Below are 54,796 nucleotides of genomic sequence, written 5' to 3'. Positions count from 1 at the left end.
GGTGCTGCCGGGGAGGGCCGGTTCGGCGGTCGTCGACGCGGATCTCGCGCCGCTCGTCGACTGCGTCGCGGGGGCCGGTGCCGGTGCCGCGGACGGTGCCGCGGACGCGGGCAGGGTGAGCGGGAGGGCCAGTGCGGCCGCGCAGGTGACGCCGATCGAGGAAGCAAGGAATCCACGCATGCCCCTGATCCTGGACATAGTCATACATATCTGTCTATCCGGGAATTGACGGACCGTCGGCTGCGGTTCGCCCGAACCGGTGGTCCGGCGTCCGGTGCGGGGGTTGGCTCCGGCGGCCGTCCCCGTACGCTTGCGCGGGTGAACGCCATCGATCGCACCCCTGCCGACCTGCTGCGTTCCGCGCTCGCCGCGGATCCCGGCCGTCCCCTGGTGACCTTCTACGACGACGCCACGGGGGAACGGGTCGAATTGTCCGTGGCCACCTTCGCCAATTGGGTGGCCAAGACCGCGAATCTCCTGCAAGGGGATCTCGGGGCGGGGCCCGGTGACCGGGTCTCCGTGTTGTTGCCGGCGCACTGGCAGACGGCGGTGTGGCTGCTGGCGTGTTCGTCGGTCGGGGTTGTCGCCGACGTGGGGGGTGACCCGGGCCGCGCCGACGTGGTGGTGAGTGGACCCGAGTCGTTGGAGGCGGCTCGGGCGTGTGGTGGGGAGCGGGTCGCGCTGGCGCTGCGGCCGCTCGGGGGGAGGTTTCCACAGACTCCGGTCGGATTTGTGGACTATGCCGTCGAGGTGCCGGGGCAGGGGGATCGGTTTGTGCCGTTCTCGCCTGTCGACCCTGGGGAGCCGGCGTTGGTTGTCGGTGGGCTTGAGCTGACCGGGGCGCAGGTTGTCGAGCGGGCCCTGGGTGACGGGGATGCGGGGGGTCGGGTGCTGTCGGGGCTGCCGTACGACACCTGGGAGGGGCTGAGCGCGGGGCTGTTCGGGCCGCTCGCCTCTGGGGGGTCTGTGGTGCTGTGCCGGAATCTTGGTCAGGCGAGTGAGGAAACGCTGGCCAAGCGGGTGGAGAGTGAGCGGGTGACTGTTTCTCGCCGCTGAGGGGGTGGCGGGGGTTGTCTGCCGAGTGCGGGCCGGTGGGGGCTGGTCGCGCCCACGCGGCGGAGCCGCACATCGATACAGCCCCGCGCCCCTGAAAAGCGGTCGGCACCCGGAGCGCCGGCCAGTCGCCAGGGACCTCACCGCTCACCCGAATGGGTCAGCAACGGCCGCCTCCCCACCCCATCCACGCCATGGTCGTAAGAGCAGAACCACACGCAGAGGCACACGCAGGACCACACGCTCTTACGACCATGAGGGGTGGAACCGCACGTGTTGGACGACACCGCAGGAGGCGTTCTCGGGCCGGGGGCAGGAGCCTCCGCGTCCGGGGCGGGGCTCATACGGCGGCGGCGTCGGCGGTGGGTGCGGTGGGGGGCGGGCGGGGTCGCCGTGCTGCTGGTGGGGGCCGCCGGGGTCGGCTGGGGGATCTACGCGAAGCTCGACTCGAACATCACGCCCGACAACGCCGCCGCCGCGGAACTCGCCCGGTACGAGAAGGAGCGGCCCACCGCGTTGGTGAAGGGGGCGCAGAACATCCTGCTGATCGGGTCCGACTCGCGGTCGGGGAACGGGAACGCCAAGTACGGGCGGGACTCGGGGACCGAGCGGTCGGACACGACGATCCTGCTGCACCTGGCGGCCGACCGGCGCAGCGCGACCGCCGTGTCGTTGCCGCGGGACCTGATGGTGGACGTGCCGGGGTGTCTGCGGCCGGACGGGACGCGGACCGAGCCGATGTTCGCGATGTTCAACTACGCGTTCCAGGTGGGGGGTTCGGGGTGCACGATCCGGACCGTGGAGAAGCTGACGAACGTGCGGATCGACCATCACATGGTGGTGGACTTCCATGGGTTCAAGGACATGGTCGACGCGGTTGACGGAGTGCAGGTCTGTCTCAGGAGTCCCATTCGGGACAAGGCCGCCCGGCTGAAGCTGCCCGCGGGGCGGGTCACGCTCGACGGGGAGCAGGCGCTCGGGTACGTGCGGGCGCGGAAGTCGCTGGGGAACGGCAGTGACACCGACCGGATGGACCGTCAGCAGGGGTTCCTGGGCGCGCTCGTCAACAAGGTGCGGAGCGACGACGTGCTGTTCAATCCGGCGAAGCTGTATCCCGTGCTGGACGCCGCCACGTCGTCGCTGACGACCGATCCGGAGCTGGCATCCCTGCGCGGTCTGTACGAACTGGTGCGCGGCTTGCGGAACATCCCCACCGAACATGTGCAATTCCTCACCGTTCCACGGGAGTCGTACATCTACAACGCCAATCGCGACCAGCTCGTGGAGCCCGAGGCCGAAAAGCTGTTCGCGCTGCTGCGGGCGGACCGGCCCGTCGCGGTGACGCGTGCGGACCCGACGGAGGATCCGCAGGATTCCGCCACAAACGCCCGTATTACGGCGCCGGGTTCGGGGGCCACGCCCGCGCCGACGTTCCGCGGGAACACCGCCGCCGAGGACACCTGCGGGTAAAGCGATTACCAAGTCGACGAACTTTTGTTCCGAAAAATAGGACGGATTGACCGGTTGTAGGGACGTGGAATTTGTCACCGCAGTCACTTGCCGCTCAACTGGACGGATAGTGTGAGCGACCCGGTGTGCTTGCGCACCGGTTGTACGAGACCCGAGCGCCTGGAGGGGGAAGGCGCCGCGTGGCCCCGACGGAGGATTCGGTAAACCGTGGACGCGCAAGGCCGTGGGCGGGCGGACAACATCGACCCCGCAGACCAGTGGGTACTCAATCCGAACACTGGTGAATACGAACTGCGACTGACTCCTTCCACACCGCAGTCAGCGGTGCCGGGGCCCCGTAGAGCCACTGCGCAGAACCGCAGTGTGGCGGCGCCGGAGCGGGAGACGGTCCCGAAGAGTCCGGGGCGTGAGGTGCCGCCGCCCCGCAGACGGCGGGGCGCGCCCGAGGAGCCACCGGCCCGGCGCGGTCGCCGCCCGGTGAAGAAGAAGGCCAAGACCAAGAAGGTCCTGATGTGGACCGGCGGCGGGCTGGCCTTCGTGCTGGTCGCCGTCTCCGCGGCCGGGTACCTCTACATCAAGCACCTCAACGACAACATCACGGCCGTCTCCGACGACGGCGCGAGCACCGGTGGCTTCAGCAAGGGCAAGGCCATCAACCTGCTGGTGATCGGCACCGACAAGCGCACCGGCGCGGGCAACGAGGGCTACGGCGACGCCGGCAGCGTCGGCCACGCGGACACCACGATCCTGCTGCACGTCTCCAAGGACCGGTCGAACGCGACGGCGCTGAGCATCCCCCGCGACCTGATCACCGACGTCCCGGACTGTCCCACTACCCAGTCGGACGGCTCGTCGAAGGTCATCCCAGGGACGACGAGCGTCCGCTTCAACACGAGCCTCGGGCAGGACGGCCGGACGCCGAGCTGCACCGTGCGCACGGTCACCGAGCTGACCGGGATCCAGCCCGACGACTTCATGGTGGCCGACTTCAACGCGGTGAAGACGCTGACGGACGCGGTCGGCGGGGTCGAGGTCTGCCTCGCCAAGGACATCGACGACTCGGACTCGCATCTCAAGCTGTCCAAGGGCACGCACAACATCTCGGGCGAGCAGGCGCTGGCGTTCGTCCGCACCCGGCACTCGGTCGGCTTCGGCGGTGACCTGAGCCGGATCACGCTCCAGCAGCAGTTCCTGAGCGCGCTGATGCGGAAGCTGAAGTCCAACTCCACGCTGACCAGCCCCTCGAAGATGCTGAAGCTGGCGGAGACCGGCACCAAGGCGCTGACCGTCGACGACAACCTCGACTCCATCGGCAAGCTGAAGGACCTCGGTCTGGAGCTGGGCAAGCTCAACCCGAAGAACCTGACCTTCACCACCGTGCCGGTCGTCGACAACCCGGCGGAGAAGACCCCGGTGACGGTCGTCCTCAACAACTCGACCGCCCCGCAGGTCTTCTCGCTGATCAAGAGCGACACCTCGTTCACCGCCGTCAAGAAGCAGGCCGCGAAGGAGAAGGCCGCCGTGGCCGCCCGCCTCAAGGGCACCAAGTCCGCCGCCTCCGCGGTGCGGGTGCGGATCCTCAACGGAGGGGCCGACGCCGGCAGCGCACAGGAAACTCTCACGTGGCTGCAGAATGATGAGGGCGTGCTCAAGTCCGAGAACGCGGGCAACGCTCCGGCGAACCTCGCGAAGACGACCCTCGAGTACGCGCCCGACCAGGCGGACCAGGCACGCAGGCTCGCCGACATCATGGGTCTCTCGGGGTCCGCGTTGAAGCCGGGCAAGAGTGTGCAGAACTCCCAGGGGCTCCCGGCGATGACGCTGACCCTGGGCAAGGACTTCAAGGGAGCCGGCGTCCCGCTCACCTCGACCGCGGGTTCGACGCCGGAGGGGGTACAGAAGTCCACGGCGGACAAGGTTGAGTGCGCCAAGTAAGTGACCACACGGGTCCGTTCCGCGTCTAACAGGGCGCGGGGCGGACCCGTGTGTCAGGGCGCGGGGTGGGAGGGGTGGGGACGTGACGCAGAGCAGCGTGCGTGGGGAGGTGCCGGCCGTCGAGGACACGATGTCGCTCACGCCGGCGGACAGGAAGAGACGGGCGGCGGGGAAGGGCGCGTCGGACGGGGACGGGGGCAGACGCAAAGGGCGTAGACGACGGGCGTTGCGCTGGTCGGCGATTGTGCTCGCGGTGGTCATACTCGGGACGGCCGGCGCCGGATACCTGTACTACGAGCACCTCAACCACAACATAAAGAAAGACCCCCTGAACATCGGGGACGAGAAGGACAGGGCGGCCGAGTCCCGGGCGAACGCGGCCGGGCAGAAGCCGCTGAACATCCTGCTGATCGGTTCGGACGCGCGGGACTCCGCGGAGAACCAGAAACTCGGCGGCGCGAAGGACACGTTCGACACCGCGCCCCGCGCCGACGTACAGATGCTGCTGCATCTCTCGGCGGACCGTTCCAACATGTCGGTGGTGAGCATGCCGCGCGACACCCTGACGGACATCCCCAAGTGCACGGACCCGAAGACGGGCAGGACGTACGCGGCCGAGACCCACGTCATCACGAACGACTCGCTGGGCCGTGGGGGACCCGGCTGCACGGTGGCGACCTGGGAGAAGCTGACCGACATCCACATCGACCACTTCATGATGGTCGACTTCGCGGGTGTCGTGTCGATGGCGGACGCGATCGGCGGGGTGCCGGTCTGCGTGGACGCCAACATCTACTCGCACACCTCCGCGGGCAAGGGCTCCGGCCTGAAGCTGAAGAAGGGCACGACGTCCGTGAAGGGCCAACAGGCCCTGCAGTGGCTGCGCACCCGCTACGGCTTCGAGGACGACACGGACATCGCGCGGACCAAGGCGCAGCACCAGTACATGAACTCGATGGTCCGGCAGCTGCGCGAGAACGCGACGCTGAGCAACCCGACGAAGCTGCGCAGCCTCGCGGAGACGGCCACGAAGGCAATCACGGTCGACGACGGCCTGGGGACGGTCGCCAAGCTGTACGACCTGAGCAAGGAACTGAAGAAGGTCCCGACGAACCGCATCACCATGACGACGATGCCGTGGGAGTACGCGGGCAACAGCGGCCGGGTGGTGCCCAGGCCGGCCGACGCCCAGCAGCTGTTCCGGCTGGTCCGCGAGGACATCGCGCTGGACGGCAAGGACAGGAAGAAGGCCGCGGCGGCGAAGGCGTCCACCGATCCGGCCGCCGCCGACGACAAGATCGCCGTCCAGGTGGAGAACGGCACCCGCACCGACTCGACGGGCGCGGTCCGCGGGCGGGCGACCTCGGTGGCGGACCTCCTCGTCGGCAAGGGCTTCAAGGAGGCGGTGGCCGACTCCTCGACGACCCCCAGCGAGGCCAAGACGGTGATCCGCTATCCGAGCGCCGACCTGGAGGGCGACGCCCAGCGGGTCGCCAAGGCCCTCGGTATCCCGACGAGCGCGGTGAAGAAGTCCACGAGCGTCTCGGGGATCACCCTGGTCGTCGGCGCGGACTGGACCAGCGGCACGAAGTACAAGGCCGCGTCGGCGGACGACAAGACGCCGACGTCGGCGGACGCCCTCAACGGCTCGGACACCACGGCCTGTATGCACGTCGACCCGAACTACGTCTGGTAGTCCGGGTCGTCGCGTGCGGCGGTGCTCGGCTCAGCTGCTGCTGGACGGGCTGAGCACCGCGGGGCGCCGGGACGCGATCACCCTGCGCGCAAGGGACTTGGGGCTGGTGAGGAAGCCGTAGCCCCAGGACATGTGCATGGTGGCGAGGGCCACCGGGATCTGGAGGCGGGCCTTGAGCGAGAGGCCCTTGCCCGCGGGGAGCGAGCCGAGAGCGATCGCCGCGAGGTAGCCGCCGGGGACCAGGAAGCCCCAGGGGGTCAGGACCGCGCCCACCACGATGCCGGCCGCGATCGCGCAGACGGCGGTCGGCGGGGCGAGGTAGCGGAGGTTGATGGAGCCCTCGTGGTAGCGGGCGACGACGTGCCGCCAGCGGCCGTAGTCCTTGTACTGCTTGGCGAGCGCCTTCACCGACGGGCGGGGGCGGTACGAGACCCGCAGCTCCGGTGAGAACCAGATCAGGCCACCGGCCTCGCGGATGCGGAAGTTCAGCTCCCAGTCCTGGGCGCGGATGAACTCCTCGTTGTAGCCGCCCTGTTGCTCCAGGGCCTCGCGGCGGAACACCCCGAGGTAGACCGTCTCGGCGGTGCCCGCTTCGCCTCCCGTGTGGAAGGCCGCGTTGCCCACGCCGATCTTCGAGGTCATCGCGGCGGCGACCGCGTCCTCCCAGGCGTTCTCGCCCTCGGCGTGCATGATGCCGCCGACGTTCTGCGCGCCGGTCTCCTCCAGGAGGCGTACGGCGGTGGCGATGTAGTTCGGCGAGAGGATGCCGTGGCCGTCGACGCGGACGACGACCGGGTGGCGGGAGGCCTTGATCGCGGCGTTGAGGGCGGCGGGCGTGCGGCCGGTCGGGTTCGGGACGGTGTGCACGCGCGGGTCTTCCGATACGAGCTGGGCCGCGATCTCGTCCGTGCGGTCCTTCGAGGGACCGAGGGCGATCACGACCTCCATCTCGCCGGCGTACTCCTGCGCGAGGATCGCTTGGACGGCTCCGCGCAGATGCCGCTCCTCGTCGAGGACGGGCATGATCACAGAAACGGCGGGGAGTCGCACGTCGGGAATGGCGTTCATAGGGGGCTCACGTTACCGCGAACGGGGGACACGGACGCGCCCCGCCCGGGCGTCTGCGGTGGTATCAGATCGTATCGGCCTACGGTGCTCAAGATCCCACGTACGGCCCTCGCGGAGGTGTCCCCCATGCCCACGCCGCCCCGCCGCTCCCCCGCCGCCCGTCCACCGCAGCGGCGCCCACGGCCCCCCGTACGACCGAAGAAGAAGCCGCGCTGGGCCATGCGGGCGGCGACCACGCTGTCCGTGGTCGTGCTCGCCTCCGCCGGGATCGGGCACGCGGTCGTCACCAGCCTCGACGCGGACATCGCCCGCGTCGACCCCTTCAAGGACATGAAGAACCGCCCGCGCGCGGGCCACGGCATGAACGTCCTGCTCGTCGGCACCGACGGCCGCGACAAGATCACCGAGGCGGAGCGGCGCCAGTACCACCTGGGTGGCGCGCCCTGCCACTGCACCGACACCATCATGATCGTGCACATCTCGGAGGACCGGGAGCACGCCAGTGTCGTCAGCCTCCCCCGCGACTCCTACGCCGAGACGCCCCCGCACACCGACCAGACCACCGGCGAGCAGCACGGCCCGCACCCCGTCAAGCTCAACGCGGCGTACGCGGAGGGCGGCCCCAACCTCACCGTGCGGACCGTCGAGTCCATGACCCACGTGAAGATCGACCACTATCTGGAGGTCGACTTCACCAGCTTCATGAAGACGGTCGACGTCCTGGGCGGCGTCAGGATCTGCACCGCCGAGCCGCTGAAGGACTCGTACACGGGTCTCGACCTGCCCGCGGGCACGCACACCCTGATGGGCGGGCAGGCCCTCCAGTACGTCCGCTCGCGGCACGTCGACGGGGCCTCCGACCTCGGCCGGATGAAGCGCCAGCAGCGGTTCCTGGCGGCGCTGATCGACCAGGCCACCTCGTCCGGGGTGCTGCTGAACCCGCTGAAGTTCCGTGACGTGACCCGCGCGGTGCTCGGCTCGGTCCGCGCGGACAAGGGCTTCGGCACGGACGAACTGCTCGACCTGGGGCGGGCGATGCGCAACTTCTCCCCGTCCTCGTCCGAGTTCACCACGGTCCCGATCGGGCAGATGGGCTTCGTCGTGAAGGGCATCGGCTCCACCCTGAAATGGGACCAGGCGAAGGCGGCGAAGCTCTTCCAGGCCCTGCGCGACGACAAGCCCCTCGCGGTGCGCAAGCCGGCCCGCGCCAACGCCGTGAAGGTGGACGTGGCCCCGCAGCAGATCCAGGTCCAGGTCGAGAACGGCACGGCGACCGGCGGTCTCGGCAAGCGCGTGGACGCGGCGCTGGCGGCGACCGGCTTCCGTACGACGCATCTGCCGACGAGCGCGGCCGACCACGCCGTACGACGCACGGTGGTGGCCTACGACCCCCGCTGGGACCGTTCCGCGAAGTCGCTCGCGGCGGCGTTGCCCGGGAGCGAGCTGCGCGCGGTGAAGGGGCAGGGGCCGGTGCTGAAGGTGATCGCCGGGAGTGACTTCAAGCAGGTCACGCGGGTGCGGGCGACGGATGTGCAGCAGGGCGAGTTCGGGGTGGTGACCGGGGACGAGGTGGGGTGTTCGTGACGAGCCGGGGTCTTCTTGAAGAAACGGTGTCTTCTTGAAGAAGTGGGGCGTTTGTAACAGCGCCCAGGGGCCGATCTCAGTCGTCGAGGCCCTCCGCGGCCCGCTTCTCGCGCAGTTCCATGATCGCGCGGCGGCGGGCCAGGCGGTGGGTGCGGCGGATCTGGGCCTCCTGGTAGCGGCGCTCGTCGCGCTCCGTCTCGGGCAGGACCGGGGGCACCGCGCGGGGCTTGCCGTCGGCGTCCACGGCGGCGAAGACGAGGTACGCGGAGCCGACCTGGGTGGCCGGGGTCGACTCGTTCCACCGCTCGGCCAGGACGCGTACGCCGACCTCCATGGAGCTCCGGCCGGTCCAGTTGACCTGCGCCTTCACATGGACGAGGTCGCCGACGCGGACCGGTTCCAGGAACGCCATCTCGTCCATCGACGCGGTCACGGCCGGACCACCGCTGTGCCGGCCGGCGACGGCGCCCGCCGCGTCGTCGACGAGCTTCATGATGACGCCGCCGTGCACGGTCCCCAGAAGGTTCGTGTCCGCGTTGGTCATGATGTGGCTGAGGGTGGTCCGGGAGGCGGACGTCGGCTTGCCCGGCAGGTCTGTCATGGTCCTCACCTTATGCCGGGGCGACATCTGCGGACTTTGTGTTGGCTTCGCAACAGCAGTGACCTGATTTTCCTACGACCCTTGTAAAGGGCATGCCCGCAACCTGCACACTGGGCCCCATGAACGATTGGCCCGAGGCATGGTCCGGCGACGACCGCGGCAATCAGTACGGACGCGGCAGCGCGAACGCACAGCCGGAAAGCGCACGTGTGATGCGCCAGGTACGACGCGGCCCGCAGGCCCCGCCGTACGGCGCCGGAGTCCCGCCGCAGCCGTCGTACACGGGCGGCCAGGGCTATGACGAGGGCCAGAACGGCTACGGCCAGGGCGGCTACGACAACAACGGGTACGACGGCTACAACACCGGCCAGGTCTACGGCGGTGGCGGCTCCGGCGGTCCCGAGGGGCCGGACGGCGGGCGCGGTCCGCGGCGCGCGCCGAACTGGCGCCGGCGGATCAAGTGGACCGCGATCACCGTGGTCACCGTGCTGATCGTCACGACCGTGGGCACGTACTTCTGGGCCGACTCCAAGCTGAACCGCGACGTCGACCTGTCGAAGGTGATCGACCGGCCGGAGGCGGGCGACGGCACGAACTACCTGATCGTCGGGTCCGACAGCCGCGAGGGGCTGAGCGCGGCCGAGAAGAAGAAGCTGCACACCGGCTCCGCCGAGGGCAAGCGCACCGACTCGATGATGATCCTGCACGTGGGCGACAGCGGCGACACCCTGATCTCGCTGCCCCGCGACTCGAACGTGACGATCCCGTCGTACGTCGGCTCGACCTCGGGCAAGACGTACCAGAACACGGGCCGGCAGACGAAGCTGAACGCCGCGTACGCGGAGGACGGCCCGACGCTGCTCGTGCGGACCGTCGAGTACAACATGGGCCTGCACATCGACCACTACGTCGAGATCGGCTTCAACGGCTTCGCGGACATCGTGGACGCGGTCGGCGGGGTGACCATCGACATCGACAAGGGCTTCAAGGACTCGTACTCGGGCGCGAACTTCAAGGCGGGCAAGCAGACGCTGAACGGCGAGGAGGCCCTGGCCTTCGTCCGCACCCGGCACGCGTTCGCCGCGTCCGACCTCCAGCGCACGAAGAACCAGCAGAAGTTCCTCTCTGCCCTGGCCCACCAGGTCGCCACCCCGGGCACCCTCCTGAACCCCTTCAAGCTCTACCCGACCCTGGGCGCGGGCCTCGACTCCCTCTCGGTCGACAAGGGCATGTCCCTCTGGGACCTGGCCTCCATGTTCTGGGCCATGAAGGGCGTCAGCGGCGGCGACGGCACCTCCATGAACATGCCCATCTCCGGCTCCACCGGCGGCAACCTCGTCTGGGACAAGGCGAAGGTGAAAACCCTGGTGAACGAACTGAACAACGACCAGAAGGTGACGGTCTCGGGGAACTGACCCGACCGGCGGCACGACGAAGGGGGCCCTTCTCCAAGGGCCCCCTTCGTCACGTCAACTGCCCTGCCGCTACGGCAGGTTGCGCGCCATCACGATGCGCTGGACCTGGTTCGTGCCCTCGTAGATCTGGGTGATCTTGGCGTCGCGCATCATGCGTTCGACCGGGTAGTCGCGGGTGTAGCCGTAGCCGCCGAGGAGTTGGACGGCGTCGACCGTGACCTCCATGGCGACGTCCGAGGCGAAGCACTTGGCGGCGGCGCCCTGGAAGGTGAGGTTCTTGTCGCCGCGTTCGGAGGCGGCGGCGGCCTGGTAGGTGAGGGCGCGGGCGGCCTCGATCTTCATGGCCATGTCGGCGAGCATGAACTGGATGCCCTGGAAGTCGGCGATCGGCTTGCCGAACTGCTTGCGCTCCTTGACGTAGCCCTTGGCGTAGTCGAGGGCGCCCTGGGCGATGCCGAGGGCCTGCGCCGCGATGGTGATGCGGGTGTGGTCCAGGGTCTTCATCGCGGTGGCGAAGCCGGTGCCCTCGGCGCCGATCATGCGGTCGGCGGGGATGCGGACGTTGTCGAGGTAGACCTCGCGGGTCGGGGAGCCCTTGATGCCGAGCTTCTTCTCCGGGGCGCCGAAGGAGACGCCCTCGTCGGACTTCTCGACGACGAAGGCGCTGATGCCCTTGCTGCGCTTCTCGGGGTCGGTCACGGCCATCACCGTGTAGTACTCGCTCACGCCCGCGTTGGTGATCCAGCGCTTCACGCCGTTCAGGACGTAGTGGTCGCCGTCGCGGACCGCCTTCGTCTTCATGCCGGCCGCGTCCGAGCCCGCGTCCGGCTCGGAGAGGGCGTACGAGAACATCGCGTCGCCCTTGGCGAGCGGGGTCATGTACCGCTTCTTCAGGTCCTCGGAACCCGAGAGGATCACCGGGAGCGAGCCCAGCTTGTTCACCGCGGGGATGAGGGAGGAGGACGCGCAGACGCGGGCCACCTCCTCGATCACGATCACCGTGGCCAGCGCGTCCGCGCCCGTGCCGCCGTACTCCTCGGGCACGTGGACCGCGTGCAGGTCGTTCGCGACGAGGGCGTCCAGGGCCTCCTGCGGGAAGCGGGACTCCTCGTCCACCGCGGCGGCGTAGGGCGCGATCTTCGCCTCGGCCAGTGAGCGGATCGCGTCGCGGAGCATGTCGTGCTCCTCCGACGGGCGGTACAGGTCGAAGTCAGCCGATCCGGCCAAGGTCTCTCACGCTCCAAGGACGCTGTGATCACAGTGCTAATTACCGTTAAGTAACCCAAATTTTAGGGGCCCGCCCACGGGAGGGATACGTGAGCTTGGCGACAGGGGGAAAGGTGCCCGGTGAGAGCGCCGGTTATGCTCGGGCGCGCATCGCCCCCATCCCCCTTCTGGAGCACTCATGGCCCTCAAGATCACCGTGATCGGCACCGGCTATCTCGGCGCCACGCACGCCGCGGCCATGGCCGAGCTGGGCTACGAGGTGCTGGGTCTTGACGTCGTCCCCGAGAAGATCGAGATGCTCAAGCGGGGCGAGGTCCCGATGTACGAACCGGGGCTCGAGGAACTGCTGCGCAAGCACGTCGCCGGGATCGAGGGCTCCACCGGGCGGCTGCGCTTCACCATGGACTGGGCCGAGGTCGCGGAGTTCGGCGACGTCCACTTCATGTGCACGAACACCCCGCAGAAGCACGGGGAGTACGCCTGCGACATGTCGTACGTCGACCGGGCCTTCGAGCTGCTCGCCCCGCACCTCACGCGCCCCGCGCTGGTCGTCGGCAAGTCCACCGTCCCCGTCGGCTCGGCGGACCGGCTCGCCGCCTACCTCGCCGCGCACGCGCCCGCCGGCGAGGACGCCGAGCTGGCCTGGAACCCGGAGTTCCTGCGCGAGGGCTTCGCCGTCGAGGACACGCTGCACCCCGACCGGATCGTCGTCGGCGTCCGCAGCGAGCGGGCCGAGCGGTTGCTGCGCGAGGTGTACGCCGGGCCGGTCGCGGACGGCTCGCCGTTCGTCGTGACGGACTTCCCGACCGCCGAGCTGGTGAAGACCGCCGCGAACTCCTTCCTCGCGACGAAGATCTCCTTCATCAACGCGATGGCCGAGGTCTGCGAGGCCGCGGACGGCGACGTCGTGAAGCTGGCGGAGGCGATCGGGCACGACGAGCGGATCGGCAAGAAGTTCCTGCGGGCCGGGATCGGCTTCGGCGGGGGCTGCCTCCCGAAGGACATCCGGGCGTTCATGGCGCGCGCCGGCGAACTGGGCGCCGACCAGGCGCTGACCTTCCTCCGCGAGATCGACTCGATCAACATGCGCCGCCGCGGCCAGATGGTCGAGATGACCCGCGAGGCGCTCGGCGGCGGCTCCTTCCTCGGCAAGCGGGTCGCCGTGCTCGGCGCGACCTTCAAGCCCGACTCCGACGACGTCCGCGACTCCCCCGCGCTCAACGTCGCCGGCCAGATCCACCTCCAGGGCGGCCAGGTCACCGTCTACGACCCGAAGGGCATGGCCAACGCCCGCCGCCTCTTCCCGACCCTCGGCTACGCCGACACCGCCGTGGAGGCCGTGCGCGGAGCGGACGTCGTCCTGCACCTGACGGAGTGGCGCGAGTTCCGCGACCTGGACCCGGCGTCCCTCGGCGACGCGGTACGCGCCCGCGTGGTCCTGGACGGCCGCAACGCCCTCGATCCCGCGCTGTGGCGAAAGGCGGGCTGGACGTTCCGGGCGATGGGGCGGCCCACCGCGTAGCGCGCGGCCGGGCGGACGACGTCGGTCCGGCCGAGGCTCAGTCGGCCGGACCGACGTCTGGCTGCATTCTGCACCACTGGACTGCGCGGGGCGCAGTGACCGCTCAAGTCGCCTTCCGCCAGGGCGACTTGGCCGGGTAACGGGGCATCTCCGCGAGGTCCGTCCGCTCCGGCACCGACGTCCCTTCGCGAGCGGGAGACTCGGCCCTGCATCGGCACAACCACGCGAAACCCGCCCGGCCCTGCATCGACACAACCACGCCAAGCCCGCCCGGCCCGCCCTCACCACATCACCGCAGCGCCTACCGGGCCCGACGCCGGCGCATCCTCGCGAGCCCTGCTCGCCGCGCACCCGCACGCTCCCGCAGGCCGCACCCGCTACTTGGCCCGATACCGCCGCATCTTCGCCCGTGCCCCGCAGACCGCCATCGAGCACCAGCGCCCCCGCCCCGCCGGACTGCGGTCGTAGTACGCCCAGTGACACGTGGGCGCCTCGCACGCCTTGAGGCGGAGCCAGGTGCCCGAGACGAGGGACTGGGCGATCGCCGATGCCACCCGGGAGAGCAGGGGGGCCTCGGCGGCGGGTCGGAGGCTCGCCGTGCCGTCGGCGGGGTCGATCGCGATCAACAGCGGTGCCCGCGACAGGAGTTCGCCCAGCGGGGTGGTCTCGCGGTGCGCGGGGTGGCCCGCGTGGGCGAGGAGGGTGGCGCGTAGGGACTCGCGGAGTTCGCGGGCGGCCGGTAGCTCCGGCTCCGTGAGGCCGAAGGGGGCGCGGCCCGCCGCCGTGTCGAGTTCGTCGGTGTCCGTCTCGATGTCCAGGGTGTTGACCAGGGCCTCGATCAGGGCCAGGTCTCCGGGTGCGGGGACTCTCTCGCTCATGTCGGCGACCACTTCATGCTTGCGACGTTACCCCCGATACGGGAGCATGCAGTAACCGCCGTTACCGGCTCATGCCGTCAATGGGTAACAAGGAGGAGTCCGTCATGACCGACCCCGACCCCCACCCCGACCCCCACCCCGGCACCGCTCCCACCCTCACTCCCACTCCCGGCCCCGCTCCCGCCCCCATCGCGGAACTCGGCGCCGTAGTCCTCGACTGCCCCGACCCCCGCGCCCTCGCCGCCTTCTACGCCGGAATCCTGGGCGGCACCCCCGCAGAGGACGACGAGGGCACCTGGTTCGACCTGGAGCTCCCCGGTGGACGGGCGCTCGCGTTCCAGGAGGCACCCGGACACGAGCCGCCGGAGTGGCCGGCGCCCGGCGGCTCCGGCTTCCAGCAGTTCCATCTCGACCTGACCGTCACGGACCTGGACGAGGCCGAGAAGGGCGTCCTCGCGCTCGGCGCGAGACCGCTGGACACCGACGACCGGGCCCGCACCTGGCGTGTGTACGCCGACCCGGCGGGGCACCCGTTCTGCCTCTGCGCCTGCTGACGAACACCGGCGCCGTCGACATCGCCCCGAGCACCAGAGACCCCGGCACCAGAGCCCGACACATGAGCCCGACACCTGAGACCCCGACACCAGAGAGGTCCCCTTGACTGCCGTCGCCCGTTTCCGTTCCACCGTGATCGACTGCCCCGACCCCGTCGCCCTCGCCGAGTTCTACGCCCGCATCCTCGGCGGCACACCCCACGTCGCCCACGACGAGTGGGTCGTGCTCGACATCCCGGACGGCCCCCGGATCGCCTTCCAGCGGGTGGCGGACTACACCCCGCCGGAGTGGCCGCGCGCGGACCGGCCGCAGCAGTTCCATCTCGACTTCGACTCCGGGACCACCTGGGCGGAGCTGGAGGTCGCGGAGGCCAAGGCCCTGGCGCTCGGCGCGCGCCCCCTGCACCAGGAGGACAAGGAGGACTTCCGGGTGTACGCCGACCCGGCGGGGCACCCCTTCTGCCTCTGCCGGATCGACCACCCGTAGAACCCGCGGAACTTCAAGAACCGCCCGCTACCCGTCCAGCTCCGCGATCTTCGCCGTCGACGGCTCCCGGCGCTGCTGCGCCGCCCGCGCGGTGAAGTCGCCGCTGCGCAGGACGCGTTGGACGTTGCCCCAGCTGAGCAGCGCGAGGTCGGGCTCGGACCAGCCGCGGTGGAGGAGTTCGGCGATGAGGTTCGGGTAGCAGGACGCGTCGGCGAGGTCCTGCGGGTGGGCCGTACCGGCGTCGTACGTGCCGGACAGGGCGACGCACTCGCGGCCCGCGACCTCGTGGACGTGGTCGAGGTGGTCGGCGACGTCCCGGACGGACGGCCCGGTCTGCTCGGCGGTGAGCGGCACCATGCACAGGCCCTTGGCGGCGCCGACCGCGGCGAGGAGTTCGTCGGAGAGGTTGGCCGGGTGCGGGCGCAGCGTGCGGGCGGCGGAGCGGGTGAACAGCACCGGCGCCTTCGAGACCGCGAGGGCACGGCGGATCGTGCCGTCGGAGGCGCCGGAGAGGTCCGCGAGCACGCCGAGCCGGTTCATCTCGCGGACGACCTCCTCGCCGAACCGGGTCAGCCCGGCCTCGCTCGCCCAGGACACCCCGGACAGCGTGAGGACGCGCAGCCCGAGCACGTGCAGGGAGCGCAGGATGCCCAGCGAGTCGCCGAGCGCGGCGGCTCCGGCGGGGCCGAGCAGCACGGCGATACGGCCGCAGTTGCGCACGTCGGTGGTCTCGCCGGCGGTGTGCGCGAGCCGCAGCCCCTCGGGGTGGGCGCGGACCACCGTGTTCACGAGGTCGAGCTGCTCCAGGGTGGCGCCGACGGCCCGGTCCCCGGCGAGCCCCTCGGGCAGGTGCAGCGACCAGAACAGCGCGCCCACGTGCCCCTCCCGCAGCCGGGGAACGTCGGTGTCCACGGAACTCTCCCCCAGCTCCAGGTCGAACCACGGCAGGTGCCGCAGCGCCCAGGGCAGCCCGCTGTAGCCGTCCGCGACGGGGTGCGCGGCGAGGATGGCGTGCGCGCGGTCCAGCGGGGCGGCGGCCGGGTCGGAGACGGGGTCGTACGGTTCCGCGGTGTCCGGCGGGAAGGGCCCGCCGGGGAAGGGCTCGTGGACCAAGTCGTCGAGCTCGCCGACCTCGGTCGTCGCGTGCAGTTGGTCCTGGAGGTCGGCCATGGCGGGCTCCGTACGTCGTTACGGCAGTACGGTCACCGTCGCACGCCCGCAGGGCGGCTACCTGGTGGGCGGGGCGTTCGGGGTACGGGGCCCGGTCAGCGCTCCCGCGCCGCGTCGATGACCCCGTCCAGGGTGTCCCGGGAGCGGCGCAGGTCGGCGATCATCCGGTCGATGCGGTCGCGCTCCTCGGTGAGGTCGGCGACGAGTCTCGGGGTGGCGACCTCGGAGGGGCCGCCGTCCGCGTCCCGCATGCACGGCAGCAGGCTCGCGATCCGGGGGCTGTGCAGTCCGGCCGCGTACAGCTCCTGGATGAGGACGACCCGGTCGACGGCCGCGTCGGGGTAGTCCCGGTGTCCGCCGGCCGTCCGCCCGGCCGCGAGCAGCCCCTGGGCCTCGTAGTAGCGCAGCGACCGCTCGCTCACACCGGTCCGCCGGGCCAGTTCACCGATCCTCAACTCCGCCTCCGCACAAGCGACTTCCGACCCCGGGGGACTTGAACCTGACGCTGATGTCAGCTTCTACGGTACGGCCATGACGCACCCGACGGACCTTTTCGCGGCCGCCCGCCTCGGCCCCCTGACTCTCCCCAACCGCCTCGTGATGGCCCCGCTGACCCGCAACCGGGCGGCCCCGGACGGCACGCCGGGCGCCCTCATGGCGGCCTACTACGCGCAGCGGGCGAGCGCCGGTCTCATCGTCGCGGAGGCCGCGACGCCGAACGCGGAAGGGCAGACGTACCCGAACATCACCGCGATCCACACCCCGGCCCACGTGACCGGCTGGCGGCGGGTGACGGACGCCGTGCGGGATGCGGGCGGCGGGCCGATGTTCCTCCAACTCCAGCACGGGGGGCGGGTGGGGCACCCCGCGACCAGCGGTCTGACGCCGGTCGCGCCGTCGCCGGTCGCGCTCCCCGGCACGATCTTCACCCCGGCCGGCCACCGACCCACGGTCGTGCCACGTGAGTTGACGGCCGCTCAGATCCGTTCCACCGTCGCCGACTTCGCGAGGGCCGCCCGCAACGCGCTCGACGCGGGCTTCGCGGGCGTCGAAGTCCACTCCGCCAACGGCCACTTGCTGCACCAGTTCCTGGCCCGGGGCACCAACCACCGCACCGACGCCTACGGCGGCCCGGTGACCCGGCGGATCCGTTTCGTGGTGGAGGTGGTGGGGGCCGTGGCGGCCGAGATCGGCGCCGACCGGGTGGGCGTACGCGTCTCCCCCGGCAGCACGGTCAACGGCATCGAGGAGGGCGACACGGAGGCCATCCACCGCACGCTCGCCGAGGCCCTCGCGCCACTCGGCCTGGCCTATCTGCACCTGGTGCGCGCCGACCCCGAGGAACCCCTGTTCCACCGGATCCGCGCCGCCTGGCCGGGCCCGCTGATCGCCAACCCGGTGCTGCCGGAGACCTTCACGGCGGAGGACGTGCACCGCGCCGCCGCCCGGCTCTTGGACACGGGCGCCGACCTGATCGCCCTGGGCCGGCCGTTCCTCGCCAACCCCGACCTCGTCGAGCGGCTGCGCCTCGGGGCACCGCTCAACCAGGTGCGGGACCGCTACATGATGTACGTGGGCGGGGCGACCGGTTACACCGACTACCCCGCCCTGGGTGACCTGCCCGGTCAGCCGTCCAGCGACTCGATCGTCGCGTTCGACGGCCCCCGCGTCCCCTGAAGGTCCCGGGCCACGTCCTCCGCCGCGCCCAGCACGCGTACCGCGTTCTGCCAGGTCAGCTTGGCGAGGTCGGTGGTGGACCAGCCGCGGTCGAGCAGTTCCGCGATGAGGTTCGGGTAGCCGGAGACGTCGTTGAGACCGTCCGGGGTGAAGGCCGTGCCGTCGTAGTCGCCGCCGATGCCGATGTGGTCGACGCCCGCGACCTCACGCATGTGGTCGAGGTGGTCGGCGACCGTGGAGACCGTGGCGACGGGGCGCGGGTGGAGTTCCTCGAAGGCGCGGTGCACCTTCATCGCCTCCTCCGTGGTCTCCAGGTGGTGCAGGCCGTGCGCGCGCATGTTGTCGTCGGCCGCGGCCGTCCAGTCCACGGCGGCCTGGAGCACGAACTTCGGCACGAACGTCACCATCGCCATGCCGCCGTTGCCGGCCAGCCGCTCCAGCACGTCGTCCGGGACGTTGCGCGGGTGGTCGCACACCGCCCGCGCGGAGGAGTGGGAGAAGATCACCGGGGCGGTCGACGTGTCCAGCGCGGCGCGCATCGTCGTGGCCGCCACGTGCGAGAGGTCGACGAGCATGCCCTCGCGGTTCATCTCCCGCACGACCTCCCGGCCGAACGCCGACAGCCCGCCCACACCCGGCTCGTCCGTCGCCGAGTCCGCCCACGGCACGTTGTCGTTGTGCGTGAGCGTCATGTAGCGGACGCCGAGCGCGTACAACCCCCGCAGCGTGCCGAGGGAGTTGGCGATCGAGTGCCCGCCCTCCGCACCCATGAGGGAGGCGATACGGCCCTCCGCGCGCGCCGCCTCCATGTCCGCGGCGGTCAGCGCGGGCGCCAGGTCCTGCGGGTAGCGGGCGAGCAACTGCCGTACGCAGTCGATCTGTTCGAGGGTCATCGACACCGGGTCGGGCAGGTCCGAGCGGACGTACACCGACCAGTACTGCGCACCGACGCCGCCCTCGCGCAGCCGCGGGATGTCGGTGTGCAGGTGCGCGTTCTGCGCCACGGCGATGTCGCGGGCGTCGAGGTCGTAGGTGACCTGCTTGCGCAGCGCCCAGGGCAGGTCGTTGTGCCCGTCGACGACGGGGAACTCGCGGAGCAGGTCCCGGGCCCGGTCCAGTGACGTCATCGCCGTCACTTCCCGAAGCCGAAGCCGCTGGCGCCGCCGCCCTCGACCTTGGCGCGCAGCCGCTTGCCCTTCTCGGCCGCCTGGTCGTTCAGCTCCTGCTGGAACTCCCGCATGCGGACGAGGAGTTCGTCGTCGTGCGTGGCCAGGATGCGGGCCGCGAGCAGACCCGCGTTGCGCGCGCCGGCGACCGAGACGGTGGCGACGGGGACCCCGGCCGGCATCTGCACGATGGACAGCAGCGAGTCCATGCCGTCCAGGTACTTCAGCGGCACGGGCACGCCGATCACCGGCAGCGGGGTCACCGAGGCAAGCATCCCGGGGAGGTGGGCGGCGCCGCCCGCGCCCGCGATGATCACCTTGAGGCCGCGGCCGTCGGCACGCTCCCCGTACGTGATCATCTCGCGGGGCATGCGGTGCGCGGAGACGACGTCGACCTCGTACGCGATCTCGAACTCGTCGAGGGCCTTCGCGGCGCCCTCCATGACGGGCCAGTCGGAGTCCGACCCCATGACGATTCCTACGACGGGTCCTGCGGCGGAGCTCATTCGGTGATCGTGCCTCTCAGATAGCCGGCTGCGTGACGGGCGCGGTCCAGGACGTCGTCCAGGTCGTCGCCGTAGGTGTTGACGTGGCCCACCTTGCGGCCGGGCTTCACGTCCTTGCCGTACATGTGGATCTTCAGCTGGGGGTCCCGGGCCATGCAGTGCAGATACGCGGAGTACATGTCCGGGTAGTCGCCGCCGAGAACGTTACACATCACGGTCCAGGGGGCCCGGGCGCGCGGATCGCCCAGCGGGAGGTCGAGGACCGCGCGGACGTGGTTCGCGAACTGGCTGGTGATCGCGCCGTCCTGGGTCCAGTGACCGGAGTTGTGCGGGCGCATCGCGAGTTCGTTGACGAGGATGCGGCCGTCGCGGGTCTGGAACAGCTCGACGGCGAGATGGCCGACGACCCCGAGTTCCTTGGCGATGCGCAGCGCCATCTCCTCGGCGTGCAGCGCGAGGTCCTCGTCCAGGTCGGGGGCGGGTGCGATGACCGTGTCGCAGACGCCGTTGACCTGCTGGGACTCGACCACCGGGTAGGCGACGGCCTGCCCGTGCGGGGAGCGGACGACGTTCGCCGCCAGCTCGCGCACGAAGTCGACCTTCTCCTCCGCGAGGACGGGCACGCCGGCGCGGAACGGGTCGGCGGCCTCCTCCGGGGAGTCGACCACCCAGACGCCCTTGCCGTCGTAGCCGCCGCGGACGGTCTTGAGGACGACGGGGAAGCCGTCCCCTTCCGCGGCGAACGCGACGACGTCCGCGGGGTCGCTCACGAGCCGGTGCCGTGGGCACGGCACACCGATCTCGACGAGCTTCGCCCGCATCACGCCCTTGTCCTGGGCGTGCACGAGCGCGTCCGGGCCGGGGCGCACGGGGATGCCGTCCGCCTCCAGGGCGCGCAGATGCTCGGTGGGTACGTGTTCGTGATCGAAGGTGATCACATCGCAGCCCCGCGCGAAGTCACGCAGCGTGTCGAGGTCGCGGTAGTCGCCGATGACGACATCGCCGACGACCTGCGCCGCGGAATCCTGAGGGGTGTCACTGAGGAGCTTGAACTTGATGCCGAGCGGGATGCCCGCCTCGTGTGTCATACGAGCGAGCTGCCCCCCGCCGACCATGCCGACTACCGGGAACGTCACCCCCTCAGGGTATCGGTCACGCCAGGGCGGCCTGATTTCCGTCCCTCTTACCGTTCTTTTCCGGGTCTCTTCCCGACCTGTGAGCGGCTTCACGGGCGCCGGGGGAAAGCGGTGGTTAGCATGGCTGGGTCGAGAATCCGAGAAGACGGGGGCCTGCACAACCATGGAGCCTGGTTCCGAAGGGCCTTTCAAGCGGCTCGCCCGCGAGGTCGCCAAGTTCGGCGCGGTGGGCGTGGTGGGCACCGTGGTGAACTTCGCGGTCTCCAACCTGCTGTGGCATCTGACCAGCCTGCAGGCCGTGCGCGCCAACGTGATCGCGACGATCGTCGCCATCGGGTGCAACTACGTCGGCTTCCGCTACTTCACCTACCGTGACCGCGACAAGAGCGCCCGCACCAAGGAACTCAGCCTGTTCCTGGCGTTCAGCCTGGTCGGCCTGGTCATCGAGAACGGCATCCTGTTCGCCGCGATCTACGGCTTCGGCTGGGACAGCTCGCTCCAGCGCAACATCTTCAAGGTGCTCGGCATCGGCATCGCGACGCTGTTCCGCTTCTGGTCGTACCGCAGCTGGGTGTTCAAGGCGCTGCCGGTTCAGGACGAGATCCTCGCGGAGTCGGATCCTGCTCCCGCCGCCCCGAAGCCGCTGCCCCGCCCCAAGCAGCACGTGAGCTGAACCACTCTCTCCGCGCCCCTCCGCCGCCTTAGCGGACCGTGGGCTCGTCGTCGTCCACCGGCACCCGCTTCGTCGGCGCCGTACGCGACAGGAACAGCCCGAACACCGGCGGCTGCGCCTGGAGCATCTCCAGCCGCCCGCCGTCCGCCTCCGCGAGGTCCCGCGCGACGGCCAGCCCGATCCCCGTGGAGTTGCGGCCGCTGATCGTGCGCTCGAAGATGCGGGCGCCCAGGTCGGTCGGCACCCCGGGCCCCTCGTCCGTGACCTCCACGACGGCCTGGTTGCCGGTGACGCGGGTGCGCAGGGCGACCGTGCCGCCGCCGTGCATCAGGGAGTTCTCGATCAGCGCGGCCAGCACCTGCGCGACGGCGCCCGGGGTGCCGACGGCCTGGAGATGCCGCTTGCCCGAGCTGACGATCGCGCGCCCGGCACTGCGGTAGGCGGGCCGCCACTCGGCGAGCTGCTGCTGGATGACCTCGTCGAGGTCGAAGGAGACGGCGGAGCCGGTACGGGGGTCACGCGCGTTCGTCAGCAGGCGCTCCACGACATCGGTGAGCCGCTCGACCTGCGTCAGCGCGATCGTGGCCTCCTCCTTCACCGTGTCCGGGTCGTCGGTGAGGGTGATCTCCTCAAGCCGCATGGACAACGCGGTCAGCGGCGTACGCAGCTGGTGCGAGGCATCGGCGGCCAGCCGCCGCTCGGCGGTGAGCATGCGGGCGATGCGCTCGGCGGAGGAGTCGAGGACGTCGGCGACCCGGTCCAGCTCCGGGACGCTGTACCGCTTGTGCCGGGGCCGCGGGTCACCCGAGCCGAGCCGCTCCGCGGTCTCCGCGAGGTCGGTGAGCGGCGAGGCGAGCCGGTTGGCCTGCCGTACGGCGAGCAGGACGGCGGCGACCACGGCGAGCAGGGCGACGGCGCCGATGATGAGCAGGGTCCGCCCGACCTCACGGGTGACGGTCGAGCGGGGCTCCTCGACGGTGACGGTCTCGCCCTCCTCGCCCTTGGCGGTGGAGCGGATGACGTCACCGGCCGCCTTGGTGCCCACCTCGATCACCGGGTCGCCCGGGATGCGGATCACGGCGTACCGGTCCTCCGTGACCTGCGTGCGCAGCACCTCGGAGTCGACGATCTCCGCCCCGAGGATCCGGCTGTCCACGATGCTGGCCAGCCGGAGCGCCTCGGAATCCACGCGCTCTTGAGCACTGTTGCTGATGGTGCGTGTCTCCACGATGACGAGGGACACACCAAAGACAGCGATCACGACGAGCACGACGGCAAGCGTGGACTGAATAAGACGACGACGCACGGCACTCTCCGAGAAACGGCGACTTCAGCGCCCCAAAGGGGCGCGAGGCTGTAGTCGATAGGGGGCTCCGCCGCGTGTGCGCGACCAGCCACGAACCACGGCCAGTCGCACACACCACACCAAGCACCCACGGCGATGTCGCGCGTAGACCGGCCTAGCTCTTCTCGAACCGGAACCCGACACCCCGCACGGTGGCGATGTACCGGGGGTTGGCCGCGTCGTCACCGAGCTTCTTCCGCAGCCAGGAGATGTGCATGTCGAGGGTCTTGGTCGACGACCACCACGTCGTGTCCCACACCTCGCGCATCAACTGGTCCCGGGTCACCACCCGCCCGGCGTCCCGCACCAGAACCCGCAGCAGGTCGAACTCCTTGGCGGTGAGCTGGAGTTCCTCGTCACCCATCCACGCCCGGTGCGACTCGACGTCGATCCGGACGCCGTGCGTGGCGGGCGGCTGCGCGGGCTCGGCGGCGCCGCGCCGGAGCAGGGCCCGGACGCGGGCGAGCAGTTCGGCGAGCCGGAAGGGTTTGGTGACGTAGTCGTCGGCGCCCGCGTCGAGGCCGACGACGGTGTCCACCTCGTCGGCGCGCGCGGTCAGGATGAGGATCGGGACGGTGTGGCCCTCGGCGCGCAGTCGGCGGGCCACTTCCAGGCCGTCCATGCCGGGCAGGCCCAGGTCCAGGACACACAGGTCGATGCCGCCCTGGATGCCGGCGTCGAGCGCTGTGGGTCCGTCCTCGCGCACCTCGACCTCGTAACCTTCCCGGCGCAGAGCGCGGGCCAGCGGCTCCGAGATGGACGCGTCGTCCTCGGCGAGCAGTACACGGGTCATGAGGTGATGGTAGTCCGCCTCGGACAGCGCCAGAGGTGTGATCGTCATTGGCGATTTCTTACCCTGGGGCCGACCGGACGCGACGAGGTGAAGATCGTGCCGCGAACCTATGGCAATGGGGTGTGGTGCGGGGTCACGCCTTCGAAAGTGCGACTCTGGTTCCATCAAATCCTGTGATCGATGTCTCAAGTCCTTCCATTTCAGGCAGTGTCCTGTCGTATGGTGACCTGAACGCCTGTAGCAACTCCGGGGACCTTTGGTGGCTGTTTGACACTGAAGGTCTCTTTTGTGTGCGGGCCGGCAGTCGTCGGCCTTGAAAGGAATGACCTGTGGCCGGGCTCCGACGCACTCCGTGCGCGGGGCGTGGATCCCGGTGGTCGCCGTCCTCCATCCCGTGATCCGGGACGGAGTCCCCGTGGGCGTGGGGACGGACGGGTCGGACCCGGCCGGTGCCGGCCGCCCACACCGGGCGCGCATCCGCTCACGCAGCGCGTCCCGACCAGCAAGGAACAACCATGGCGTCCAGCCTGACGAAGGACTCGGTGACTCCGGGCACCCCCGGTTCCGAGAAGACCTTCTTCGGCCACCCCCGCGGACTGGCCACTCTCTTCATGACCGAGATGTGGGAGCGGTTCTCCTACTACGGCATGAGGGCCCTGCTCCCCCTGTACCTGGTCGCCCCCGGCGGCCTGCACCTGAGCGCGGCCACCGCCACCGCGATCTACTCGGTGTACCTGTCCCTCGTGTACCTGCTGGCCCTGCCCGGCGGCTGGTTCGCCGACCGGGTGCTCGGCCCCCGCAGGACGGTCGCCGTCGCGGGCATGATCATCATGCTCGGCCACCTCACGCTCGCCCTGCCCTCCTCCGGCACGTTCTTCGCGGGCCTCGGCCTGGTGGCGATCGGCTCAGGTCTCCTGAAGGCCAACATCTCCACGATGGTCGGCCACCTCTACGAGGGCCCGGACGACCCGCGCCGTGACGGCGGCTTCACGCTCTTCTACATCGGGATCAACGTCGGCGCGTTCGCCGCGCCGCTGGTCATCGGCACGGTCGGCGAGAACGTCAACTGGCACCTCGGCTTCGCGCTCGCCGCGGTCGGCATGGCCCTCGGCCTCGCCCAGTACCTGCTCGGCACCCGCCACCTCAGCTCCCGCTCGGACGTGGTCCCCACACCGCTGTCCGCCGAGGAGAAGAAGGCCACGCTGCGCAAGTCGGGTCTCTGGGCCGCCGCGGCCATCGTGTTCTACGCGATCGTCGGCGCCTCCGGCCACTACACCCTGAACTGGCTGCTGGTCCCGATCACCGTCGCCGGTCTGGTCATCCCGGTGATGGTCATCGCCCGCATCAAGCGCGACAAGACCCTCGACCGCGCGGACCAGTCGAAGATGTCCGCGTACATCTGGTTCTTCGTCGCCGCCGCCGTGTTCTGGATGATCTACGACCAGGGCGGCTCGACGGTGTCCCTGTTCGCCGACTCCTCGGCGAAGAACACTGTGTTCGGCTGGGAGTTCCCGGTCTCCTGGTACCAGTCGGTCAACCCGGTCCTCATCATGGCCCTCGCCCCGGTCTTCGCCTGGGCCTGGCTGGCCCTGGCCCGCCGCGGCAAGGAGCCGAGCACGGCGACGAAGTTCGCGATGGGCCTGATCCTGGTCGGCGCGTCCTTCTTCCTCTTCCTGGCCCCGCTCGCGATCGCCGACGGCGGTCACAAGGCGGCGGCGATGTGGCTGGTGGCGATCTACTTCGTCCAGACGGTGGGCGAGCTGACCCTCTCCCCCGTGGGCCTCTCGGTCACCACGAAGATGGCCCCCGCGAAGTACGCCTCCCAGATGATGGGCGTGTGGTTCCTCGCGGTGACGGCGGGCGACGCGACGACGGGCCTGCTGTCCATCGCCGGCGTCGACCTCAACAAGACGGGCATCGTCACCCTCCAGGCGGCCCTGGCGGTCCTCGCGGGCGCGGCGGTGTGGATGTACCGCAAGCGGGTCCGAGAGCTCATGGGCGACGTCCACTGAGGCAGTCCGCTCCACGACGACTCACCGAAAGGGCCGTCACATCCCCCGGGATGTGACGGCCCTTTCCTCTCGACCGGTGTCGTGCTTCCACGATGACTCGGTCAGCGCAGCCGCCTCCGCCCCGGCATGAACGTGAAGACCGCCACGCCCAGCAGGATCGCCGTACCGGAGACCAGGCCGAGGGCCTTGAGGCCGCCGTGGCTGCTGGAGCCCGTCTCCGCCAGGCCTCCGGAGGTCGACGTCGACGTGGACCCGGACGTGCCGCCGGACGTGGAGGAGCCGCCGGACGCGCCGCTCGCCTGCTCGGTGGTGTCGAGCGTCAGGGAGACCAGCGACTTCGTGGGCGTGCAAGTCGTGGTCGTACCCAGGGCGTTGACCGTGAGGACGCCGGGCGACAGGGTCGACGAACCACTCGCGCCGGGCTTGTACGTGCCCGTCAGGTCCGGGATCTTGATGGGGTCCCCGGACTTGATGGGGCTGGAGTTCGTCGGGCCCTCCACATGCACCGTGCCCTTGTCGGCGCCGCCCAGGACCACCTCCATCGACGGCTTCACGGAGTCCGCCGGGATGTCCGCGGGACTGTCCATCACCGAGCCGTTGAACTTCACGGTGAGGGCGTAACTCCCGCCGTCCTTCGAGGCGTTGATCTGCACGGGCGAGGTCGCGTTCTTGTCGCCGATGGGCGTCTTGCACGCGTAGGGGACGTCGACCTCCTTGCCGGTGAAGTCGGTCTGGCCTGTCCCGGTGCCGTCGCTCGGCGAGGCCGACGGGGACGCGGACGTCGAGTCACTGGGCGACGCGGATTCCGACGGCGACGCCGAGGACGACGTCGAGTCCGACGGGGTCGGGGAGCCGCTCGGCGAACCGCCGTCCCCCGCCGTCACGTCGATCGTCGCCGACGTCGGCACCGTCGCCGTCGGCGTGCACACGGTGTTCGTCCCGTACGCGTTGACCGTGTACGCGCCCGGGGCCAGCGTCACCGTCCCGGCCGTCGTCAGCTTCAGTGTGCCCTTCATGTCGGACAGCACCATGTCGCCGCCCTTGGGGATCGCCGGGTTGGTGCGCGTCCCCGTCATCGCCACGTCGGCGGTCTGCGCGCCGGCCGCCTTCAGCGTCCCGGTCGGCAGCACGGAGTCGGCGGGCAGGTCGATGATGTCGGGGTTCTTGGACGCGGCCTGCGTGAACTTCCAGACCACGTCGACGGTGTCGCCGACCTTCGCCGTCGCGGGCGCGGTGACCTCGACCTTGGTGGTGCCGTCGATCGGGTCGGCGACCCCCGCGGGCGGCACGCAGTGGGTGGCGTAGGACACCTCGGCGGCCTGCGCGGTCCCGGCGGTCAGGCCGAGCGCGAGACCCGCGCCGCCGAGGACCAGCGCGAACGCCGCCGCGCCCGCCCTCCGTACACCGCCCCCGCCGCTGTTTCTGCATCCGCCTTCGGCGGCCGGTATGACTCTCCTTCGCTTGCTCACGTAAGTCCCTTCCTGGTGGGAGTCGTCGGACTCGTCGGGCTGTCGTCGTGCGGTGCGGAGAGTCGACCGGCCGTGCCCGGATCGGAGTCCGGGGTGAACCACGGCAGGGTCGAGGTCGTGGGGGCGTCCTCCCGCGAGGGGGCCGCCGTGCCGAACTTCGGCATGCGCAGGGTGACTTGGGCGGGCATGTGCAGGGCCCGGTGCCGGGGCGGTCCCGTGCTGCGGGCCGCCTTGCGGGGGCGCAGCCGGTCCACCACGGCCATCCCGACGCGGAACACCGCCGCCGGCACGACCACACAGAGCAGGACCCAGAACAGGGTCACGCCCCAGGGACGGCCGACTCCCCACGGCTGTTCGGCGAGGACCCGGCCGCCGTACTTCATCGAGACGGTGTAGTCGCCGTGCGCCCCGGCCGCGAGGTCGACGGGGAGTTTGATCTCCGCCTTTCCGCCGGGCGCGATCGTGCCGTCGAACTGCTGGTCGTCCCACTGCGGCGCGAACACCCCGTGGGAGGTGCCGACTTGGAAGACAGGGTTCTTGACGGGGGACGAGCCCGCGTTGCCGACGGTGAAGACCAGCGTGCGGGAGGGTGGCGCCCCGAACCAGGTCAGCAGGCCGCTCGAACCGTCCAGCCGGGTGTCCGACAGGACCGAGAGGCGTCCGGCGGCGGGCTCCGCGGGGAGTGGTTCGACCGCGTGTCCTGCCACCTGGAAGACCGTGTCCGCGGACGCGCTCGCCCCCGTCACCGTCGCCACGTGCACCACGCACGGGCACGGCACCGGCGGCTCCGACACCGGCAGCTTCCTGCTGAAGACGCCCTTGGCGTCCGTCGTCACGGCCCGACCGTCCGCGTTGGCACAGGAGTTGGTGCCGCCGACCACCCCGCGCGCGGGCGTCGCCTGCCCGCAGATCAGCACCATCAGCAGGGCGTGCGCCCGCCACCCGCTCCCGGAGACGGTGATCGAACCGCCCGTCCCCGCCTGCGACGTGGAGAGCTTCACACCCGGCCCGCCCGCCGCCGCGGCCGGCGTCGCCCCCGCCAACGGCAGCAGGAGCAGCGCGAGCACCGCCACCAGCGCCGGGATCCGCACCTTGCCGCTCACATCACCGCTCCCGTCAACCCGGCTTCCGTACGCGGCTCTTCGGCCACCTCGTCGTCCCTGCGGCGCCGCTGCCGCCGTACGAGAAGCAGCGCGCCCCCGGCCACCGCCGCACCGCCGGTTCCCGCCACCGCGCCCCACGGCACGAACCGTGTCGACGTGTCCGCCGTGTCGTGGGCGCCGCCCGCCGCCGTGACCGTGAGGCGCAGGTCGACCGCGTCCAGGGTGGGGTGGCCCGGCCAGGGTTCGGTGAGCTTCAGGCGTGCGCCCGGCGGGAGTCGGACCGGGAGGGTGCGGGGGGCGCGGTCGAGGCGGGTGCCGAGGACGCCGGTGGCGTGGACGGCGAGGGTCGGGGTGAGGGGGGTGGTGCCGCGGTTGACCAGTTCGTAGGCGATGCGGTCGCCGTGGACCGTGACGTGTTCGACGGTCAGCGCCGACAACTCCGGTCCCCGCACCCGGAGTCGAAGCCGTACCGTCGCCTCCCGGCCGTTCGTGTCACGCGCGACGATCGTGGCGGCGCGGTCGCCGGGGGTGGCGGTCGCCGGGACGTTCACCGTGAACGGGACGTCGGCGCGGGTGCGGGCGGGGACCCTGACTCCTGTGTCGGCGAAGGTGACCGGGACGCCGGTGGCGCGCAGCCGGACGGTGACCGGACGGGTGGTGGGGTTGGTCACGGACACCGTGTCCTGGAGGGTCGTGCCGGGCTCGCCCTCGGCGTAGAACGTCGGCCGTCCGCCGCCCGCGGGCGCAACGGTCCATCCCCCGGCGGCCGTTGCGGTCGGCGCGGCCGCCAGGAGGGCGAGGAGGGACAGACACAGGACGCGGGCGGTCGACGACAGCATGGGCGGCTCCAGCGGGCGTACGGGGGGCTGTCAGCGGCGGGCGCGGGCCGTCTGGTTGCGCCGGGTCAGCCACAGGGTGCCCGCCGCGCCCGCGAGCAGGACCGTGCCGCCGAGCGTGCCGAGCGCGATGACCGAGTCGTCGGGTCCGGTCTTCGGGAGGGTGCCGCTGGAGTCCGTACCGGTGCCGCTCCCCGTCGAACCGGTGGAGCCGGTGGACCCGCTGGAGCCACCCGATGAGCCGCCCGTTCCGGTGACGTCCAGCGTGAGCGACGGTCCGGGACTGTTGGTCGGGGTGCACGTCGTCGTCGTACCGAGGGCCTTGATGGTGAGGACGGCCGCCGTGAACGTGACCTTGCCGGACGCCTTCGGGGTGTACGTACCCGTCAAGTCGTTGATCTTGATGGGGGTGTTGGCGGGAATCGCCGCCTCGTTCGCCGGCCCCGACACCGAGACCGTGCCGCTGTCCGCGCCGCCCACCTTGATGGTGGCGCTCGGGCTCATCGCCCCCTTGCCGAGCTCGACGGGGCTGGAGGAGACGCCCTTCTGCCAGGACATGGTGAGCTTGTAGCCGCTGCCGCTCTTGACACCCTTGATGTCGATCGGCGAGACGGCGGTCTTGACGCCGATGGGCGTCTGGCACTTGTAGTTGACGTCGACCACGTCGGCCCGGGCTGCGGGGGCGGCCATGAATACCGCCGAGCCGGCCAGGGCCGCGACAGACGCGAGCGCTGCGGTTCGTTTCTGGTACGACACGGTCCCCTCATTCCTGACGGCACATCAGATCGGCCGTCAAGGTACGCCCGGGCCCGTGAGGAGGGAAGACAAGACGCACGCCGGAGTTGTGACGATCCGGCGTGCGCGAGGGGAGAACCGAGTGGAGGGGGTGACCGGAGGTAACCCGAGGTGGGTGGGTGGAGGACCCCCGGTTGGGAGGGTGGTGGACCAGGTCAGGGGGCGGGGAGGGGCACGATCCGGGCTAGGCCGGCGCGCCCAGTTCCGCCCATACCGTCTTGCCGGTGACGCCCGGGGCGCGGACGACCCCCCAGTCCAGGCACAGCCGCTGCACGATGAACATGCCGTGGCCGCCTGGGCGGCCCGCGCGGTGCGGGGTTCTGGGGGCGGGCTGGCCGGTGCCGCGGTCGGAGACCTCGACACGGATCACCTTGTTGTCGCACGAGATCCACATCTCGTCCGGCCCCTCGGCGTGCAGACAGGCGTTGGTGACCAGCTCGGAGACGACGAGGAGCACGTCCTCGGCGGCGGCGCGCCGGTCGGCGCCCTCGGCGGGCAGCCAGCCCCAGGCGTACAGCGCCTGGCGGGCGAAGTCGCGGGCCAGTGGGACGACCCCGCTCTCACCCGCGAAACTGAGTCTGCGGGTGTCCCGGCCGACGGCCGGTTCGGCGTCCCCGACGGACGGCACGGCAGCGCCTCCGGCGGGCGCCTCCGCAGCGCCACCGGGCTCCGGGCGGTCGCCCGGCGGGTAGGGCCGGGTGGTGCTCATCAGCGCTTCACCTCACCGATTCACCGGTTCACAATTCAAGAGTCGGTACGTGTTCAAGAGTCACTACGTGGATCACGAGCGTTTTGGTCGCTCTGGTTCTCGACAGGCTCAGATGTTCTCCTGCCCGAGCGAACCGGCAAAACACCCCTTACTCGGCACGGAAGCCGAGGCACGGGTAATCCACCGGGCGCACGGGGGAGGAAAGGGGCTCAGCCCGACTCGTCGGCGAGGGCCGCCCCGAGGGTGTCGTGGACGGTGAAGACCGCATCCGCCCCTGTGATCTCGAAGACGCGCGCCACCGCGGGCATCATCCCCGCGAGATGCACTCCACCACCTGCGGCTTCCGCCTTGAGGCGCGCGCCGAGCAGCACGTTGAGGCCCGTGGAGTCGCAGAACTCCAGTCGTGAGCAGTCCACGACGAGCCGTGCGTACCCATGGGCTAGCAGGTCCTCCAGCGGTTCGCGCAACAAATCGGCGGTGTGGTGATCCAACTCACCCGCCGGCGTCACGACGGCGCTGAGGCCCTGTTTCCGCACCTCGACCAGAAGCCGGCCAGACTGTGCGCTGCCGACCGTCCCGCGGTCCATGCCGTCTCTCTCTCCCGAGGTCGTGGCTGTTGACGTTCGCCCTGGAACACTACGCCTTCCTCACACTCTCTGACACCCGAACAATCGCCCATAAACAGACATATAGGGGCACAGTGCACTTGCGGCGAGCTCCGGAAAACGGGTAGGGCTAGTACAGACAAGTATTTGGACATTCGATACGACCGAATCGTGCGAGACGACCGAATACCGATGGATACGACCGATATGACCGACACGACCGGCTTTGGAGGCGCCGCACTCCGCAGTGCACGCACCGGCTTCGGCAGCCATATGCCGAGAACGATGGAGGACACCATGTCACCCCGGCTCGACGCATCGCCTACCCACGCAGCGACGTCGACACCCCCACCGGCTCAACTGGATCCCACTGCCATCGAGGGGCTCCCCGAGATCCCCCCGTACGACCAGGTCGGCGCGGTCGACGCACGGGCACTCTCCAAGACCCTCTTCGAGCGGCTCGAATCGCTCGAGGAAGGCACGCACGAATACTCGTACGTCCGTAACACGCTGGTCGAGCTCAATCTCGCGCTGGTCAAGTTCGCCGCCTCCCGCTTCCGCTCGCGCAGCGAGCCGATGGAGGACATCATCCAGGTCGGCACCATCGGCCTGATCAAGGCGATCGACCGTTTCGAACTCAGCCGCGGTGTCGAGTTCCCCACTTTCGCGATGCCAACCATCGTCGGGGAGATCAAGCGCTTCTTCCGTGACACCTCGTGGTCCGTGCGCGTCCCGCGCCGGCTCCAGGAGCTGCGGCTGGACCTCGCCAAGGCCGGCGACGAACTGGCCCAGCAGCTCGACCGCGCCCCCACCGTGGGCGAACTGGCGGAGCGCCTGAAGATCTCGAAGGACGAGGTCGTCGAGGGCATGGCGGCGTCGAACGCCTACACGGCGAGCTCCCTCGACGCTCAGCCCGAGGAGGACGACTCCGAGGGTGCCCTCGCGGACCGCATCGGCTACGAGGACCACGGGCTCGAAGGCATCGAGTACGTCGAGTCGTTGAAGCCCCTGATCGCCGAACTCCCGTCCCGGGACCGGCAGATCCTCTCCCTGCGCTTCGTGGCCAACATGACGCAGTCGGAGATCGGCGACGAACTGGGCATCTCGCAGATGCACGTGTCGCGGCTGCTGTCGCGCACCCTGGTGAAGCTGCGGAAGGGACTCACGGTCGAGGAGTAGTCCCCGACCCGCTCTCCCCGGGAGCCCGCCTCCCCTGCCTGTGCTGAGCGCGGCGCGCATGTGCGTGCGCCGCGCTCAGGCCGTTCCCGCGGGCGTACGGCAGCGTCGGCGGCCTACTCCACCGTCACCGACTTCGCCAGGTTCCGCGGCTGGTCCACCTCGTTGCCCCTGGCCGTCGCCAGCTCGCAGGCGAACACCTGCAACGGCACGGTCGCGACGAGCGGTTGGAGCAGCGTCGGGATGACCGGGATCCGGATCAGATGGTCCGCGTACGGCACGACCGTCTCGTCGCCCTCCTCCGCGATCACGATCGTCATCGCGCCCCGGGCCCGGATCTCCTGGATGTTGGACACGATCTTGTCGTGCAGGACGGACCGCCCGCGCGGCGACGGCACGACCACGACGACCGGCATGCCCTCCTCGATCAGGGCGATCGGCCCGTGCTTCAGCTCGCCCGCCGCGAAGCCCTCGGCGTGCATGTACGCCAACTCCTTGAGTTTCAGGGCGCCTTCGAGAGCGACGGGGTAACCGACGTGCCGCCCCAGGAACAGCACGGTGTTCTTGGAGGCGACCGACCGCGCCAACTCCCGTACCGGCTCCATGGTTTCGAGCACCCGCTCGACCTCACCGGAGATCTGCGACAGGTCCCGGATGACGGCCTGGATCTCGTCCCCCCACTTGGTGCCGCGGACCTGGCCGAGATACAGCGCCACCAGGTAGCACGCGACCAGCTGCGTCAGGAACGCCTTCGTCGACGCCACGGCGACCTCGGGCCCGGCGTGCGTGTACAGCACCGCGTCCGACTCGCGGGGGATCGTCGACCCGTTGGTGTTGCAGATGGCCAGGACCTTCGAGCCCTGCTCGCGGGCGTGCCGCAGCGCCATCAGGGTGTCCATCGTCTCGCCGGACTGGGAGATGGCGATCACCAGCGAGCGGGCGCCGAGGATCGGGTCCCGGTACCGGAACTCGCTGGCCAGCTCCACCTCGCAGGGGATCCGCGTCCAGTGCTCGATGGCGTACTTGGCGATCAGGCCCGCGTGGAAGGCCGTACCGCAGGCCACGATGACGACCTTGTCGATCTCCCTCAACTCATGCACGGGGATGCGGACTTCGTCCAGGGTGAGCAGGCCCGCCGCGTCGATCCGGCCCAGCAGCGTGTCGGCGACCGCCTTCGGCTGCTCGGCGATCTCCTTGAGCATGAAGTAGTCGTAGCCGCCCTTCTCGGCGGCGGAGGCGTCCCAGTCGACGTGGTACGAGCGGACCTCGGCCGGAGCGCCGTCGAACCCGGTGACGGTCACCCCGTCCCGGCGCAGCTCGACGACCTGGTCCTGGCCCAGCTCGATCGCGGAGCGGGTGTGGGCGATGAACGCGGCGACGTCGGAGGCGAGAAAGGCCTCGCCCTCGCCGACCCCGACCACCAGCGGCGAGTTGCGCCGCGCGCCCACGACCACGTCCGGCTCGTCCGCGTGCACCGCGACCAGGGTGAAGGCGCCCTCCAGCCGCCGGCACACCTGCCGCATCGCCTCCGCGAGGTCCGCGCACGCCGAGAACTCCTCGGCCAGCAGATGCGCGACCACCTCGGTGTCCGTGTCGGAGGCGAGGTCGTGCCCGCGCTCGGCCAGCTCGGCGCGCAGCGAGGCGAAGTTCTCGATGATGCCGTTGTGGACGACGGCGACCCGGCCCGCGTTGTCGAGATGCGGGTGGGCGTTCGTGTCGGTCGGTCCGCCGTGCGTGGCCCAGCGCGTGTGCCCGATGCCGGTCGACCCGGCGGGAAGCGGGCGGTCGACCAGCTCCTTCTCCAGATTGACGAGTTTCCCGGCCCTCTTCGCCGCCGCCAGCCCGCCGTCCGCGAGCACGGCGACCCCCGACGAGTCGTAGCCCCGGTACTCCAGCCGCTTCAGCCCGGCCATCACGACATCGAGCGCCGACTGCGACCCCACGTATCCCACGATTCCGCACATGCGCCGCAGCCTAGGCGCCGAACCCCGCCCGAACACGGCACTTCGTGCCCGATTTCGGAAATTACGGCCCTGATCGGCAGGGGATGCCGCCGACGGTGTTCCGCACCACGCCCCGGCCACCCGGCCCACCCTCCACGTGACGCACCCCACCCACCACCCCGTTCAAACTCCGTTAACAATGGACTGGTGATCTCTCCGGTCTCCCCGATGCCCCGGAGCGCCCACCGGCACAAGCCGGAGGCGACTCCCTACGTCGACCTCACCCGAGCCGAGTGGAGCGCGCTGCGCGACAAGACGCCGCTGCCGCTCACCGCCGAGGAGGTCGAGAAGCTGCGTGGCCTCGGTGATGTCATCGACCTCGACGAGGTGCGTGACATCTACCTCCCGCTGTCCAGACTCCTCAATCTCTACGTCGGTGCCACGGACGCGCTCAGAGGCGCCCTGAACACCTTCCTGGGCGAGCAGGGGTCCCAGTCCGGCACGCCGTTCGTCATAGGCGTCGCCGGCTCCGTCGCCGTAGGGAAGTCGACCGTCGCCCGGCTCCTCCAGGCGCTGCTCTCCCGCTGGCCCGAGCACCCCCGCGTCGAGCTGGTCACCACCGACGGATTCCTGCTGCCCACCCGGGAGTTGGAGGCCCGCGGGCTGATGTCGCGGAAGGGGTTCCCGGAGTCGTACGACCGCCGGGCGCTCACCCGTTTCGTCGCCGACATCAAGGCCGGCAAGGACGAGGTCACCGCGCCCGTCTACTCCCACCTCATCTACGACATCGTCCCCGACCAGCGGCTCACCGTCCGCCGCCCGGACATCCTGATCGTCGAGGGGCTCAACGTGCTGCAGCCCGCGCTGCCGGGCAAGGACGGCCGTACGCGCGTCGGGCTCGCCGACTACTTCGACTTCAGCGTGTACGTCGACGCGAGCGCCGAGGACATCGAGCGCTGGTACCTGAACCGGTTCCGCAAGCTGCGCGCCACCGCGTTCCAGAACCCGGACTCGTACTTCCGCAAGTACACCCAGGTCTCCGAGGAGGAGGCCGTCGACTACGCCCGCACCCTCTGGCGCACCATCAACAAGCCCAACCTGGTCGAGAACATCGCCCCCACCCGGGGCCGCGCCACCCTCGTCATCCGCAAGGGCACCGACCACAAGGTCCAGCGGCTGAGCCTGCGCAAGCTGTAGCCCGGCGGCGGGCGCCTGTTAGAAAGGCGTCATGCTGCATCTGCGCCTGATCACCCCCGCCGACCGGACCGACGACGTGGTCCGGCTGATCGAGTCGACGGTCGGCACGACGCATCTCGTCGTCCTGTCCGGCGTCGCCCGCGACCCCGTCGGCGATGTCGTGATGTGCGACGTCGCCCGCGAGGCCGGTGACGAACTCATCGGCGCGCTAAGGGAGTCGGGGCTGGACCGCACCGGTTCCATCGCCGTCGACGACATCGGCCTGTCGCTGTCGGAGCGGGCGGACCGGGCCGAGGAGGACGCGCCCGGCGAGGGTGCCGACGCCGTGCTGTGGGAGCACCTCGCGGACGCCACGCACGAGGAGTCGACACTCAACGTCACCTACGTCGCGTTCCTGGCCGTCGCCACGATGCTCGCGGCCTGCGGTGTGATGCTGGACAACGCGATCCTGATCGTGGGCGCGATGGCCGTGGGACCGGAGTTCGGGCCGCTCGCCGGGATCTCCACGGCGCTGGTGCGGAGGGCTCCGCAGCTGGTGTGGCGGTCGCTGTGGGCGCTGCTCGCCGGGTTCGCCGCGGCCATGGTGCTGACGGCGGGCTTCAGCTGGCTGCTGGACGCCCTCGGGCTGTTCGAGAAGTCGATGGTGGAGGCGGCCCGGCCCAACACCGCCTTCATCTGGAAGCCCGACTGGATGTCCTTCGTCGTGGCCTTCCTGGCCGGCATCGCGGGCACGCTGTCCCTCACCTCGGCCAAGTCCGGCGCGCTGATCGGTGTCGCGATCTCGGTGACGACCGTCCCGGCCGCCGCGAACGCCGCCGTAGCCTTCAGCTACCGCGACTACTCCCAGACGTGGGGCTCCAGTTGGCAGCTCCTCGCCAACCTCGGCGGGATCGTCGCGGCGGGCACGCTCACTCTGCTGGCGCAGAAAGCCTTCTGGGCCTGGCAGCGCGAGCGCACCCCCGCGCAACTCACCTAGCCGAGCGCGGACTTCACGGCGTCCGCCAACCGCCCGGCCACCGACCGCGCCTGGTCGATGTCGGCGGCCTCCACCATCACCCGCACCAGCGGCTCGGTACCGGACGGACGCAGCAACACCCGTCCCGTGGACCCGAGTTCACGCTCCGCCTCGGCGACCGCGGCCGCCAGGTCCGCGGAGGTGCCGACCCGGGTGCGGTCCACGTCGGGCACGTTGATGAGGACCTGCGGCAGCCGCGTCATCACGGACGCGAGGTCCTTGAGCGTACGGCCCGTGTCGGCGACCCGCGCCGCCAGCATCAGGCCGGTCAGCGTGCCGTCGCCGGTGGTCGCGTGGTCCAGGATGATGACGTGGCCGGACTGCTCGCCGCCCAGCGCGTAGCCGTGCTCCTTCATCTCCTCCAGGACGTAGCGGTCGCCGACCGCGGTCTGGACGAGCGTCAGGCCCTCGCGCTCCATGGCCAGTTTGAAGCCCAGGTTCGACATGACGGTCGCGACGACGGTGTCGGAGCGCAGTGCGGAACGCTCCCGCATCGCCAGCGCGATCACGGCCATGATCTGGTCCCCGTCGACCTCTTCACCGGTGTGGTCCACGGCCAGGCAGCGGTCGGCGTCACCGTCGTGCGCGATGCCGAAGTCCGCGCCGTGCTCGACGACGGCCGCCTTGAGGAGACCCAGGTGGGTCGAGCCGCAGCCGTCGTTGATGTTCAGCCCCGTGGGGTCCGCGCCGATCGTGACGACCTCGGCACCGGCCCGCGAGAACGCCTCCGGGGAGACCCGGGAAGCGGCGCCGTGCGCCTCGTCGAGGACGATCTTCAGCCCGTCGAGCCGGTTCGGGAGCACGCCGATGAGGTGGGCGACGTACTGGTCGAAGCCCTCGCTGTAGTGCCGGACCCGGCCCACGCCCGCACCGGTCGGGCGGTCCCAGGGGGCGCCCGTGCGGTGCTCGTCGTAGATCTTCTCGATCCGGTCCTCCAGCTCGTCGTCGAGCTTGTGCCCGCCGCGGGCGAGGAACTTCACGCCGTTGTCCGGCATGGCGTTGTGGCTCGCGGAGAGCATCACGCCGAGGTCGGCGCCCAGCACGCCGGTGAGATACGCCACCGCGGGGGTGGGCAGCACGCCGACGAGCAGCACGTCCACGCCGGCGCTGGCCAGGCCCGCGACCACGGCGGCCTCCAGGAACTCCCCGGACGCGCGCGGGTCCCGCCCGACCACGGCCGTCGCCCGGTGGCCGGCGAAGGTGCCCGCCTCGGCGAGCACGTGCGCCGCGGCGACGGAGAGGCCGAGCGCCATCTCGGCCGTCAGATCCGCGTTGGCGACACCGCGCACGCCGTCCGTGCCGAAGAGTCGTCCCACTTGTCCTCCTGAGGAAGGCGAAAGTTCTGCAAGGCGAAAGTCCTGCATTCCAGGCACACGATGCCTGGTCATCCGATCACACAAGCCTTTGAGCGTCTTGTGCCGTTATACGCCCCCGGCTGTGATAAACGAACGCCCCGACGGCACAAGTGGCGTGCCGCCGGGGCGTTCGGAGTACTGGGGCCTGTCCGGCGGATCATGTCGCGGACGCGTGGCTTGGCACGCACCCCGGAATCCGAAGGGAATGAATCCGGGTCCAGCGCGACCTGATCCGCCGGGCAGGCCCCCAGCAGGCGAAAATTAACGCTTGCTGTACTGCGGGGCCTTGCGGGCCTTCTTGAGACCGGCCTTCTTGCGCTCGACCGCGCGGTCGTCGCGGCGGAGGTAACCGGCCTTCTTGAGGGCGCCGCGGTTGTTGTCCACGTCGGCCTCGTTCAGGGCGCGGGCCACGCCGAGGCGCAGGGCACCGGCCTGACCGGAGACGCCGCCACCCGAGATGCGGGCGATGACGTCGTAGCGGCCGTCCAGCTCGAGCACCTTGAAGGGCTCGTTGACTTCCTGCTGGTGGACCTTGTTCGGGAAGTAGTCCTCGAGCGTGCGCCCGTTGACCTTCCACTTGCCGGTGCCGGGCACGATGCGAACGCGCGCGATGGCGTTCTTGCGACGGCCCAGGCCGGCGGCCGGCTGCGGGTCGCCGAAGCGGCCGGCGAGCGACTCCGACGTGTACTCACCCTCGACGGGGACGTCGGACTCGGTGGTGTAGCTCTCGATGTCGACGAGCTCGGTCTCGGTCTCTTCGACCGGCTGCTCAACGGTGGTCTCGGCCACGGTTCTCCTCAGATTCTTTTCTGTCTTAGGGGGTGTGTGGCCGGAACTACTGCGCGACCTGGGTGATCTCGAACGGCACCGGCTGCTGGGCAGCGTGCGGGTGCTGGTCGCCCGAGTAGACCTTCAGCTTGCTGATCATCTGACGGCCCAGGGTGTTCTTGGGGATCATGCCCTTGATGGCCTTCTCGACGGCCTTCTCGGGGTTCTTCGCCAGCAGCTCGTCGTAACGGACGGAGCGCAGACCACCCGGGTAACCGGAGTGGCGGTACGCCAGCTTCTGGGTCTTCTTGTTGCCGGACAGGTGAACCTTGTCGGCGTTGATGATGATGACGAAGTCGCCCATGTCCATGTGCGGGGCATAGGTCGGCTTGTGCTTGCCGCGGAGGAGGTTCGCAGCAGTGGTAGCCAGACGGCCGAGGACGATGTCCTGGGCGTCGATGACGTGCCACTGGCGAGTCACATCGCCGGGCTTGGGGCTGTACGTACGCACTTCGCAGCCTTCTTCTTCAGTGGATGGGTGCTGACACATGGCATCACTGAAGCGATCGTGCAGCTGGGGACGACAATGGCCGGGGTCGAAGCCCGTATGCCGCCCACTGGTAACTGCTCCAGGGAACCTACGTAAGGGCCTCTCGTCCACCAGGGACCAAGCCGATACGCATAACAAACCGTAAGAGTACCCGCGCCGCCCCGGACGGGTCAAAACGCGTGGGACGGACCCCCGTTCGCAGCACACAGCGACCGCGAAAACACTTACCGTGACTTCCCCAACGTCAGTCGCCACAGGCCTCATTGAGGCGCACCGGTACCCCCGTCACCCCGTCTAGGATGCGACCCATGAGCTTCGGACAGGGGGGACCCCAGTCCCAGTGGGATCCCTGGAAACCCAATTCGCAGCAGCCGTGGGGCGGCAACGTCGACGAGCAGACCCCGGACTGGGCCGCGCTCGCCGAGGCGTCGGAGACGCGTAACAGACGCAAGCGCCTGCTGTTCATAGGCGGCGGCGCGCTCGCGACGATGGCCGTCGGGACGGCCGTGGCCATGGCCGTGATCTCGGCGAACGGCGACGACAGCGCGTCCGGCAAGCCCACGAACCTGCCCGCGAGCGCGTCCCTGCCCACCGGCGCCACCTCGCCGTCCTTCGCGCCGACCAGCGCGCCCCCGCCGCTGGACCCGAAGGAGTTCATCTCCAGCAAGGCGAAGGACACGGCACCGCTCAGCCCCACGACCCTGTTCCCGGGCACCCAGCTGACGGTCGCCTCGACGGTGTACAAGAAGGGCCCGACGGCCGACACCACGAACTGCGCGTCGGTCTCCGCGGGCACCCTCCCCAAGGTCCTCACCGCGAACGGCTGCACCCGCCTCATGCGGGTCACGTACGTCAAGGGGAACATCGCGGTCACGGTCGGCGTCGCCCTCTTCGACACCGAGGCCCAGGCGACGAAGGTCAAGGGCCAGGCGGATACCAAGAGCGTCGTCAAGTCCCTCTCCGGCAAGGGCGTCAAGCCGTTCTGCGACGGCGCCATCTGCCGCACGACCACCAACTCCTACGGCCGCTACGCCTACTTCACGATCGCCGGCTTCGACAACGGCAAGGACGTGACGGCGAAGGACACCGCGGTCTTCACGATCGGCGACGACCTCGGCAAGTTCGCCTTCGACCAGATCCACGCCCGCGGCGAGACCCAGGCCTCGGCGGCGGCACAGTAACGAGCGAAGCGCCGACGGAAGTTGGCGCCCGACCGGCTCCTCAGTGCAGCGTGCCCCGCACCCGCCGGGCCAGCAACTGCCGCTCCGCGAGCCCCTCGTCCGCCGGATAGGCGACCTCCTCCAGGGTCAGCCCGAGCGGCCGTACGACATGCACGGCGCTGTCCCGGACGCCCGCGTCCAGCACCTTCCGCGGCCACTCGGCGCCCCGGTGCCCGTCGCCGACGAACAGCAACGCGCCGACCATGGACCGCACTTGGTTGTGGCAGAAGGCGTCGGCACGCACCTCGATCTCGATGACACCGTCATCGCGGCGCCGCACCCCGAAGTCGAAGATCTCCCGCACGGTCGACGCGCCCTCGCGCTTCTTCGCGTAGGCGGCGAAGTCATGCTCCCCGACAAGGGACTTGGCGGCGGCGTCCATCACGTCGACGTCCAACTCCCAGTCGTGCCACAGCACATGGTTCCGCAGCAGCGGGTCCACGCCACCGGGCCGGTCCCCCACCCGGTACACGTAACGCCGCCACAGGGCCGCGAACCGCGCGTTGAAGCCCTCGGCGGCCTCCGTGACGCCCCACACCCGCACGTCCTTGGGCAGCCGCCCGGCAAGCCGCTTCAGCAGCTTCTCGCGGTGCTCCTGCCACACCTCCCCCGGCAGATCGACATGCGCCACCTGCCCCCGGGCATGCACCCCGGCGTCGGTCCGCCCGGCCACGGTCAGGTCGTACGCCGCCTCCCCCGACCGCGTCACCGTCCGCAGCGCCTCCTCGACCTCCCCCTGCACGGTCCGCCGCCCGCCGGCCTGCTTGGCCCACCCGGAGAACAGGGTCCCGTCGTAGGAGAGATCGAGCCGTACGCGTACGAACCCAGCCTCTAGGTCATCACTCACACCGAGATCCTTTCACCTACACAAAAGCGGGCCCGCCCCTCGAAAGGAACGGACCCGCCACACGCCCTGCTGTTGCTTTTAGGGGCGCGGGGAACTGCGCGACCAGCCACGACGGACCGGCAGCCAAAAACGGTGTTACGCGTCCTTGGCCTCTTCGTCAGCCTCAACCGGCTTGGCGTCCTCAACGACCTCAACCGGAGCCGCAGCCTCGGCGTCCTTCGCGGCACGCTTGGTGGCGGCCTCGGCCTCACCCGTCGCAGCCTGTGCAACAGTCAGCGCCTCGACCAGCTCGATGACAGCCATGGGCGCGTTGTCGCCACGACGGTTACCGATCTTGGTGATACGGGTGTAACCACCGGGACGGTTCTCGTAGCGCGGGCCGATCTCGGTGAAGAGCGTGTGGACGACGCTCTTGTCCGTGATCACCTGAAGCACCTGACGGCGGTTGTGAAGGTCGCCCTTCTTGCCCTTGGTGATCAGACGCTCGGCGTACGGCCGCAGCTTGCGGGCCTTCGCCTCGGTGGTGGTGATACGGCCGTGCTCGAAGAGCGACTTCGCGAGGTTCGCGAGGAGCAGCTTCTCGTGCGCGGCGCTGCCGCCCAGACGGGCACCCTTGGTGGGCTTCGGCATGGTCTTTCTCCTCAGTGTCTGCCCCGGCCGTATCAGGTACCGAGGTCAGTGTCCGAGCGGGCGATTGCCCGTCGGAGATCCGGGAGCAGCCCCGAAGGGCCGCTCCCGGAAGGGGCGCGGGGCGGTGTAGCGCTCCCGCACCCGAAAATCGATCAGTACTGCTCGGTCTCGACGAACCCGGCGTCCACGTCGTCGTCCGCGCCGAACGCGTCCGCCGCGGCCGTCGGGTCGAATCCGGGCGGGCTGTCCTTCAGGGCCAGGCCCATGCCGGCCAGCTTCGCCTTGACCTCGTCGATGGACTTCGCACCGAAGTTGCGGATGTCCAGGAGGTCGGCCTCGGAACGCGCCACGAGCTCACCCACGGAGTGGATGCCCTCGCGCTTGAGGCAGTTGTAGGAGCGGACCGTGAGCTCCAGCTCCTCGATCGGCAGAGCGAGGTCGGCGGCAAGGGCGGCGTCCGTCGGGGACGGGCCCATGTCGATGCCCTCGGCGTCGATGTTCAGCTCGCGGGCGAGACCGAACAGCTCGACCAGGGTCTTGCCGGCCGACGCCATGGCGTCACGGGGACGCATGGCCTGCTTCGTCTCGACGTCGACGATGAGCTTGTCGAAGTCGGTCCGCTGCTCGACACGCGTGGCCTCGACCTTGTACGTGACCTTCAGCACGGGGCTGTAGATGGAGTCGACCGGAATACGGCCGATCTCCTGGCCCACCTGCTTGTTCTGCACGGCGGAGACGTAACCGCGGCCACGCTCGACCGTGAGCTCCATCTCCAGCTTGCCCTTGCCGTTGAGCGTGGCGAGGACGAGGTCGGGGTTGTGCACCTCGACACCGGCCGGGGGCGCGATGTCGGCGGCGGTGACCAGACCCGGGCCCTGCTTGCGCAGGTACATCACGACCGGCTCGTCGTGCTCCGAGGAGACGACCAGCTGCTTGATGTTGAGGATCAGGTCGGTGACGTCCTCCTTGACGCCCGGCACGGTGGTGAACTCGTGCAGGACACCGTCGATCCGGATGCTGGTGACAGCAGCGCCGGGGATCGAGGAGAGGAGCGTACGACGGAGGGAGTTGCCGAGGGTGTAGCCGAAGCCCGGCTCCAGCGGCTCGATGACGAACCGGGAGCGGAACTCGTCGACGACCTCTTCGGTCAACGAGGGGCGCTGAGCAATCAGCATGTTCGATCCTTCTGTCATGGGCGCCCGCTATTTGACGCCCTTGCCACCGGGTGTCAGCCCGGCGTTGATACAGCTACAAGGGTACGGGCGGCACGACCCTTACGAGCCGTACCGCCCGAAACCTCAGGCGAACCGTGCGTCAGACGCGGCGGCGCTTCGGCGGACGGCAGCCGTTGTGCGGGGTGGGGGTGACGTCCTGGATGGAGCCGACCTCGAGGCCAGTGGCCTGGAGGGAGCGGATCGCGGTCTCGCGACCGGAGCCCGGGCCCTTCACGAAGACGTCAACCTTGCGCATGCCGTGCTCCTGCGCGCGACGGGCGGCCGACTCGGCGGCCATCTGCGCGGCGAAGGGGGTGGACTTGCGCGAGCCCTTGAAGCCGACGTGGCCGGCGGAGGCCCAGGAGATCACGTTGCCCGAGGGGTCCGTGATCGAGACGATCGTGTTGTTGAACGTGCTCTTGATGTGCGCGTGGCCGTGAGCGACGTTCTTCTTTTCCTTGCGGCGCACCTTCTTGGCAGCGCCCTGACGACCCTTGGGGGGCATCTATTACTCCTACGGGGAGGTGGTCGGTCCTACAGCGAAGACCGCTGGTGAAGCGTTGTCCGCTGCGGACTACTTCTTGCCCGGCTTCTTCTTGCCGGCGATGGCGCGACGCGGACCCTTGCGGGTACGAGCGTTCGTGCTGGTGCGCTGACCGCGGACGGGCAGACCACGACGGTGACGGAGACCCTGGTAGCAGCCGATCTCCACCTTGCGGCGGATGTCGGCCTGGATCTCGCGACGGAGGTCACCCTCGGTCTTGATGTTGGCGTCGACGTACTCACGAATCGCGACGAGCTGCTCTTCCGAGAGGTCGCGAACGCGGGTGTTGGGGTCGATGCCGGTCTCGGCCAGCGTCAGCTGGGAAAGGGTCCGACCAATGCCGAACACGTAGGTGAGGGCGACCTCCACACGCTTTTCGCGCGGGATGTCGACACCGGAAACGCGTGCCATTCAATGGCTCCAGTTGATCTTCGGAGGTCTTCCGCAGAACCGGCTCCCAGCCGCCGGCCTCTTCCGCGGAAGATTTGGTACGGCGTGGGTCCCCAGCCTCCGAGCCGGGGGTGTCGGGCGCCTACTACGCCCGGGTCCTGCGTATGAACATGTACTGCTCGCGTCGCGCGAAACTCTGCGAAAGATGCAGAGGGAAGGTCCTGCGTCAGCCCTGGCGCTGCTTGTGGCGCGGGTTCTCGCAAATGACCATGACCCGACCGTGACGGCGGATCACCCTGCACTTGTCGCAGATCTTCTTGACGCTCGGCTTGACCTTCATTGGTGAGGTTCTCCGGGTCAGTTGCCTTCGGCGCCGCTTGCGCGGAACCTGGGCAAGATCTACTTGTAGCGGTAGACGATCCGGCCACGCGTCAGGTCGTACGGAGACAGCTCCACCACGACCCGGTCGTCAGGGAGGATGCGGATGTAGTGCATACGCATCTTGCCGCTGATGTGTGCCAGGACCTGGTGGCCGTTCTGGAGCTCCACCTTGAACATGGCGTTCGGGAGAGACTCGACGACAGTGCCTTCGATCTCGATGGCACCTTGCTTCTTGGCCACGCTTCGCCCTTCGAATCGACTACCTTGATCGACTCAGTGCGTCCCCTTGCGGGGTGCATGCGGACATGCGGCTGCACGAGAGCCGACGAGTCAGTCTACGTCAGGCCACTCGGAAAGACGAATCGAGGAAGGATGCCCCAGAGCGGAGATCACTAAGCACGCGGAGGCTTTTTTGGGGGCGCGAGGAACCGCGCGACCAGCCCCCACCGGCGCGCGGACGACGAACTACGCGAGCGGATCCGGCGCGGCCGTGATCCCGTACTCGGCCAGCTTCGCCTTGCCCCCGTCAGGAGCCGTCAGCACGAGCGGCCCCTCCTCCGTGAGAGCGATCGAGTGCTCCCAGTGCGAGGACCACGTCCCGTCGGTCGTGATGACCGTCCAGTCGTCGGAGAGCACCTCGGTCTTCGGGGTCCCCAAGGACACCATCGGCTCGATCGCGAGACAGAACCCGGGAATCAGCTTGGGCCCCTTGCCCCGCCGCTTCTCCACGTAGTTCAGCAGGTGCGGGTCCATGTGCATCTCGGTACCGATGCCGTGACCGCCGTAGTCCTCGACGATCCCGTACTTCCCGCCGCCCGGCTTCGGCTGCCGGCGGATGTACGTCTCGATGGCACGGGAGATGTCGACGAGGCGGTTGCCGACCTTCATCGCGGCGATCCCGGCCCACATCGACTCCTCGGTCACCCGGGACAGCTCGATGAGCTCCGGGGAGTGGCCGGAGCCGACGAACGCGGTGTACGCCGCGTCCCCGTGCCAGCCGTCGATGATCGCGCCGCAGTCGATGGAGATGATGTCGCCGTCCTTCAGGACGACGTCCTCGGAGGGGATGCCGTGGACGACGACCTCGTTGACCGAGGTGCAGATCGTCGCGGGGAAGCCGCCGTAGCCGAGGAAGTTCGGCTTCGCGTTGTGGTCCGCGAGGACCTTGCGGGCCACCTCGTCCAGGTCCTTCGTGCTCGCTCCGGGTACGGCCGCCTCACGCGTGGCCGCGTGGATCGCGGCGACGACCAGCCCCGCCTCGCGCATCTTGGAGATCTGCTCGGGGGTCTTGATCTGCACCATGGGGGCCTGCGCTCTCCGTCTTCCGCGTCCTACCGGTGATGTATCTGTACAACAGTACGGCCGCGGCACCCCTGCGGGCACCGCGGCCGGATCTGCCTGACGACTACTTGTCGCCCTCGTCCTCGCGCTTCAGCGCGTCGAGCGCCCGCTCCGTGACCTCGTCCACCGGACCCAGCGCGGAGATCGTGACCACCAGGCCCTGGGCCTTGTAGTAGTCGATGATCGGCTCGGTCTGCGTGTGGTAGACCTCGAGGCGCGTACGGACCGTGTCCTCGGAGTCGTCGTCACGCTGGTACAGCTCGCCGCCGCAGACGTCACAGACGCCGTCCTGCTGCGGGGGGCTGTAGGTCACGTGGAAGACATGGCTGGAGTCCTTGCGGCAGATGCGGCGGCCGGCGATGCGCCGGACCACCTCGTCCTCCGGGACCTCCAGGTCCAGGACCGCGTCCAGCTTGATGCCCTCGGTCTTCAGCAGCTCGTCCAGCGCCTCGGCCTGCGACACATTGCGCGGAAACCCGTCCAGGAGAAAGCCGTTGACCGCGTCCGGCTGCTCCATGCGGTCCTTGGCCATCGCGATGGTGACCTCGTCCGGGACCAGGTTGCCCGCGTCCATGTAGGACTTCGCCAGTTTGCCGAGTTCCGTGGCCTGACTGATGTTGGCACGGAAGAGGTCGCCCGTGGAGATGTGCGGGATGTGCAGCGTCTTGGCGAGACGCACAGCCTGCGTTCCCTTACCGGCACCCGGCGGCCCGACGAGGACGATTCGCATCAGCGGAGGAACCCTTCGTAATTGCGCTGCTGGAGCTGGCTCTCGATCTGCTTCACCGTCTCCAGACCCACACCCACGATGATCAGGATGCTGGTGCCACCGAACGGGAAGTTCTGGCTTGCCCCGAAGCCAACCAACGCCATCGTCGGGACGAGAGCGATCAGACCCAAGTACAGCGAACCCGGCCAGGTGATCCGGTTGAGTACGTAACTCAGGTACTCAGCGGTCGGTCGGCCAGCCCGGATGCCCGGGATGAAGCCACCATACTTCTTCATGTTGTCCGCTACTTCCTCGGGGTTGAACGAGATCGCCACGTAGAAGAACGCGAAGAAAACGATCAGGAGGAAGTACGCGGTGATGTAGATCGGGTGGTCACCCTTGGTCAGGTTCTGCGTCACCCAGGTCTTCCAGGCGGCGTCGCCGCTCGAGAACTGCGCGACCAGAGCCGGGATGTAGAGCAGCGACGACGCGAAGATGACGGGAATCACACCCGCCTGATTGACCTTCAGCGGGATGTAGGTCGACGTACCGCCGTAGGAACGGCGGCCGATCATGCGCTTCGCGTACTGCACGGGGATGCGGCGCTGGGCCTGTTCGACGAAGACCACCAGGCCGACCATCACCAGGCCGACGAGGATGACGGTGCCGAACTCGATCCAGCCGCCGGCCAGCGTGCCCTGCTTCTTGATGGTCCACAGCGCGGACGGGAAGGTGGCCGCGATCGAGATGAACATCAGGATCGACATGCCGTTGCCGATGCCGCGGTCGGTGATGAGCTCGCCGAGCCACATCACGACGCCGGTGCCGGCGGTCATGGTGACGACCATGGTGATGGTCGTGAAGATGGCGCGGTCGGGGACGATGCTCGTCGCGACCGTGCAGCCGGAGAAGAGGGCGCCGCTGCGGGCGGTGGCCACCAGGCCGGTGCCCTGAAGGATCGCGAGCGCGACGGTCAGATAGCGCGTGTACTGAGTGATCTTCGCCGTACCGGCCTGGCCCTCTTTCTTGAGGGCTTCCAGACGCGGGATCACCACGGTCAGCAGCTGCAGAATGATGCTTGCCGTGATGTACGGCATGATGCCGAGCGCGAAGACCGTGATCTGCAGCAGCGCACCGCCGGAGAACATGTTGACGAGACCGAAGAGGCCCTGGTTGCCGGAGGCCTCGGTCACACACTGCTGTACGGCCGTGTAGTTGACGCCGGGGATCGGAACGTGGGTACCGACCCGGTAGACCACGATGATGCCGAGCGTGAAGAGCAGCTTCTTGCGCAGGTCGGGCGTCCTGAACGCCCGGGCGAACGCGGTGAGCACGGTGCCTCCTGCGACCCCCGCGCGCGTGCGTCAAGGGTGACGGTCTTGAGGTTCGACGAATAAGAACAGTGCAGGCCACCTTACCGGCGACACTGCCCCCGTGGAACGACCAACCGGGGATACCCCGTTATGGGGTATCCCCGGTCGGGATCGCTTATGTCATCGCGCTCAGACGAGCTCGGTGACGGTACCGCCCGCGGCGGTGATCTTCTCCTTGGCGGAACCGGAGACGGCGTCCACCGTCACCTGCAGCGCCACGGAGATCTCGCCCTGGCCGAGCACCTTGACGAGGCTGTTCTTGCGAACGGCACCCTTGGCGACGAGACCCTCGACGGTGACCTCGCCACCGTCGGGGTACAGCGCGCCCAGCTTGTCGAGGTTCACGACCTGGAACTCGGTCTTGAACGGGTTACGGAAACCCTTCAGCTTCGGGAGACGCATGTGGAGGGGCATCTGGCCACCCTCGAAGCGCTCCGGAACCTGGTAACGGGCCTTCGTACCCTTGGTTCCACGACCGGCCGTCTTACCCTTCGACGCCTCACCACGACCCACACGGGTCTTGGCGGTCTTGGCGCCCGGGGCGGGACGGAGGTTGTGGATCTTGAGCGGGTTGTTCTCCGCCATGATCAGTCGACCTCCTCAACCGTCACGAGGTGGCGGACGGTGTGCACCATTCCGCGGAACTCGGGGCGGTCCTCCTTGACGACCACGGTGTTGATCCCCTTGAGACCAAGGGACCGCAGCGTGTCACGGTGGTTCTGCTTGCTGCCGATGTACGACTTCGTCTGCGTGACCTTGAGGCGAGCCATTACGCACCCGCCCCGGCACGTGCACGAAGGAGAGCCGCGGGGGCGACGTCCTCGAGGGGCAGACCGCGGCGGGCCGCGATCTCCTCGGGACGCTGCAGGCCCTTGAGGGCCGCCACGGTCGCGTGCACGATGTTGATCGCGTTGGACGAGCCGAGCGACTTCGACAGGATGTCGTGAACGCCGGCGCACTCGAGCACTGCACGCACCGGGCCACCGGCGATAACGCCGGTACCGGGGGAGGCAGGCTTGAGCAGGACGACGCCCGCGGCCTTCTCGCCCGTGATCGGGTGCGGGATGGTGCCCTGGATACGGGGGACCTTGAAGAAGTGCTTCTTGGCCTCTTCAACACCCTTGGCGATCGCGGCCGGCACCTCCTTGGCCTTGCCGTAACCGACACCGACGGTGCCGTCACCATCGCCCACCACGACGAGCGCGGTGAAGCTGAAGCGACGACCACCCTTGACAACCTTGGCGACGCGGTTGATCGCGACTACGCGCTCAACGTACGCGGTCTTCTCGGCGGCAGCAGCGCCGCCGTCACGGCCCTTCCGGTCCCGCCGCTCGCCGCCACCGGCACCGCTTCCACGGCGCTGGGGTCCAGCCATTGGATTACCTCTCTCTTTCCGCTAGCTACGGAAGCGACTAGAACTTCAGTCCGGCTTCGCGGGCGGCGTCCGCCAGGGCGGCGATGCGCCCCGCGTACTGATTGCCGCCACGGTCGAATACGACAGCCTCGACACCGGCGGCCTTGGCGCGCTCGGCGACCAGGGCGCCGACCGACTTGGCCTGCGCGGACTTGTCGCTCTCGCCGCCGCGGATCGAGGTGTCCAGGGTCGACGCCGACGCCAGGGTGTGACCCTTGATGTCGTCGATGACCTGGGCCACGATGTGGCGGTTGGAGCGGGTCACGACCAGGCGCGGACGCTCAGCCGTACCGGAAATGTGCTTCCGGATGCGGATGTGACGACGCTTGATGGCAGCACGCTTGTAAGCGTCGCCCTTAGCGATCTTCGTACCGTATGCCATGGCTTACTTACCCGCCTTTCCGACCTTGCGCCGGATGACTTCGCCCTCGTACTTGACGCCCTTGGCCTTGTACGGGTCGGGCTTGCGCAGCTTGCGGATGTTCGCCGCAACCTCGCCGACCTTCTGCTTGTCGATGCCCTCGACCGAGAAGTGCGTCGGGTTCTCGACCTTGAACGAGATGCCCTCGGGCGCCTCGACGGTGATCGAGTGGCTGTAGCCGAGCGCGAACTCGAGGTTCGAGCCCTTGGCCGCGACGCGGTAACCGACACCACTGATTTCGAGCTTCTTCACGTAACCCTCGGTCACGCCGGTGATCATGTTCGCCACCAGCGTGCGGGACAGGCCGTGCAGGGCCTTGTTCTGACGCTCGTCGTTGGGGCGGGTGACGCTGAGCGCGCCGTCCTCACCCTTGGCGATGTCGATCGGCGCTGCGACGGTGTGGGTCAGCGAGCCCTTGGGGCCCTTGACCGAGACCGTACGGCCGTCGATGGTGACGTCCACGCCGGCGGGAACCGTGATGGGGAGCTTGCCAATACGCGACATAGCTTCTTCCGTTTCCCTTCCGCTACCAGACGTAGGCGAGAACTTCTCCGCCTACGCCCTTCTTGCCGGCCTGCTTGTCGGTGAGGAGACCGTGCGACGTGGAGATGATCGCCACGCCGAGGCCACCGAGCACCTTGGGCAGGGAGGTGGACTTCGCGTACACCCGGAGACCGGGCTTGGAGATCCGCTTGATGCCCGCGATGGAGCGCTCACGGTTCGGGCCGAACTTCAGCTCGAGAACGAGGCTCTTGCCGACCTCGGCGTCCTCGACCTTCCAGCCCGTGATGAAGCCCTCCTGCTGGAGGATCTCCGCGATGTGCGACTTGATCTTCGATGCCGGCATCGTCACTGAGTCGTGGTATGCCGAGTTCGCGTTCCGCAGACGCGTAAGCATGTCTGCGATCGGATCAGTCATGGTCATGAATTGGCCTTCGGCCTCTCTCGCCGGGGTTTCCAGGTGCCCATCCCTCTCCTCGATCCGAGACGAGGCGGGTGCGGTGCGGTGGACCTACGGCGTAGTAAGTCGTCTGGGCGTCAGGCGCCCAACCCTCCTAGCCTAAGCCATGGAGAGGTGGGCACCTGACCGAGCCCTTTACTTACCGAGAGCTTCGGGAGTCCGGAAGTACCGGACTACCAGGAGCTCTTGGTCACGCCCGGCAGCTCGCCACGGTGAGCCATCTCACGAAGGCACACGCGGCAGAGGCCGAACTTGCGGTACACGGAGTGCGGGCGGCCGCAGCGCTGGCAGCGGGTGTAGCCACGCACACCGAACTTGGGCTTACGAGCAGCCTTGGCAATCAGAGCCTTCTTCGCCATCTCGCTTACGCCTCCTTGAAGGGGAAGCCGAGGTGACGGAGAAGGCTACGGCCTTCGGCGTCGTTGGTCGCCGTGGTCACCACGGTGATGTCCATACCCCGGACGCGGTCGATCTTGTCCTGGTCGATCTCGTGGAACATGACCTGCTCGGTGAGACCGAAGGTGTAGTTGCCACGACCGTCGAACTGCTTGGGAGACAGACCACGGAAGTCGCGGATGCGCGGAAGCGCGAGCGACAGGGTGCGGTCCAGGAACTCCCACATGCGGTCGCCACGGAGCGTGACGTGGGCACCGATCGGCTGACCCTCGCGCAGCTTGAACTGCGCGATGGACTTGCGGGCCTTGGTGATGGCCGGCTTCTGACCGGTGATCGTGGTCAGGTCACGGACGGCACCGTCCATGAGCTTGGAGTCACGGGCGGCGTCGCCGACACCCATGTTCACCACGATCTTGACGAGGCCGGGGATCTGCATGACGTTCTCGTAGGAGAACTCCTCACGCAGCTTGCCCGCGATCTCCTCGCGGTACTTCGTCTTGAGACGCGGAGTGGTGGTGGTAGTCATCAGATGTCCTCACCCGTCCGCTTGGCAACGCGAACCTTGTTGCCCTCGTCGTCGAAGCGGTAGCCGACACGCGTGACGACCTTGTTGCCGTCCTTCTCAACGACCAGCTGGACGTTGGAGACGTGGATCGGCGCCTCGGTCGTGACGATGCCACCGGCCTGCGAACCCTTGGCGGTGGGGCCTGCCTTGGTGTGCTTCTTGACCCGGTTCACACCCTCGACCAGGACGCGCTCGTCGCGCGGGTAAGCGGCAATGACCTTGCCCTGCTTGCCCTTGTCCTTGCCGGTGATGACCTGAACCGTGTCACCCTTCTTGATCTTCATGCTTACAGCACCTCCGGAGCCAGCGAGATGATCTTCATGAACTTCTTCTCGCGCAGCTCGCGCCCGACCGGGCCGAAGATGCGGGTGCCGCGAGGGTCGCCGTCGTTCTTCAGAATGACGGCGGCGTTCTCGTCGAAGCGGATGTACGAGCCGTCCGGACGGCGGCGCTCCTTGACGGTGCGAACGATGACGGCCTTGACGACGTCACCCTTCTTCACGTTGCCACCGGGGATCGCGTCCTTGACGGTGGCGACGATGACGTCACCGATGCCCGCGTAGCGGCGACCGGAGCCACCGAGCACACGGATGCAAAGGATTTCCTTCGCACCAGTGTTGTCGGCGACGCGCAGTCGCGACTCCTGCTGGATCACGTCTATCTCCTGTTTGTCTGCCGGTTCCCGGGGCGGCTGCGCAACTTACACACCCGCCCCGAGCCTGGCGGAACTGTCCTGCGGGGTTAGCCCCGCAGGAATTACTTGGCCTTCTCGAGGATCTCGACGATGCGCCAGCGCTTCGTCGCGGACAGCGGACGCGTCTCCATGAGGAGGACGCGGTCGCCGACGCCTGCGGCGTTCTGCTCGTCGTGGGCCTTGAGCTTGTTCGTACGGCGGATGACCTTGCCGTACAGCGCGTGCTTCACGCGGTCCTCGACGGCGACGACGACGGTCTTGTCCATCTTGTCGCTGACGACGAGACCCTCACGGGTCTTGCGGAAACCGCGGTCGGTCTTCTGCTCGGTCACGTTGCTCTCAGTCATCAGGCGCTCTCCACCGTCTCGATGCCCAGCTCGCGCTCACGCATCAGGGTGTAGATCCGCGCGATGTCCTTACGGACGGCCTTGAGCCGACCGTGGTTCTCGAGCTGACCGGTCGCCGCCTGGAAGCGGAGGTTGAACAGCTCTTCCTTGGCTTCGCGGAGCTTCGCGAGAAGCTCCTCGTCACCCAGTTCGCGCAGCTCGGACGCCTTGGTACCGGCCGACATCACGCTTCACCTGCCTCGCGCTTGACGATCCGGCACTTCATCGGCAGCTTGTGGGCTGCGCGAGTGAGGGCCTCACGGGCGATCTTCTCGTTGGGGTAGGACAGCTCGAACATGACCCGGCCCGGGTGCACGTTCGCGATCCACCACTCGGGAGAACCCTTACCGGAACCCATGCGGGTCTCGGCAGGCTTCTTCGTGAGCGGGCGGTCCGGGTAGATGTTGATCCAGACCTTGCCGCCACGCTTGATGTGGCGGGTCATCGCGATACGGGCGGCCTCGATCTGGCGGTTCGTCACGTACGCCGGCGTGAGGGCCTGAATGCCGTACTCGCCGAACGAAACCTGCGTACCGCCCTTGGCCTGACCACGACGCTTGGGGTGGTGCTGCTTGCGGTGCTTGACCCTACGGGGGATCAGCATTTCGGTCAGGCCTCCGTTCCGCCAGTAGAAGAGGGCGCAGCCTCGGCCGGAGCGGCAGCGGCGGGAGCCTCGGCCTTGGGGGCCTCGGCAGCCGGCGCGGACTGCTGCTGCGGCTTGCGGCCACGGCCGCCACGCTCGCCACCGCGGCCACCGCCGCGGGCCGGGCGGTCGCCGCCCGCGCCGCCACCACGCGCCGGGCGGTTACCCGCACGGGCAGCGGCGTTCTCGGCGCGGACCTCGGCGATGTTCTTGACGTCGCCCTTGTAGATCCAGACCTTCACACCGATACGGCCGAAGGTCGTCTTGGCCTCGAAGAAGCCGTAGTCCACGTTCGCGCGGAGCGTGTGCAGGGGCACGCGGCCCTCGCGGTAGAACTCCGAGCGGGACATCTCGGCGCCGCCGAGGCGACCGCCGCACTGGATCTTGATGCCCTTGGCGCCGGCCTTCATCGCCGACTGCATGCTCTTACGCATGGCGCGGCGGAAGGAGACGCGGGAGGAGAGCTGCTCGGCGACGGCCTGCGCGACCAGCTGGGCATCCGTCTCGGGGTTCTTGACCTCGAGGATGTTCAGCTGGACCTGCTTGCCCGTGAGCTTCTCGAGGTCGCCGCGGATGCGGTCGGCCTCGGCGCCACGGCGGCCGATGACGATGCCCGGACGAGCGGTGTGGATGTCCACACGCACGCGGTCACGGGTGCGCTCGATCTCCACCTTCGAGATGCCGGCGCGCTCCATGCCGGACGTCATCATCCGACGGATGGCGACGTCTTCCTTGACGTAGTCCTTGTACAGCTTGTCGGCGTACCACCGGGACTTGAAGTCCGTGGTGATGCCGAGCCGGAACCCGTGCGGGTTAACCTTCTGGCCCATTACCGGGTTCCTTCCTTGCTGCTGACGACCACGGTGATGTGGCTGGTCCGCTTGCGGATCCGGTAGGCACGGCCCTGGGCACGCGGCCGGAACCGCTTCAGGGTCGGACCCTCGTCGACGTACGCCTCGGAAATGAAGAGGCTGTCGGCGTCGGTGTGGTCGTAGTTGTGCGCGGCGTTGGCAATGGCGCTGTCCAGCACCTTGCCGACCGGCACGCTCGCGGCCTGCGGGGCGAAACGCAGGACCGCCTGAGCCTCCGTGGCGTCCATGCCACGGATGAGGTCCACCACTCGGCGGGCCTTCATGGGCGTGACGCGGATGTACCGCGCCTGGGCCCTGGCTTCCATG

Annotated in this window: 63 protein-coding genes (1 of these 63 running past the window's edge); 16 read left to right on the top strand and 47 right to left on the bottom strand. The window is 69.2% G+C overall.

The window, feature by feature from the left end; genetic code table 11:
* Window positions 1-180, bottom strand: the 5' end (the start) of a protein-coding gene (locus tag OHT77_RS27140; protein WP_328831039.1) for a peptidoglycan recognition protein family protein. The gene continues 1,161 nt to the left of window position 1, outside the view; only the first 180 of its 1,341 coding nucleotides appear in the window; it begins with the start codon at window positions 178-180; the stop codon falls past the left edge of the window.
* A 138-nt stretch (window positions 181-318) separates the two neighbouring features.
* Here OHT77_RS27140 and OHT77_RS27135 point away from each other — a divergent pair, with 138 nt between their 5' ends.
* The 4 genes from OHT77_RS27135 to OHT77_RS27120 all read left to right on the top strand — a co-directional run bounded on the left by OHT77_RS27135 (window position 319) and on the right by OHT77_RS27120 (window position 6,154).
* Complete coding sequence (locus OHT77_RS27135; protein ID WP_328831038.1) at window positions 319-1,056, top strand: TIGR03089 family protein; 738 nt, start codon at window positions 319-321, stop codon at window positions 1,054-1,056.
* Window positions 1,057-1,329: 273 nt separating this feature from the next.
* Window positions 1,330-2,523, top strand: a complete 1,194-nt coding sequence (locus OHT77_RS27130) for an LCP family protein (protein WP_328834353.1) — start codon at window positions 1,330-1,332, stop codon at window positions 2,521-2,523.
* A gap of 207 nt (window positions 2,524-2,730) precedes the next feature.
* A complete protein-coding gene (locus OHT77_RS27125; RefSeq protein ID WP_328831037.1) occupies window positions 2,731-4,458 on the top strand; it encodes an LCP family protein in 1,728 nt (575 codons plus the stop codon).
* 130 nt (window positions 4,459-4,588) lie between these two features.
* Window positions 4,589-6,154: an LCP family protein gene (locus OHT77_RS27120; protein WP_328834352.1), complete on the top strand. Its 1,566-nt coding sequence runs from the start codon at window positions 4,589-4,591 to the stop codon at window positions 6,152-6,154.
* 30 nt (window positions 6,155-6,184) lie between these two features.
* Here OHT77_RS27120 and OHT77_RS27115 read toward each other — a convergent pair whose 3' ends face one another.
* On the bottom strand, window positions 6,185-7,222 hold the full coding sequence (locus OHT77_RS27115) for a glycosyltransferase family 2 protein (RefSeq protein WP_328831036.1): 1,038 nt from the start codon (window positions 7,220-7,222) through the stop codon (window positions 6,185-6,187).
* Between the two features lie 126 nt (window positions 7,223-7,348).
* Between OHT77_RS27115 and OHT77_RS27110 the strand changes: the two genes are divergently transcribed.
* The gene (locus OHT77_RS27110; RefSeq protein ID WP_328831034.1) at window positions 7,349-8,806 is read left to right on the top strand and encodes an LCP family protein; all 1,458 of its coding nucleotides are present in this window, start codon (window positions 7,349-7,351) and stop codon (window positions 8,804-8,806) included.
* 76 nt (window positions 8,807-8,882) lie between these two features.
* On the opposite strand, the gene OHT77_RS27105 is transcribed toward OHT77_RS27110, so the two are convergent.
* Window positions 8,883-9,434 (bottom strand): acyl-CoA thioesterase, encoded by a 552-nt coding sequence (locus OHT77_RS27105; protein WP_328831033.1) that lies wholly within the window; start codon window positions 9,432-9,434, stop codon window positions 8,883-8,885.
* Between the two features lie 92 nt (window positions 9,435-9,526).
* Here OHT77_RS27105 and OHT77_RS27100 point away from each other — a divergent pair, with 92 nt between their 5' ends.
* Window positions 9,527-10,822, top strand: coding sequence for an LCP family protein (locus tag OHT77_RS27100; RefSeq protein ID WP_328831032.1), 1,296 nt, complete (start codon window positions 9,527-9,529; stop codon window positions 10,820-10,822).
* A gap of 69 nt (window positions 10,823-10,891) precedes the next feature.
* Here the strand turns inward: OHT77_RS27100 and OHT77_RS27095 are convergent, their stop codons facing one another.
* Complete coding sequence (locus tag OHT77_RS27095; protein ID WP_266769313.1) at window positions 10,892-12,049, bottom strand: acyl-CoA dehydrogenase; 1,158 nt, start codon at window positions 12,047-12,049, stop codon at window positions 10,892-10,894.
* A 178-nt stretch (window positions 12,050-12,227) separates the two neighbouring features.
* On the opposite strand from OHT77_RS27095, the gene OHT77_RS27090 reads away from it, so the two are divergent.
* The gene (locus OHT77_RS27090; protein ID WP_328831031.1) at window positions 12,228-13,571 is read left to right on the top strand and encodes a UDP-glucose dehydrogenase family protein; all 1,344 of its coding nucleotides are present in this window, start codon (window positions 12,228-12,230) and stop codon (window positions 13,569-13,571) included.
* Between the two features lie 377 nt (window positions 13,572-13,948).
* Here OHT77_RS27090 and OHT77_RS27085 read toward each other — a convergent pair whose 3' ends face one another.
* On the bottom strand, window positions 13,949-14,449 hold the full coding sequence (locus OHT77_RS27085; RefSeq protein WP_328831030.1) for a CGNR zinc finger domain-containing protein: 501 nt from the start codon (window positions 14,447-14,449) through the stop codon (window positions 13,949-13,951).
* A gap of 104 nt (window positions 14,450-14,553) precedes the next feature.
* Here OHT77_RS27085 and OHT77_RS27080 point away from each other — a divergent pair, with 104 nt between their 5' ends.
* Both OHT77_RS27080 and OHT77_RS27075 read left to right on the top strand, forming a co-directional pair.
* On the top strand, window positions 14,554-15,003 hold the full coding sequence (locus OHT77_RS27080) for a VOC family protein (RefSeq protein WP_328831029.1): 450 nt from the start codon (window positions 14,554-14,556) through the stop codon (window positions 15,001-15,003).
* 103 nt (window positions 15,004-15,106) lie between these two features.
* Window positions 15,107-15,490: a VOC family protein gene (locus OHT77_RS27075; protein WP_328831028.1), complete on the top strand. Its 384-nt coding sequence runs from the start codon at window positions 15,107-15,109 to the stop codon at window positions 15,488-15,490.
* Between the two features lie 27 nt (window positions 15,491-15,517).
* Here OHT77_RS27075 and OHT77_RS27070 read toward each other — a convergent pair whose 3' ends face one another.
* Window positions 15,518-16,660, bottom strand: a complete 1,143-nt coding sequence (locus tag OHT77_RS27070) for a dipeptidase (protein WP_266769318.1) — start codon at window positions 16,658-16,660, stop codon at window positions 15,518-15,520.
* A gap of 95 nt (window positions 16,661-16,755) precedes the next feature.
* Window positions 16,756-17,115, bottom strand: a complete 360-nt coding sequence (locus OHT77_RS27065) for a MerR family transcriptional regulator (protein WP_328831027.1) — start codon at window positions 17,113-17,115, stop codon at window positions 16,756-16,758.
* A gap of 76 nt (window positions 17,116-17,191) precedes the next feature.
* On the opposite strand from OHT77_RS27065, the gene OHT77_RS27060 reads away from it, so the two are divergent.
* Window positions 17,192-18,337, top strand: coding sequence for an alkene reductase (locus tag OHT77_RS27060; RefSeq protein ID WP_328831026.1), 1,146 nt, complete (start codon window positions 17,192-17,194; stop codon window positions 18,335-18,337).
* Here the strand turns inward: OHT77_RS27060 and OHT77_RS27055 are convergent.
* The 3 genes from OHT77_RS27055 to OHT77_RS27045 are packed head-to-tail and all read right to left on the bottom strand — an operon-like array spanning window position 18,286 to window position 21,145.
* Window positions 18,286-19,464: a dipeptidase gene (locus tag OHT77_RS27055; RefSeq protein ID WP_328831025.1), complete on the bottom strand. Its 1,179-nt coding sequence runs from the start codon at window positions 19,462-19,464 to the stop codon at window positions 18,286-18,288. The two genes, OHT77_RS27060 and OHT77_RS27055, sit on opposite strands and share 52 nt — an antisense overlap.
* 5 nt (window positions 19,465-19,469) lie before the next feature.
* On the bottom strand, window positions 19,470-20,009 hold the full coding sequence (gene purE / locus OHT77_RS27050) for a 5-(carboxyamino)imidazole ribonucleotide mutase (protein WP_266769322.1): 540 nt from the start codon (window positions 20,007-20,009) through the stop codon (window positions 19,470-19,472).
* Window positions 20,006-21,145, bottom strand: coding sequence for a 5-(carboxyamino)imidazole ribonucleotide synthase (locus tag OHT77_RS27045; RefSeq protein ID WP_328831023.1), 1,140 nt, complete (start codon window positions 21,143-21,145; stop codon window positions 20,006-20,008). The genes purE and OHT77_RS27045 overlap by 4 nt, the downstream gene beginning before the upstream one ends.
* A 163-nt stretch (window positions 21,146-21,308) precedes the next feature.
* On the opposite strand from OHT77_RS27045, the gene OHT77_RS27040 reads away from it, so the two are divergent.
* On the top strand, window positions 21,309-21,818 hold the full coding sequence (locus OHT77_RS27040) for a GtrA family protein (protein ID WP_266769324.1): 510 nt from the start codon (window positions 21,309-21,311) through the stop codon (window positions 21,816-21,818).
* Between the two features lie 28 nt (window positions 21,819-21,846).
* On the opposite strand, the gene OHT77_RS27035 is transcribed toward OHT77_RS27040, so the two are convergent.
* Window positions 21,847-23,124 (bottom strand): ATP-binding protein, encoded by a 1,278-nt coding sequence (locus OHT77_RS27035; protein ID WP_328831022.1) that lies wholly within the window; start codon window positions 23,122-23,124, stop codon window positions 21,847-21,849.
* Between the two features lie 154 nt (window positions 23,125-23,278).
* Entirely contained in the window at window positions 23,279-23,956 is a 678-nt protein-coding gene (locus OHT77_RS27030) for a response regulator transcription factor (protein ID WP_174447603.1), read from the bottom strand.
* Window positions 23,957-24,471: 515 nt separating this feature from the next.
* On the opposite strand from OHT77_RS27030, the gene OHT77_RS27025 reads away from it, so the two are divergent.
* The gene (locus tag OHT77_RS27025; protein ID WP_328831021.1) at window positions 24,472-25,968 is read left to right on the top strand and encodes an oligopeptide:H+ symporter; all 1,497 of its coding nucleotides are present in this window, start codon (window positions 24,472-24,474) and stop codon (window positions 25,966-25,968) included.
* 101 nt (window positions 25,969-26,069) lie between these two features.
* Here OHT77_RS27025 and OHT77_RS27020 read toward each other — a convergent pair whose 3' ends face one another.
* The 6 genes from OHT77_RS27020 to OHT77_RS26995 form a co-directional block, all read right to left on the bottom strand.
* Window positions 26,070-27,437, bottom strand: coding sequence for a hypothetical protein (locus OHT77_RS27020; protein WP_443048134.1), 1,368 nt, complete (start codon window positions 27,435-27,437; stop codon window positions 26,070-26,072).
* Entirely contained in the window at window positions 27,434-28,540 is a 1,107-nt protein-coding gene (locus tag OHT77_RS27015) for a hypothetical protein (RefSeq protein WP_328831020.1), read from the bottom strand. The genes OHT77_RS27020 and OHT77_RS27015 overlap by 4 nt, the downstream gene beginning before the upstream one ends.
* Complete coding sequence (locus tag OHT77_RS27010; RefSeq protein ID WP_328834350.1) at window positions 28,537-29,376, bottom strand: COG1470 family protein; 840 nt, start codon at window positions 29,374-29,376, stop codon at window positions 28,537-28,539. Before OHT77_RS27010 ends, OHT77_RS27015 begins: the two co-directional genes overlap by 4 nt.
* 33 nt (window positions 29,377-29,409) lie before the next feature.
* Entirely contained in the window at window positions 29,410-30,132 is a 723-nt protein-coding gene (locus tag OHT77_RS27005) for an LPXTG cell wall anchor domain-containing protein (protein WP_328831018.1), read from the bottom strand.
* A 223-nt stretch (window positions 30,133-30,355) separates the two neighbouring features.
* The gene (locus OHT77_RS27000; RefSeq protein ID WP_328831017.1) at window positions 30,356-30,880 is read right to left on the bottom strand and encodes an ATP-binding protein; all 525 of its coding nucleotides are present in this window, start codon (window positions 30,878-30,880) and stop codon (window positions 30,356-30,358) included.
* A gap of 209 nt (window positions 30,881-31,089) precedes the next feature.
* On the bottom strand, window positions 31,090-31,467 hold the full coding sequence (locus OHT77_RS26995; RefSeq protein ID WP_266769331.1) for an STAS domain-containing protein: 378 nt from the start codon (window positions 31,465-31,467) through the stop codon (window positions 31,090-31,092).
* A gap of 315 nt (window positions 31,468-31,782) precedes the next feature.
* Here OHT77_RS26995 and OHT77_RS26990 point away from each other — a divergent pair, with 315 nt between their 5' ends.
* On the top strand, window positions 31,783-32,664 hold the full coding sequence (locus OHT77_RS26990; RefSeq protein ID WP_328834349.1) for an RNA polymerase sigma factor SigF: 882 nt from the start codon (window positions 31,783-31,785) through the stop codon (window positions 32,662-32,664).
* Between the two features lie 113 nt (window positions 32,665-32,777).
* Here OHT77_RS26990 and glmS read toward each other — a convergent pair whose 3' ends face one another.
* A complete protein-coding gene (gene glmS / locus OHT77_RS26985; protein WP_328831015.1) occupies window positions 32,778-34,625 on the bottom strand; it encodes a glutamine--fructose-6-phosphate transaminase (isomerizing) in 1,848 nt (615 codons plus the stop codon).
* 207 nt (window positions 34,626-34,832) lie between these two features.
* Between glmS and coaA the strand changes: the two genes are divergently transcribed.
* Both coaA and OHT77_RS26975 read left to right on the top strand, forming a co-directional pair.
* Window positions 34,833-35,801, top strand: coding sequence for a type I pantothenate kinase (gene coaA, locus OHT77_RS26980; RefSeq protein WP_266776500.1), 969 nt, complete (start codon window positions 34,833-34,835; stop codon window positions 35,799-35,801).
* 31 nt (window positions 35,802-35,832) lie between these two features.
* On the top strand, window positions 35,833-36,777 hold the full coding sequence (locus tag OHT77_RS26975; RefSeq protein WP_328831014.1) for a DUF389 domain-containing protein: 945 nt from the start codon (window positions 35,833-35,835) through the stop codon (window positions 36,775-36,777).
* Here the strand turns inward: OHT77_RS26975 and glmM are convergent.
* The 3 genes from glmM to rplM form a co-directional block, all read right to left on the bottom strand.
* Window positions 36,774-38,132 (bottom strand): phosphoglucosamine mutase, encoded by a 1,359-nt coding sequence (glmM, locus tag OHT77_RS26970; protein ID WP_328831013.1) that lies wholly within the window; start codon window positions 38,130-38,132, stop codon window positions 36,774-36,776. The genes OHT77_RS26975 and glmM overlap by 4 nt on opposite strands.
* A gap of 300 nt (window positions 38,133-38,432) precedes the next feature.
* On the bottom strand, window positions 38,433-38,960 hold the full coding sequence (rpsI, locus tag OHT77_RS26965; protein WP_328831012.1) for a 30S ribosomal protein S9: 528 nt from the start codon (window positions 38,958-38,960) through the stop codon (window positions 38,433-38,435).
* 46 nt (window positions 38,961-39,006) lie between these two features.
* Window positions 39,007-39,450 (bottom strand): 50S ribosomal protein L13, encoded by a 444-nt coding sequence (rplM, locus tag OHT77_RS26960; protein WP_013001400.1) that lies wholly within the window; start codon window positions 39,448-39,450, stop codon window positions 39,007-39,009.
* A gap of 347 nt (window positions 39,451-39,797) precedes the next feature.
* On the opposite strand from rplM, the gene OHT77_RS26955 reads away from it, so the two are divergent.
* Window positions 39,798-40,670 (top strand): hypothetical protein, encoded by an 873-nt coding sequence (locus OHT77_RS26955; RefSeq protein ID WP_328831011.1) that lies wholly within the window; start codon window positions 39,798-39,800, stop codon window positions 40,668-40,670.
* 40 nt (window positions 40,671-40,710) lie between these two features.
* On the opposite strand, the gene truA is transcribed toward OHT77_RS26955, so the two are convergent.
* From truA to rplV, 25 genes are all read right to left on the bottom strand, one after another.
* Complete coding sequence (gene truA, locus OHT77_RS26950) at window positions 40,711-41,556, bottom strand: tRNA pseudouridine(38-40) synthase TruA (RefSeq protein WP_328831010.1); 846 nt, start codon at window positions 41,554-41,556, stop codon at window positions 40,711-40,713.
* A 135-nt stretch (window positions 41,557-41,691) separates the two neighbouring features.
* A complete protein-coding gene (gene rplQ / locus OHT77_RS26945; RefSeq protein WP_328831009.1) occupies window positions 41,692-42,186 on the bottom strand; it encodes a 50S ribosomal protein L17 in 495 nt (164 codons plus the stop codon).
* Window positions 42,187-42,338: 152 nt separating this feature from the next.
* Window positions 42,339-43,361, bottom strand: a complete 1,023-nt coding sequence (locus tag OHT77_RS26940) for a DNA-directed RNA polymerase subunit alpha (RefSeq protein ID WP_019055532.1) — start codon at window positions 43,359-43,361, stop codon at window positions 42,339-42,341.
* A gap of 139 nt (window positions 43,362-43,500) precedes the next feature.
* The gene (gene rpsK / locus OHT77_RS26935; protein ID WP_003956432.1) at window positions 43,501-43,905 is read right to left on the bottom strand and encodes a 30S ribosomal protein S11; all 405 of its coding nucleotides are present in this window, start codon (window positions 43,903-43,905) and stop codon (window positions 43,501-43,503) included.
* Between the two features lie 69 nt (window positions 43,906-43,974).
* The gene (gene rpsM, locus OHT77_RS26930) at window positions 43,975-44,355 is read right to left on the bottom strand and encodes a 30S ribosomal protein S13 (RefSeq protein ID WP_019055531.1); all 381 of its coding nucleotides are present in this window, start codon (window positions 44,353-44,355) and stop codon (window positions 43,975-43,977) included.
* A 205-nt stretch (window positions 44,356-44,560) separates the two neighbouring features.
* The gene (rpmJ, locus tag OHT77_RS26925) at window positions 44,561-44,674 is read right to left on the bottom strand and encodes a 50S ribosomal protein L36 (protein WP_003998809.1); all 114 of its coding nucleotides are present in this window, start codon (window positions 44,672-44,674) and stop codon (window positions 44,561-44,563) included.
* Between the two features lie 59 nt (window positions 44,675-44,733).
* Complete coding sequence (infA, locus tag OHT77_RS26920) at window positions 44,734-44,955, bottom strand: translation initiation factor IF-1 (protein ID WP_003948620.1); 222 nt, start codon at window positions 44,953-44,955, stop codon at window positions 44,734-44,736.
* Between the two features lie 225 nt (window positions 44,956-45,180).
* Window positions 45,181-46,017, bottom strand: a complete 837-nt coding sequence (map, locus tag OHT77_RS26915; protein WP_328831008.1) for a type I methionyl aminopeptidase — start codon at window positions 46,015-46,017, stop codon at window positions 45,181-45,183.
* Window positions 46,018-46,120: 103 nt separating this feature from the next.
* Window positions 46,121-46,786 carry an adenylate kinase gene (locus tag OHT77_RS26910; RefSeq protein ID WP_266769344.1) on the bottom strand — a complete coding sequence of 222 codons (666 nt, stop codon included), beginning with the start codon at window positions 46,784-46,786 and terminating at the stop codon, window positions 46,121-46,123.
* A complete protein-coding gene (gene secY, locus OHT77_RS26905) occupies window positions 46,786-48,099 on the bottom strand; it encodes a preprotein translocase subunit SecY (protein ID WP_328831007.1) in 1,314 nt (437 codons plus the stop codon). Before secY ends, OHT77_RS26910 begins: the two co-directional genes overlap by 1 nt.
* A 168-nt stretch (window positions 48,100-48,267) precedes the next feature.
* Window positions 48,268-48,723 (bottom strand): 50S ribosomal protein L15, encoded by a 456-nt coding sequence (gene rplO, locus OHT77_RS26900; RefSeq protein WP_328831006.1) that lies wholly within the window; start codon window positions 48,721-48,723, stop codon window positions 48,268-48,270.
* Between the two features lie 2 nt (window positions 48,724-48,725).
* Window positions 48,726-48,908, bottom strand: a complete 183-nt coding sequence (rpmD, locus tag OHT77_RS26895) for a 50S ribosomal protein L30 (RefSeq protein WP_006376032.1) — start codon at window positions 48,906-48,908, stop codon at window positions 48,726-48,728.
* Window positions 48,908-49,513, bottom strand: coding sequence for a 30S ribosomal protein S5 (gene rpsE, locus OHT77_RS26890; protein ID WP_006376045.1), 606 nt, complete (start codon window positions 49,511-49,513; stop codon window positions 48,908-48,910). The genes rpmD and rpsE overlap by 1 nt, the downstream gene beginning before the upstream one ends.
* Before the next feature lie 37 nt (window positions 49,514-49,550).
* On the bottom strand, window positions 49,551-49,934 hold the full coding sequence (gene rplR / locus OHT77_RS26885; protein WP_019055526.1) for a 50S ribosomal protein L18: 384 nt from the start codon (window positions 49,932-49,934) through the stop codon (window positions 49,551-49,553).
* 3 nt (window positions 49,935-49,937) lie between these two features.
* Entirely contained in the window at window positions 49,938-50,477 is a 540-nt protein-coding gene (gene rplF / locus OHT77_RS26880) for a 50S ribosomal protein L6 (protein ID WP_328831005.1), read from the bottom strand.
* A 22-nt stretch (window positions 50,478-50,499) separates the two neighbouring features.
* Window positions 50,500-50,898, bottom strand: coding sequence for a 30S ribosomal protein S8 (gene rpsH / locus OHT77_RS26875; protein ID WP_057607912.1), 399 nt, complete (start codon window positions 50,896-50,898; stop codon window positions 50,500-50,502).
* 209 nt (window positions 50,899-51,107) lie between these two features.
* A complete protein-coding gene (locus OHT77_RS26870) occupies window positions 51,108-51,293 on the bottom strand; it encodes a type Z 30S ribosomal protein S14 (protein WP_003948630.1) in 186 nt (61 codons plus the stop codon).
* A gap of 5 nt (window positions 51,294-51,298) precedes the next feature.
* Complete coding sequence (rplE, locus tag OHT77_RS26865; protein ID WP_033280020.1) at window positions 51,299-51,856, bottom strand: 50S ribosomal protein L5; 558 nt, start codon at window positions 51,854-51,856, stop codon at window positions 51,299-51,301.
* Window positions 51,856-52,179 (bottom strand): 50S ribosomal protein L24, encoded by a 324-nt coding sequence (gene rplX / locus OHT77_RS26860; RefSeq protein WP_019072281.1) that lies wholly within the window; start codon window positions 52,177-52,179, stop codon window positions 51,856-51,858. Before rplX ends, rplE begins: the two co-directional genes overlap by 1 nt.
* A gap of 2 nt (window positions 52,180-52,181) precedes the next feature.
* Window positions 52,182-52,550: a 50S ribosomal protein L14 gene (gene rplN / locus OHT77_RS26855; protein WP_003998823.1), complete on the bottom strand. Its 369-nt coding sequence runs from the start codon at window positions 52,548-52,550 to the stop codon at window positions 52,182-52,184.
* 101 nt (window positions 52,551-52,651) lie between these two features.
* Window positions 52,652-52,936, bottom strand: coding sequence for a 30S ribosomal protein S17 (gene rpsQ, locus OHT77_RS26850; RefSeq protein WP_266769353.1), 285 nt, complete (start codon window positions 52,934-52,936; stop codon window positions 52,652-52,654).
* Window positions 52,936-53,160 (bottom strand): 50S ribosomal protein L29, encoded by a 225-nt coding sequence (rpmC, locus tag OHT77_RS26845; RefSeq protein ID WP_003998824.1) that lies wholly within the window; start codon window positions 53,158-53,160, stop codon window positions 52,936-52,938. The genes rpsQ and rpmC overlap by 1 nt, the downstream gene beginning before the upstream one ends.
* Window positions 53,160-53,579, bottom strand: coding sequence for a 50S ribosomal protein L16 (gene rplP / locus OHT77_RS26840; RefSeq protein ID WP_010986348.1), 420 nt, complete (start codon window positions 53,577-53,579; stop codon window positions 53,160-53,162). Before rplP ends, rpmC begins: the two co-directional genes overlap by 1 nt.
* A gap of 5 nt (window positions 53,580-53,584) precedes the next feature.
* Entirely contained in the window at window positions 53,585-54,448 is an 864-nt protein-coding gene (gene rpsC, locus OHT77_RS26835; protein WP_266769355.1) for a 30S ribosomal protein S3, read from the bottom strand.
* Window positions 54,448-54,795 carry a 50S ribosomal protein L22 gene (gene rplV, locus OHT77_RS26830; protein WP_003974262.1) on the bottom strand — a complete coding sequence of 116 codons (348 nt, stop codon included), beginning with the start codon at window positions 54,793-54,795 and terminating at the stop codon, window positions 54,448-54,450. The genes rpsC and rplV overlap by 1 nt, the downstream gene beginning before the upstream one ends.
* Between the last annotated feature and the right edge of the window lies 1 nt (window position 54,796).

The organism is Streptomyces sp. NBC_00252, assembly GCF_036187565.1.
Taxonomy (GTDB): Bacteria; Actinomycetota; Actinomycetes; order Streptomycetales; family Streptomycetaceae; genus Streptomyces.
Note: the sequence above shows the minus strand (reverse complement) of the source record. Positions and strands in the feature narration are given on the sequence as shown.

Coding starts and splice junctions, on each gene's coding strand:
- OHT77_RS27100 (WP_328831032.1), top strand. CDS start 9,527: ATGAACGATTGGCCCGAGGCATGGTCCGGCGACGACCGCGGCAATCAG.
- OHT77_RS27030 (WP_174447603.1), bottom strand. CDS start 23,956: ATGACCCGTGTACTGCTCGCCGAGGACGACGCGTCCATCTCGGAGCCG.
- OHT77_RS27000 (WP_328831017.1), bottom strand. CDS start 30,880: ATGAGCACCACCCGGCCCTACCCGCCGGGCGACCGCCCGGAGCCCGGT.
- purE (WP_266769322.1), bottom strand. CDS start 20,009: ATGAGCTCCGCCGCAGGACCCGTCGTAGGAATCGTCATGGGGTCGGAC.
- rplF (WP_328831005.1), bottom strand. CDS start 50,477: ATGTCGCGTATTGGCAAGCTCCCCATCACGGTTCCCGCCGGCGTGGAC.
- rplO (WP_328831006.1), bottom strand. CDS start 48,723: ATGGCGGAGAACAACCCGCTCAAGATCCACAACCTCCGTCCCGCCCCG.
- rplX (WP_019072281.1), bottom strand. CDS start 52,179: ATGAAGATCAAGAAGGGTGACACGGTTCAGGTCATCACCGGCAAGGAC.
- OHT77_RS26975 (WP_328831014.1), top strand. CDS start 35,833: ATGCTGCATCTGCGCCTGATCACCCCCGCCGACCGGACCGACGACGTG.
- rplP (WP_010986348.1), bottom strand. CDS start 53,579: ATGCTGATCCCCCGTAGGGTCAAGCACCGCAAGCAGCACCACCCCAAG.
- rpsQ (WP_266769353.1), bottom strand. CDS start 52,936: ATGACTGAGAGCAACGTGACCGAGCAGAAGACCGACCGCGGTTTCCGC.
- OHT77_RS27055 (WP_328831025.1), bottom strand. CDS start 19,464: ATGACGTCACTGGACCGGGCCCGGGACCTGCTCCGCGAGTTCCCCGTC.
- OHT77_RS27110 (WP_328831034.1), top strand. CDS start 7,349: ATGCCCACGCCGCCCCGCCGCTCCCCCGCCGCCCGTCCACCGCAGCGG.
- OHT77_RS27105 (WP_328831033.1), bottom strand. CDS start 9,434: ATGTCGCCCCGGCATAAGGTGAGGACCATGACAGACCTGCCGGGCAAG.
- rpmJ (WP_003998809.1), bottom strand. CDS start 44,674: ATGAAGGTCAAGCCGAGCGTCAAGAAGATCTGCGACAAGTGCAGGGTG.
- glmS (WP_328831015.1), bottom strand. CDS start 34,625: ATGTGCGGAATCGTGGGATACGTGGGGTCGCAGTCGGCGCTCGATGTC.
- OHT77_RS27070 (WP_266769318.1), bottom strand. CDS start 16,660: ATGGCCGACCTCCAGGACCAACTGCACGCGACGACCGAGGTCGGCGAG.
- OHT77_RS26940 (WP_019055532.1), bottom strand. CDS start 43,361: ATGCTGATTGCTCAGCGCCCCTCGTTGACCGAAGAGGTCGTCGACGAG.
- rplE (WP_033280020.1), bottom strand. CDS start 51,856: ATGACTACCACCACCACTCCGCGTCTCAAGACGAAGTACCGCGAGGAG.
- coaA (WP_266776500.1), top strand. CDS start 34,833: ATGCCCCGGAGCGCCCACCGGCACAAGCCGGAGGCGACTCCCTACGTC.
- rpsC (WP_266769355.1), bottom strand. CDS start 54,448: ATGGGCCAGAAGGTTAACCCGCACGGGTTCCGGCTCGGCATCACCACG.
- rpmC (WP_003998824.1), bottom strand. CDS start 53,160: ATGTCGGCCGGTACCAAGGCGTCCGAGCTGCGCGAACTGGGTGACGAG.
- OHT77_RS26955 (WP_328831011.1), top strand. CDS start 39,798: ATGAGCTTCGGACAGGGGGGACCCCAGTCCCAGTGGGATCCCTGGAAA.
- OHT77_RS27060 (WP_328831026.1), top strand. CDS start 17,192: ATGACGCACCCGACGGACCTTTTCGCGGCCGCCCGCCTCGGCCCCCTG.
- rpsM (WP_019055531.1), bottom strand. CDS start 44,355: ATGGCACGCGTTTCCGGTGTCGACATCCCGCGCGAAAAGCGTGTGGAG.
- rplR (WP_019055526.1), bottom strand. CDS start 49,934: ATGGCATACGGTACGAAGATCGCTAAGGGCGACGCTTACAAGCGTGCT.
- OHT77_RS26870 (WP_003948630.1), bottom strand. CDS start 51,293: ATGGCGAAGAAGGCTCTGATTGCCAAGGCTGCTCGTAAGCCCAAGTTC.
- rplV (WP_003974262.1), bottom strand. CDS start 54,795: ATGGAAGCCAGGGCCCAGGCGCGGTACATCCGCGTCACGCCCATGAAG.
- OHT77_RS27085 (WP_328831030.1), bottom strand. CDS start 14,449: ATGAGCGAGAGAGTCCCCGCACCCGGAGACCTGGCCCTGATCGAGGCC.
- map (WP_328831008.1), bottom strand. CDS start 46,017: ATGGTGCAGATCAAGACCCCCGAGCAGATCTCCAAGATGCGCGAGGCG.
- OHT77_RS27080 (WP_328831029.1), top strand. CDS start 14,554: ATGACCGACCCCGACCCCCACCCCGACCCCCACCCCGGCACCGCTCCC.
- rpsK (WP_003956432.1), bottom strand. CDS start 43,905: ATGCCCCCCAAGGGTCGTCAGGGCGCTGCCAAGAAGGTGCGCCGCAAG.
- OHT77_RS26910 (WP_266769344.1), bottom strand. CDS start 46,786: ATGCGAATCGTCCTCGTCGGGCCGCCGGGTGCCGGTAAGGGAACGCAG.
- OHT77_RS27090 (WP_328831031.1), top strand. CDS start 12,228: ATGGCCCTCAAGATCACCGTGATCGGCACCGGCTATCTCGGCGCCACG.
- OHT77_RS27025 (WP_328831021.1), top strand. CDS start 24,472: ATGGCGTCCAGCCTGACGAAGGACTCGGTGACTCCGGGCACCCCCGGT.
- rpsE (WP_006376045.1), bottom strand. CDS start 49,513: ATGGCTGGACCCCAGCGCCGTGGAAGCGGTGCCGGTGGCGGCGAGCGG.
- rpsH (WP_057607912.1), bottom strand. CDS start 50,898: ATGACCATGACTGATCCGATCGCAGACATGCTTACGCGTCTGCGGAAC.
- OHT77_RS27040 (WP_266769324.1), top strand. CDS start 21,309: ATGGAGCCTGGTTCCGAAGGGCCTTTCAAGCGGCTCGCCCGCGAGGTC.
- OHT77_RS27120 (WP_328834352.1), top strand. CDS start 4,589: ATGTCGCTCACGCCGGCGGACAGGAAGAGACGGGCGGCGGGGAAGGGC.
- OHT77_RS26990 (WP_328834349.1), top strand. CDS start 31,783: ATGTCACCCCGGCTCGACGCATCGCCTACCCACGCAGCGACGTCGACA.
- OHT77_RS26995 (WP_266769331.1), bottom strand. CDS start 31,467: ATGGACCGCGGGACGGTCGGCAGCGCACAGTCTGGCCGGCTTCTGGTC.
- OHT77_RS27115 (WP_328831036.1), bottom strand. CDS start 7,222: ATGAACGCCATTCCCGACGTGCGACTCCCCGCCGTTTCTGTGATCATG.
- rpmD (WP_006376032.1), bottom strand. CDS start 48,908: ATGGCTCGCCTCAAGGTCACGCAGACGAAGTCGTACATCGGCAGCAAG.
- rplQ (WP_328831009.1), bottom strand. CDS start 42,186: ATGCCGAAGCCCACCAAGGGTGCCCGTCTGGGCGGCAGCGCCGCGCAC.